The 57318-nt window shown below is 63.3% G+C and carries 49 protein-coding genes and 1 pseudogene (1 of these 50 only partly in view); 31 read left to right on the plus strand and 19 right to left on the minus strand.

Annotation, left to right across the window (positions count from 1 at the left end; genetic code table 11):
• Positions 1 to 36: 36 nt before the first annotated feature.
• Positions 37 to 1266 (minus strand): IS256 family transposase, encoded by a 1230-nt coding sequence (locus tag Q0T48_RS07300; protein WP_295954460.1) that lies wholly within the window; start codon positions 1264 to 1266, stop codon positions 37 to 39.
• Between the two features lie 285 nt (positions 1267 to 1551).
• A pseudogene (locus tag Q0T48_RS07305) lies at positions 1552 to 1803 on the minus strand (nuclease-related domain-containing protein); the annotation flags it as partial.
• Positions 1804 to 1967: 164 nt separating this feature from the next.
• Between Q0T48_RS07305 and Q0T48_RS07310 the strand changes: the two are divergent.
• The 6 genes from Q0T48_RS07310 (at position 1968) to Q0T48_RS07335 (ending at position 10027) form a co-directional block, all read left to right on the plus strand.
• The gene (locus Q0T48_RS07310; protein WP_295954462.1) at positions 1968 to 4223 is read left to right on the plus strand and encodes an FUSC family protein; all 2256 of its coding nucleotides are present in this window, start codon (positions 1968 to 1970) and stop codon (positions 4221 to 4223) included.
• 69 nt (positions 4224 to 4292) lie between these two features.
• Positions 4293 to 5492, plus strand: a complete 1200-nt coding sequence (locus Q0T48_RS07315) for an MFS transporter (RefSeq protein ID WP_295954465.1) — start codon at positions 4293 to 4295, stop codon at positions 5490 to 5492.
• A gap of 9 nt (positions 5493 to 5501) precedes the next feature.
• Positions 5502 to 5996 (plus strand): hypothetical protein, encoded by a 495-nt coding sequence (locus tag Q0T48_RS07320; RefSeq protein ID WP_295954468.1) that lies wholly within the window; start codon positions 5502 to 5504, stop codon positions 5994 to 5996.
• Between the two features lie 328 nt (positions 5997 to 6324).
• Complete coding sequence (locus Q0T48_RS07325; protein ID WP_295954471.1) at positions 6325 to 8424, plus strand: ATP-dependent helicase; 2100 nt, start codon at positions 6325 to 6327, stop codon at positions 8422 to 8424.
• Positions 8421 to 8870 carry a hypothetical protein gene (locus Q0T48_RS07330; RefSeq protein ID WP_295954473.1) on the plus strand — a complete coding sequence of 150 codons (450 nt, stop codon included), beginning with the start codon at positions 8421 to 8423 and terminating at the stop codon, positions 8868 to 8870. The genes Q0T48_RS07325 and Q0T48_RS07330 overlap by 4 nt, the downstream gene beginning before the upstream one ends.
• A complete protein-coding gene (locus Q0T48_RS07335) occupies positions 8804 to 10027 on the plus strand; it encodes a phospholipase A (RefSeq protein WP_295954476.1) in 1224 nt (407 codons plus the stop codon). The genes Q0T48_RS07330 and Q0T48_RS07335 overlap by 67 nt, the downstream gene beginning before the upstream one ends.
• A gap of 136 nt (positions 10028 to 10163) precedes the next feature.
• On the opposite strand, the gene Q0T48_RS07340 is transcribed toward Q0T48_RS07335, so the two are convergent.
• Positions 10164 to 10631, minus strand: a complete 468-nt coding sequence (locus Q0T48_RS07340; protein ID WP_295954478.1) for an Lrp/AsnC family transcriptional regulator — start codon at positions 10629 to 10631, stop codon at positions 10164 to 10166.
• 125 nt (positions 10632 to 10756) lie between these two features.
• Between Q0T48_RS07340 and Q0T48_RS07345 the strand changes: the two genes are divergently transcribed.
• The 5 genes from Q0T48_RS07345 (at position 10757) to Q0T48_RS07365 (ending at position 20119) form a co-directional block, all read left to right on the plus strand.
• Entirely contained in the window at positions 10757 to 14302 is a 3546-nt protein-coding gene (locus tag Q0T48_RS07345; RefSeq protein ID WP_295954480.1) for an indolepyruvate ferredoxin oxidoreductase family protein, read from the plus strand.
• 195 nt (positions 14303 to 14497) lie between these two features.
• Positions 14498 to 14833: a preprotein translocase subunit YajC gene (gene yajC, locus Q0T48_RS07350; protein ID WP_295954482.1), complete on the plus strand. Its 336-nt coding sequence runs from the start codon at positions 14498 to 14500 to the stop codon at positions 14831 to 14833.
• Between the two features lie 31 nt (positions 14834 to 14864).
• Positions 14865 to 16745 carry a protein translocase subunit SecD gene (secD, locus tag Q0T48_RS07355; RefSeq protein ID WP_295954484.1) on the plus strand — a complete coding sequence of 627 codons (1881 nt, stop codon included), beginning with the start codon at positions 14865 to 14867 and terminating at the stop codon, positions 16743 to 16745.
• 12 nt (positions 16746 to 16757) lie between these two features.
• A complete protein-coding gene (secF, locus tag Q0T48_RS07360) occupies positions 16758 to 17714 on the plus strand; it encodes a protein translocase subunit SecF (RefSeq protein WP_295954489.1) in 957 nt (318 codons plus the stop codon).
• A gap of 14 nt (positions 17715 to 17728) precedes the next feature.
• Positions 17729 to 20119 (plus strand): DUF1631 family protein, encoded by a 2391-nt coding sequence (locus tag Q0T48_RS07365; protein ID WP_295954492.1) that lies wholly within the window; start codon positions 17729 to 17731, stop codon positions 20117 to 20119.
• 218 nt (positions 20120 to 20337) lie between these two features.
• Here Q0T48_RS07365 and Q0T48_RS07370 read toward each other — a convergent pair whose 3' ends face one another.
• From Q0T48_RS07370 to Q0T48_RS07380, 3 genes are read right to left on the minus strand one after another with little or no spacing between them, the layout of a single operon-like run.
• Positions 20338 to 20823 (minus strand): DUF494 family protein, encoded by a 486-nt coding sequence (locus tag Q0T48_RS07370; RefSeq protein ID WP_295954497.1) that lies wholly within the window; start codon positions 20821 to 20823, stop codon positions 20338 to 20340.
• A gap of 45 nt (positions 20824 to 20868) precedes the next feature.
• Complete coding sequence (dprA, locus tag Q0T48_RS07375; protein WP_295954499.1) at positions 20869 to 22014, minus strand: DNA-processing protein DprA; 1146 nt, start codon at positions 22012 to 22014, stop codon at positions 20869 to 20871.
• A 4-nt stretch (positions 22015 to 22018) separates the two neighbouring features.
• Entirely contained in the window at positions 22019 to 23200 is a 1182-nt protein-coding gene (locus tag Q0T48_RS07380; RefSeq protein WP_295954502.1) for a LysM peptidoglycan-binding domain-containing protein, read from the minus strand.
• A gap of 280 nt (positions 23201 to 23480) precedes the next feature.
• On the opposite strand from Q0T48_RS07380, the gene def reads away from it, so the two are divergent.
• The 7 genes from def (at position 23481) to Q0T48_RS07415 (ending at position 30481) form a co-directional block, all read left to right on the plus strand.
• A complete protein-coding gene (gene def / locus Q0T48_RS07385; protein WP_295954505.1) occupies positions 23481 to 24002 on the plus strand; it encodes a peptide deformylase in 522 nt (173 codons plus the stop codon).
• Positions 24002 to 24982: a methionyl-tRNA formyltransferase gene (gene fmt / locus Q0T48_RS07390; protein ID WP_295954508.1), complete on the plus strand. Its 981-nt coding sequence runs from the start codon at positions 24002 to 24004 to the stop codon at positions 24980 to 24982. Before def ends, fmt begins: the two co-directional genes overlap by 1 nt.
• On the plus strand, positions 24963 to 25688 hold the full coding sequence (locus Q0T48_RS07395; RefSeq protein WP_295954511.1) for an AzlC family ABC transporter permease: 726 nt from the start codon (positions 24963 to 24965) through the stop codon (positions 25686 to 25688). The genes fmt and Q0T48_RS07395 overlap by 20 nt, the downstream gene beginning before the upstream one ends.
• Complete coding sequence (locus tag Q0T48_RS07400; protein WP_295954513.1) at positions 25685 to 26023, plus strand: AzlD domain-containing protein; 339 nt, start codon at positions 25685 to 25687, stop codon at positions 26021 to 26023. The genes Q0T48_RS07395 and Q0T48_RS07400 overlap by 4 nt, the downstream gene beginning before the upstream one ends.
• Positions 26024 to 26086: 63 nt before the next feature.
• Positions 26087 to 27277 (plus strand): phosphoglycerate kinase, encoded by a 1191-nt coding sequence (locus Q0T48_RS07405; protein ID WP_295954516.1) that lies wholly within the window; start codon positions 26087 to 26089, stop codon positions 27275 to 27277.
• 145 nt (positions 27278 to 27422) lie between these two features.
• The gene (locus Q0T48_RS07410; RefSeq protein ID WP_295954518.1) at positions 27423 to 29156 is read left to right on the plus strand and encodes an ABC transporter permease subunit; all 1734 of its coding nucleotides are present in this window, start codon (positions 27423 to 27425) and stop codon (positions 29154 to 29156) included.
• Between the two features lie 32 nt (positions 29157 to 29188).
• A complete protein-coding gene (locus Q0T48_RS07415) occupies positions 29189 to 30481 on the plus strand; it encodes a nitrate/sulfonate/bicarbonate ABC transporter ATP-binding protein (RefSeq protein WP_295954521.1) in 1293 nt (430 codons plus the stop codon).
• A gap of 70 nt (positions 30482 to 30551) precedes the next feature.
• On the opposite strand, the gene Q0T48_RS07420 is transcribed toward Q0T48_RS07415, so the two are convergent.
• Positions 30552 to 31142: an OmpW family outer membrane protein gene (locus tag Q0T48_RS07420; RefSeq protein ID WP_295954523.1), complete on the minus strand. Its 591-nt coding sequence runs from the start codon at positions 31140 to 31142 to the stop codon at positions 30552 to 30554.
• A gap of 139 nt (positions 31143 to 31281) precedes the next feature.
• Positions 31282 to 32397 carry a fatty acid desaturase gene (locus Q0T48_RS07425; protein WP_295954526.1) on the minus strand — a complete coding sequence of 372 codons (1116 nt, stop codon included), beginning with the start codon at positions 32395 to 32397 and terminating at the stop codon, positions 31282 to 31284.
• A 276-nt stretch (positions 32398 to 32673) separates the two neighbouring features.
• Here Q0T48_RS07425 and pyk point away from each other — a divergent pair, with 276 nt between their 5' ends.
• Positions 32674 to 34107: a pyruvate kinase gene (gene pyk, locus Q0T48_RS07430; protein ID WP_295954527.1), complete on the plus strand. Its 1434-nt coding sequence runs from the start codon at positions 32674 to 32676 to the stop codon at positions 34105 to 34107.
• Between the two features lie 299 nt (positions 34108 to 34406).
• Positions 34407 to 35471, plus strand: a complete 1065-nt coding sequence (fba, locus tag Q0T48_RS07435; protein ID WP_295954529.1) for a class II fructose-bisphosphate aldolase — start codon at positions 34407 to 34409, stop codon at positions 35469 to 35471.
• Here fba and Q0T48_RS07440 read toward each other — a convergent pair.
• A complete protein-coding gene (locus Q0T48_RS07440; RefSeq protein WP_295954531.1) occupies positions 35468 to 36355 on the minus strand; it encodes a DMT family transporter in 888 nt (295 codons plus the stop codon). The genes fba and Q0T48_RS07440 overlap by 4 nt on opposite strands.
• A 142-nt stretch (positions 36356 to 36497) precedes the next feature.
• Between Q0T48_RS07440 and Q0T48_RS07445 the strand changes: the two genes are divergently transcribed.
• Positions 36498 to 36983 (plus strand): YidB family protein, encoded by a 486-nt coding sequence (locus tag Q0T48_RS07445; protein ID WP_295954534.1) that lies wholly within the window; start codon positions 36498 to 36500, stop codon positions 36981 to 36983.
• Positions 36984 to 37052: 69 nt separating this feature from the next.
• Here the strand turns inward: Q0T48_RS07445 and Q0T48_RS07450 are convergent, their stop codons facing one another.
• Positions 37053 to 38531, minus strand: coding sequence for a M20 family metallopeptidase (locus tag Q0T48_RS07450; protein ID WP_295954536.1), 1479 nt, complete (start codon positions 38529 to 38531; stop codon positions 37053 to 37055).
• 220 nt (positions 38532 to 38751) lie between these two features.
• Between Q0T48_RS07450 and Q0T48_RS07455 the strand changes: the two genes are divergently transcribed.
• The 7 genes from Q0T48_RS07455 (at position 38752) to ugpC (ending at position 45070) form a co-directional block, all read left to right on the plus strand.
• Positions 38752 to 39177, plus strand: coding sequence for an RbsD/FucU domain-containing protein (locus tag Q0T48_RS07455; RefSeq protein WP_295954539.1), 426 nt, complete (start codon positions 38752 to 38754; stop codon positions 39175 to 39177).
• Positions 39174 to 39905 carry a GntR family transcriptional regulator gene (locus Q0T48_RS07460; RefSeq protein ID WP_295954541.1) on the plus strand — a complete coding sequence of 244 codons (732 nt, stop codon included), beginning with the start codon at positions 39174 to 39176 and terminating at the stop codon, positions 39903 to 39905. The genes Q0T48_RS07455 and Q0T48_RS07460 overlap by 4 nt, the downstream gene beginning before the upstream one ends.
• Before the next feature lie 47 nt (positions 39906 to 39952).
• Positions 39953 to 40867, plus strand: coding sequence for a dihydrodipicolinate synthase family protein (locus tag Q0T48_RS07465; RefSeq protein WP_295954544.1), 915 nt, complete (start codon positions 39953 to 39955; stop codon positions 40865 to 40867).
• Between the two features lie 24 nt (positions 40868 to 40891).
• Positions 40892 to 42205, plus strand: a complete 1314-nt coding sequence (locus Q0T48_RS07470; RefSeq protein ID WP_295954547.1) for a sugar ABC transporter substrate-binding protein — start codon at positions 40892 to 40894, stop codon at positions 42203 to 42205.
• Positions 42206 to 42287: 82 nt separating this feature from the next.
• Entirely contained in the window at positions 42288 to 43151 is an 864-nt protein-coding gene (locus tag Q0T48_RS07475; RefSeq protein WP_295954548.1) for a sugar ABC transporter permease, read from the plus strand.
• Positions 43144 to 43974 (plus strand): carbohydrate ABC transporter permease, encoded by an 831-nt coding sequence (locus tag Q0T48_RS07480; RefSeq protein ID WP_295954550.1) that lies wholly within the window; start codon positions 43144 to 43146, stop codon positions 43972 to 43974. The genes Q0T48_RS07475 and Q0T48_RS07480 overlap by 8 nt, the downstream gene beginning before the upstream one ends.
• A 25-nt stretch (positions 43975 to 43999) precedes the next feature.
• Positions 44000 to 45070, plus strand: a complete 1071-nt coding sequence (gene ugpC, locus Q0T48_RS07485) for a sn-glycerol-3-phosphate ABC transporter ATP-binding protein UgpC (protein WP_295954555.1) — start codon at positions 44000 to 44002, stop codon at positions 45068 to 45070.
• 210 nt (positions 45071 to 45280) lie between these two features.
• Here the strand turns inward: ugpC and Q0T48_RS07490 are convergent, their stop codons facing one another.
• Positions 45281 to 46714 (minus strand): methyl-accepting chemotaxis protein, encoded by a 1434-nt coding sequence (locus tag Q0T48_RS07490; RefSeq protein ID WP_295954558.1) that lies wholly within the window; start codon positions 46712 to 46714, stop codon positions 45281 to 45283.
• A gap of 246 nt (positions 46715 to 46960) precedes the next feature.
• Here Q0T48_RS07490 and Q0T48_RS22045 point away from each other — a divergent pair, with 246 nt between their 5' ends.
• Entirely contained in the window at positions 46961 to 47065 is a 105-nt protein-coding gene (locus Q0T48_RS22045) for an RbsD/FucU domain-containing protein (RefSeq protein ID WP_366887943.1), read from the plus strand.
• Positions 47066 to 47173: 108 nt separating this feature from the next.
• Here the strand turns inward: Q0T48_RS22045 and fusA are convergent, their stop codons facing one another.
• From fusA to Q0T48_RS07505, 3 genes are all read right to left on the minus strand, one after another.
• Entirely contained in the window at positions 47174 to 49180 is a 2007-nt protein-coding gene (gene fusA / locus Q0T48_RS07495; RefSeq protein WP_295954561.1) for an elongation factor G, read from the minus strand.
• 393 nt (positions 49181 to 49573) lie between these two features.
• A complete protein-coding gene (locus Q0T48_RS07500) occupies positions 49574 to 50248 on the minus strand; it encodes a response regulator transcription factor (protein ID WP_295954565.1) in 675 nt (224 codons plus the stop codon).
• 23 nt (positions 50249 to 50271) lie between these two features.
• Complete coding sequence (locus Q0T48_RS07505; protein ID WP_295954568.1) at positions 50272 to 50745, minus strand: MarR family transcriptional regulator; 474 nt, start codon at positions 50743 to 50745, stop codon at positions 50272 to 50274.
• A 133-nt stretch (positions 50746 to 50878) separates the two neighbouring features.
• Here Q0T48_RS07505 and recA point away from each other — a divergent pair, with 133 nt between their 5' ends.
• Positions 50879 to 51973 carry a recombinase RecA gene (recA, locus tag Q0T48_RS07510; protein WP_295954570.1) on the plus strand — a complete coding sequence of 365 codons (1095 nt, stop codon included), beginning with the start codon at positions 50879 to 50881 and terminating at the stop codon, positions 51971 to 51973.
• A gap of 54 nt (positions 51974 to 52027) precedes the next feature.
• The gene (recX, locus tag Q0T48_RS07515; protein ID WP_295954573.1) at positions 52028 to 52516 is read left to right on the plus strand and encodes a recombination regulator RecX; all 489 of its coding nucleotides are present in this window, start codon (positions 52028 to 52030) and stop codon (positions 52514 to 52516) included.
• Here the strand turns inward: recX and Q0T48_RS07520 are convergent.
• The 5 genes in view from Q0T48_RS07520 to Q0T48_RS07540 are tightly spaced (at most 48 nt apart) and all read right to left on the minus strand, a layout consistent with a single transcriptional unit that may run on beyond the window.
• A complete protein-coding gene (locus Q0T48_RS07520; RefSeq protein ID WP_295954575.1) occupies positions 52513 to 53271 on the minus strand; it encodes a GolD/DthD family dehydrogenase in 759 nt (252 codons plus the stop codon). The genes recX and Q0T48_RS07520 overlap by 4 nt on opposite strands.
• On the minus strand, positions 53268 to 54398 hold the full coding sequence (locus Q0T48_RS07525; RefSeq protein WP_295954578.1) for an alcohol dehydrogenase catalytic domain-containing protein: 1131 nt from the start codon (positions 54396 to 54398) through the stop codon (positions 53268 to 53270). Before Q0T48_RS07525 ends, Q0T48_RS07520 begins: the two co-directional genes overlap by 4 nt.
• 24 nt (positions 54399 to 54422) lie before the next feature.
• A complete protein-coding gene (locus Q0T48_RS07530) occupies positions 54423 to 55403 on the minus strand; it encodes an ABC transporter permease (protein WP_295954581.1) in 981 nt (326 codons plus the stop codon).
• On the minus strand, positions 55400 to 56902 hold the full coding sequence (locus Q0T48_RS07535; RefSeq protein ID WP_295954585.1) for a sugar ABC transporter ATP-binding protein: 1503 nt from the start codon (positions 56900 to 56902) through the stop codon (positions 55400 to 55402). The genes Q0T48_RS07530 and Q0T48_RS07535 overlap by 4 nt, the downstream gene beginning before the upstream one ends.
• 48 nt (positions 56903 to 56950) lie before the next feature.
• Positions 56951 to 57318, minus strand: the end of a protein-coding gene (locus Q0T48_RS07540; protein ID WP_295954588.1) for an ABC transporter substrate-binding protein. 550 nt of this gene lie beyond the right edge of the window; the window shows 368 of its 918 coding nt (coding positions 551-918); its start codon lies off the right edge, out of view — the gene reads right to left on this strand; it ends in the stop codon at positions 56951 to 56953.

Here is a 57318-nt window from a genome sequence, read left to right on the forward strand (position 1 = left end):
GAGGGTGTCCCGAATTTTGTGTAAACGGCGGTTAAGTTAGACGCGCGGCATGCGCTCGTCAAACTGGATAGTAAAACGATTCAGAGCTGCCTTCCAATCCCGTATCGGCATAGTCCATTTCTGGCTGATGTTGTTCAGCGCCAAGTAGAACAATTTGAATACGGACTCATCGGTTGGAAACGAGCCACGGGTCTTGGTAATTTTCCTCAAGCTCATATTCACCGACTCAATGGCATTGGTCGTGTAAATCACTTTGCGGATGTCGGCCGGGTAATCAAAGAAAGGCGTCAGGCGTGTCCAGTTGCGCCGCCAGGACTGCCCAATCGGCGCGAACGATGCATCCCACTTGCCCTCGAATTCCGTGAGCCTTAGCAAGGCCTCGTCCTCGGTGGCGGCGCTGTAAATCAGGCGCAAATCGGCAGCGACTTCCTTGCGCTGTTTCCAGCCCACGAAGTTCAGGCTGTGGCGCACCATGTGTACCAAGCAGAGCTGCACAGCGGTCTTGGGGAACACCGCCTCAATCGCGTCGGGGAAGCCCTTCAGACCGTCCACACAGGCGATGAAGATGTCGGCCACGCCCCGGTTCTTTAGCTCGGTCACCACTTGCAGCCAGAACTTGGCACCCTCAGTCTGGGCCATCCACAGGCCCAGCACCTCCTTGAGGCCCTCCAAGTTGACGCCAATGGCGAGGTACAGGGCCTTCACCCGCACAGCGCCGCTGTCGCGCACCTTGACGTGAATGCAGTCCATGTAAACGATGGGGTACAGGGCGTCCAGTGGGCGCGACTGCCAAGTTTTGACCTCGTCCAAAACAGCGTCAGTCACCGAAGAAATTAGCGTGGGCGAGACCTCGGCACCGTACATTTCCTGCAGGTGACTTTGAATCTCACGCACTGTCATGCCCCGCGCGTACAGCGACAGTATCTTGTCGTCAAAGCCGCTCCAGCGGGTCTGGTGCTTGGTGATGATTTGGGGTTCAAAGGTGCCGGCACGGTCGCGGGGGATTTCAATGGGCAGTTCACCGAAGTCGCCCTTGAGGGTTTTCTTGCTGCGTCCGTTGCGGGTGTTGCCGGCTTCGTTGGCAACCACCTGGTTCTTGCCATGGCCGAGGTGGTCGGTCATCTCGGCCTGCAGGGCCCGTTCAACCAGGGCCTTGGTCAGTTGTTTCAGGATGCCATCCTGGCCAATTAAATCTTCAGGTTTCTTGTAGTTCGCCAGCAGCGCGTCAATGAGTTCTGTGGGTAACGGATTCTTCTCTACGGTCATCTTTGCTCCAAGCAAGACGGCAGTTTCCTGCCAAAAGACCGTTTACACAAAACTTCTTACACCCCCCTGTACAGACCACCAACAATCTGCTGGAAACTGTTATCGACCTCTTTGGGTAACGGAATCAAAACTAGAGCTGCCGACAAAATTTGAAATCGTCCATCTGGAGTGCATTCCGCTATGAAACGCGTATCCATTGAATACCCGTTACACAGCCAAGTTTCTGCTGTCTCCTTGATTCTTAAGGCAGTCGCTGACATCAACGTGCTATTCGCCATAACGTGTCCACGATTGATCAGTTTTTTTGGTTGGTACTCGTACGGAGGATGGCTTCCAGTCTTTCACCTCCAGCACAAGAATGCCGCGGCGCGGGTGCATCACGCAAAAGTCGGGGTGGGTGTCGCGTGGCCCCATGGGCACGTCGTACCACAGCAGGTAGTCGTCCTCGAGTTTTTGCTCCAGCCGCTCGGCCAGGCGGCGCTCCCCAGGGGTTTTCCGCGACACACAGGAACCCAGTGCCGGTATCAAAACAGCCATACCCCCTGCCTCCCAAATGTTTCTAATTGCAGCACTTTCGCATGATGCATGCAAAGCATGCAGAAATTGCTTGCATCGCCTGTATTCATACTCTTTATCTATGAAGCGAGCTCACCGCGTAGGTCGACGGCCAGGTGGAATCCATCTCTGCTAAATTGCCCCGCATGCCCCCCGCTCAAGTGTCCCGCTCCACCCTCTCCGACCGCCTCCTCGCCCACACCGACCGCTTCCTCCGCGTCGCCCTGAGCCAGTACGTCACCAACGGCCTGAGCGTCACGCTGGGCCTGGTGGTGATCATGCTGCTGGTGTTCGAGTCGGCCGGGCTGGCGGGGGCGTCGAGTGCGGCGCTGGGGGTGATGGTGACCAGCATGCCGGACGTGCCTGCGCCGCGTCGGCGCAAGTTCATGCAGATGCTGCCTGCGCCGCTGCTGGGCATACCGCTGTTTATGCTGGTGCAGCTGGTGCGGGCGGACGTGCTGTTGCTGGGCGTGGTGATTGTGGCGGGCACGTTTTTGGCGGTGATGGTGATGGCCTGGGGCAAGCGGGGCGGGCCGATCACGTTTGCGCTGCTGTTTTCCATGCTGTTCTCTATGGCTGCACCGCCACCGGCCTCGCTGGAGATGATTGCGGTGCACGGCGGCTGGTTTGCGCTGGGGGCGGGGCTGTACCTGCTGTGGGGCGTGCTGACCACCCACTGGCTGAACAACCGCTTTCGCACCCAGTTGCTGGCCGAGTGCCTGCACAGTTTTGCGCAGATCTTGCGCACCCAGGCGCAGCGCTTTGCACCGCATGCCGACCCGCAGGCGCTGTTGGCCAAGATGCTGGAGCAGCAGGCCACCTTTGCCGACTACCTGCAGACCACGCGCGACATCGTGCTCGAATCGCCCACCACCCCGGCGCGCACCCGGCTGGCGGCCATGCTGCTGGGCCTGCTGGAGGCACGCGACCACCAACTGGCCTGCGACCTGGACCTGGACACGCTGCTGCAGCACCAGGACAGCACCGCCACCCTCCCCGCGCTGCAGCACGTGCTCAACACCACCGCCCAGCAGCTGGAGGCGCTGAGCCTGTCGCTGCTGCTGGGGCGCAGCATGCAGGCGATTGCACCGATTGCCAACCTGCGCGCCGCACTGGCCGGGGTGCTGCCGCTGCGGCCCGAGGCGCAGCACCGGCCCGAGCCGCTGGCCGTGGGCACGCCGGACGCCAGCGCGCTGCTGCACAACATGGCCGACCGCATTGGCCACATCAACGACGAAGCCGTGCACCTGGCCGCGCTGGCGCGGGGCGATGCCAGCCCGGAGCTGGCGGCGGTGCGCACGCAGTGGCAGCTGTTTGTGAGCCCCACGCGCTGGGCCTGGGCCCCGCTGCTGGGGCAACTGGGTTGGCGCGCCCCCACCCTGCGCTACGCGCTGCGCGCCACGCTGGCGGTGGCGGCGGGCTACGTGGTGTCGCTGCACCTGCCCTGGGCATCGCACAAGTACTGGATCTTGACCACCATCGTGGTGGTGATGCGCGGCAACCTGGCGCAGACGCTGCAGCGGCGCGATGCGCGGGTGGCGGGCACGCTGCTGGGCTGCGTGCTGGTAATGGCGCTGTTGGCCACCCACCCCGGGGCGCGCACGCTGTTTTTGGTGATTGCGCTGAGCATGGGGCTGGCCCACGCGTTTGCGCTGCGCCGCTACCTGTTCACCTGCATCTTTGCCACGTTGGCCGGACTGCTGCAGGCGCACCTGCTGCTGGTGGGCGTAGCCCCCACGTTTGCGATTTTTGAGCGGCTGGGCGATACGCTGCTGGGCGCAGCCCTGGCTTGGCTTTTCAGCTACGTGCTGCCCGCCTGGGAGCGCAGCCAGTTGCCCGGCCTGGTGCGGCGCAGCCTGCAGGCGCAACTGCAGCACGCCAAGCTGGCGCTGGAATTGGGCGAGCCCACGCAAAGCTCAGACCTGCCCTGGCGGCTGGCGCGGCGCGAGGCCTACGACAGCCTGTCAGCCCTGACCCTGGCCACCCAGCGCAGCCTGGCCGAACCCGACGAGGTGCGCCCGCCGCTGGCCCCGCTGGAGGCGGTGCAGGCGCGCAGCTACCAGTTGCTGGCCCAGTTGACGGCCATCAAGTCGCTGCTGTTGCTGCGCCGCAGCCAGCTGGACATGGCGGTGGCCACCCCGGCGCTGCAAGCGGCGGCGCAGCAGATCGCCCTGGAGCTGGCCCCTGCGCCCAAAAAAGAAGCCGCCCCCGCCTGGCAGGAAGTGAAGGTAGATGAGGAAGTGCCATCCGCCGCGGCCCAGCCCTTCCAGCCCCGGCCCGACCCCACGGTGGTGGACGACCTGACCCCCTGGCTGCTGCGGCGGCTGACCCTGGCCACCGCCATGGCGCGCGAGCTGCAGCAGGCCGCCAGCCTGGCCCAGCAGCGCAAAGCGAAGGTTTGACGCTATTTAATAAATAGCTACTCACGCTTGTACCACCTGCACAAATGGCCTATTTCTTATAAATTGACGATGACCCAAGCCACCAGCACCCTGAGGCAAATTCCCCGTGGCATTTGGGTGCTGGGCTTTGTGAGCCTGCTGATGGACATCTCGTCGGAGATGGTGCACAGCCTGCTGCCGCTGTTCATGGTGACCACGCTGGGGGCCAGCGCCTTGCTGGTCGGCGTGGTGGAGGGGCTGGCCGAGGCCACGGCGCTGATCGTCAAGGTGTTTTCCGGCACGCTCAGCGACTACCTGGGCCGCCGCAAAGGCCTGGCGCTGCTGGGCTACGGCCTGGGCGCGCTGACCAAGCCGCTGTTTGCCATCGCGCCCGGCATGGGCATGGTGCTCACCGCCCGGCTGCTGGACCGTGTCGGCAAGGGCATCCGCGGCGCGCCGCGCGATGCGCTGGTGGCCGACATCGCGCCCGCCCACCTGCGCGGCGCCGCCTTTGGCCTGCGCCAGTCGCTGGACACGGTGGGCGCGTTTGCCGGGCCGCTGCTGGCCGTGGGGCTGATGCTGCTGTGGGCCAACGACTTCCGGGCGGTGTTCTGGGTGGCCGTGGTGCCGGGCCTGCTGGCGGTGGTGCTGCTGTTTTTCGGCCTGCACGAGCCGCCCGCGGTGCCCGGTGCCCGGCGCAGCAACCCCATCACCCGGCAGAACCTGCGCAGCCTGGGCCCGGCCTACTGGTGGGTGGTGGGCCTGGGCGCGGTGTTCACGCTGGCGCGCTTCAGCGAGGCGTTTCTGGTGCTGCGGGCGCAGCAGGGCGGCATGCCCCTGGCCCTGGTGCCGCTGGTGATGGTGGCCATGAACATCGTCTACGCCGCCTCGGCCTACCCGTTTGGCAAGCTGTCGGACCGCATGGGCCACACACAACTGCTGGCCCTGGGCCTGGTGGTGCTGATCGCCGCCGACCTGGTGCTGGCCTATAGCAGCCACTGGGGCGTGGTGCTGGCCGGGGTGGCCCTGTGGGGCGTGCACATGGGCATCACCCAGGGCCTGCTGGCCACCATGGTGGCCGCCACCGCCCCGCCCGCGCTGCGCGGCACGGCCTACGGCTTCTTCAACCTGGCCAGCGGCCTGGCCCTGCTGGCAGCCAGCGTGTTGGCCGGCCTGCTGTGGGACCGGCTGGGTGCGTCGGCCACCTTCTACGCCGGGGCGGGCCTGTGTGGGCTGGCGCTGCTGGTGCTGGCCTGGCGGCCTTTAAAATCGCGCCCCCTTTCCCCCTGATTGACCGCTTTGACCGACACCTTCGAAGATACGCCCGAAGACACCCCCAAAATCCAGGAACCCCGCCTGTGGACCGGCGACGGCTGGACGGCCCGGGTCATCAAGAACGAAGACGACGACGGCTGGGCGGTGGCGATGGTGAAAGACGGCGAGCCCGAGCCCGCGCTGGTGGGCCCCTGGACCATGGGCCGCGACAAGAAAAACCCCAAGCCGCTGGACCACAACGCCTTCAGCACCCTGGTCAAAACCGCCAATGAATTTGTGCGCCGCCACGAGCAGCAACTGCACGCCACGCTGCACCAGAGCATCACCGTGACGGCCGAGGCAGGCCGCGTCACCGTCAACCTGGACATCGTGCCCGACGAAGACAACCCCTACGCCATGCTGAGCGCGCAAGACGACGGCGGCGAGACCCTGGCCGAGGTCAAGGTGGCGGCAGGCTTCAAACTGAACCGCAGCACGGCGGTGGCCTGGGCGGATGGCGGGTTTGCCAAGCCACGGTAGTTCTAAGGGGTCAAGCCCATTGGGGTCAGATCACAATTGCGCGCCCACATCGGGCAGAAAAAGAACGGCTGTGACCCGCATTTGTGCTCTGACCCCTCTGGGCGGTTCTCCGTGCCGCACCGCAAACCAGCAGCCCGCTCCCCGTCACTTATCACTCTGTCCGCAGCGCCTTTACCCGCCCTTGTCATTACTACTAAATTTATAGCTCCTTGCGTATATTGAATATGCGCTAGAGGCACTTTTTACCCTTAAGAAATAGCCCTGCGCCCGGCTCCGCCAGCCCCGCTCTGTATGATCCAACGCTTTGTCTAAAGCATCCCCCCACACCATGTCCGCCGGAATGAACCCCGCCCAGCAAGAAGCTGTGAACTACCTGCACGGCCCCTGCCTGGTGCTGGCGGGGGCGGGTTCGGGCAAGACGCGGGTGATCACGCACAAGATTGGCCGCCTGATCGAAACCGGCGTGCCGCCCAAGAGCATTGCGGCTATCACCTTTACCAACAAGGCGGCGATGGAAATGCGTGACCGGGCCAAGGCGCTGATCGGGCGTGAGGCCAAGGACGTGGTGATCTGCACCTTCCACGCTTTGGGCGTGCGCATGGTGCGCGAAGACGGCAAGCTGCTGGGTCTGAAACCCCAGTTCAGCATTCTGGATGCCGACGACGTGACCGGCATTTTGAAAGACGCAGGCGGCAGCGTGGATGTGGCCACGGCCCGCACCTGGCAGTGGACCATCAGCAAGTGGAAGAACATGGGGCTGAACGCCGAGCAGGCCGCCGCCCAGGCCGCCGACGACAGCGAAGCCATCACCGCCCGCGTGATGGCGCTGTACGAAGAGCGCCTGACGGCCTACCAGAGCGTGGACTTTGACGACCTGATCAGCCTGCCGCTGCGCCTGCTGCGCGACTTTGAAGAGGTGCGCACCAAGTGGCAGCGCGTGCTGAACCACGTGCTGGTCGATGAGTACCAGGACACCAACGCCACCCAGTACGAGGTGCTCAAATATCTGGTGGGCGAGCGCGCGCATTTCACCGCCGTGGGCGACGACGACCAGTCCATCTACGGCTGGCGCGGGGCCACGCTGGACAACCTGAAAAAGCTGCCGATCGACTTTCCGCAGCTCAAGGTCATCACGCTGGAGCAAAACTACCGCTCCACCAGCGCCATCCTGCGCGCCGCCAACAACGTGATCGGCCCCAACCCCAAGCTGTACCCCAAGACCCTGTTCAGCGAGCTGGACGAAGGCGAGCCGGTGCGGGTAGTGGATGCCGACAACGAAGAGCACGAGGCCGAGCGCGCCGTGGCCCGCATCCAGAGCCTGCGCGCGGGCACGGCAGCGGTGGTGCAGGGGCCGCAGTACCAGGAATACCGCCACTTCGCCATCTTGTACCGCGCCAACCACCAGGCCAAGCCGTTTGAAAAGGCGCTGCGCAAAGCGGCGATTCCGTACAAGGTATCGGGCGGCACCGGCTTTTTTGACCGGGCCGAGATCAAGGACCTGTGCGCTTGGTTCCGCCTGTGGATCAACAGCGACGACGACCCGGCGTTCTTGCGCTGCATCACCACGCCCAAGCGCGGCATTGGCCACCAGACACTGGGCAAGCTGGGCGAATTTGCCACGCAGTACAAATTGAGCCTGTTCGAGTCGCTGTTCACCGCGTCGCTGGGCGCGCTGCTGCCCGCCAAGGCGCTGGACGGCCTGCACGAGTTTGGCCGCTACGTGACGGACTTGGAATACCAGGCCCGTCGCACCATCGGCGCAGAAGACTCCCTGGCCTTCATGCTGCAGTGGCTCAAAGATATCGACTACGAAAAGCATTTGTACGACGGGGAAGACAGCGAAAAAGTCGCCGCCGCCCGCTGGACCAATGTGCTGGAGTTTTGCGACTGGATGGCGGCCCGTGCCGGTGGCCAGATGGACGAAGATTCGGGCACCACCACCCTACGCGAAACCAAATCGTTGCTCGAAGTAGCCCAGACCATCGCCCTGCTGTCCACCATCAACCAGCGTGAGAAGGATGCCGACGTGGTGACGCTATCGACCCTGCACGCCTCCAAAGGCCTGGAGTGGCCGCACGTGATGCTGGCGGGCGTGACCGAAGGCATGCTGCCCTTCAAGCTGGACGACGACGAAGGCCGCCAACAGGTGGTCAGCGACGACATCACCCAGCGCCTGCAGGAAGAGCGCCGCCTGATGTACGTGGGCATCACCCGCGCCCAGCGCAGCCTGGCCGTGAGCTGGACCAAAAAGAAGAAAAAAGGCCGCGAAACCGTGGCCGCCCAGCCCAGCCGCTTCATCAAGGAAATGGGGCTGGACCAGGCCACCGTGAAAGAAGACCCGCGCGAAAAGCTGCGCGCGCTGCGCGCCGAGTTCGCCCAAAAATCGCAAGCCAATGCCGCCGCCGCCCTGGCAGCGCAGAATCCATGAAACTTCGAATTACTACACTTTTAATAGCTGCTTGTGCAATCAGTACCTGGGCTAGTGGCCAAAATACCTCTAAAAATGCACCGGCCACCTGCCTGGCACCGGAAGCCCTGAGCGCCGTGCATCTGTACGGCCTGTGGCGTGCCGAGATCGACGGCGAACCCAGTGGCGCCAGCGTGCGCTTTCAAAAAGACCCCGAGCAAGACAACAGCGTGGTGGGCAGCATCAACCGCGACGGTGCCAAGGCCAAACCGGCCCTGCTGGCCGGTGACGTGCAGCACGGCGACTTTCAGTTGGAAGAGTCTGACGACGGTGTGCGCATCAGCGCCACCTGGAGCGGCCAGGTCGTAGAGACCTCATGTGGCAAAGAAATCAAGGGACTATGGACCAACGCACTCACCGACCAAACCCACCCCTTCGTGCTGCGCAAGCAAGGGGGCTGGGAATGAACCGCTTTGCTTTGAGCGTGCTCATGGCCGCCCTGTGCGGCGGTGCGCAGGCGCAACTGGTCAGCGCCACCGACACCGCTACGGCCATTGCCAAGGCCACTGCGTCCGCCCCCTGGCTGGCCTGCAGCCGCCTGACCAACGACAACACCGCCCGCTTGGCCTGCTTTGACGAGCTGGCGAAACAGGAAACCACGCCAGCTGCCCCGGCCCCCGCCGCGCTGGCCACCGCCACGGCGGCACTGCCGGTGGTGCCACCGCAGCCGGTGGCCGTGGCCCTGGCGATTGCCGCCGAGCAGGGCTGCAAGGACACCCGCTACTCGGAAACCTCGCGCTTTTGGGAGCTGGAAGAAGGCAGCGACTGCGGCACCTTTGGCATCCGTGGCTTCCACCCGATCAGCCTGTCGGTGGTGGGGCGCGACAGCGTCAACGACCAGCCCAGCAGCCCCGCCGCAGGCCACACCGCCGCCACCTCCATCGACTACAAGCGCACCGAAACCCGCATCCAGGTGTCGGTGCGGACCAAGATCGCCCAGGGCATGCTGACCCAGGACGGCTCGGGCCTGAAGGATTCGCTGTGGTTTGGCTACACCCAGCAGTCGTACTGGCAGCTGTTCAGCCCCGACCTGTCGCGCCCCTTTCGCAGCACCGACCACGAGCCCGAAGTCATCTACGTCTACCCCAGCACCCTGGCCCTGCCCGGCGACTGGAAGCTGCGCTACACCGGCGCGGGCCTGGTACACCAGTCCAACGGCCAAAGCCTGCCCCTGTCGCGCAGCTGGAACCGCGTCTACCTGATGGCCGGGTTCGAGCAGACCGACCGCTGGCGTGTACAGGCCCGCGTGTGGCAGCGCATCCACGAAAGCAACGGCAACGACGACAACCCCGGCATCAGCGACTACATCGGCCGCGGCGAGCTGGCCGTGGGCTGGAACCTGAACAAAGACAACACCCTGGGCATGACGCTACGCAACGCCCTGCGCCAGGACGGCCGCGGCTCGGTCCGGCTGGAATGGCTGCGCACCCTGGCCGGTGACGGCGACCACAAAAACGCCCTGCGCCTGCACACCCAGCTGTTCAGCGGGTACGGCGACAGCCTGATCGACTACAACGTCCGCCGCACCGTGCTGAGCGTGGGGCTCAGCTTGGTGGACTTCTAGGCATACCCCCAGGCTACACACTTCGTGTTTTCGCCCACCCCCTTGCAGGGGGCAACAGCAGCAGCCTGGCGGAGCCAGCTCCGCGCTGTTCTGAAGAGGGCTTTGCTGCGCTTGCCTTGGGGGGTGGGTGGGCCCGTCACCCCAAGTGCCCCAGCGGCAACACGCCGCTTCCCTTCACCTCGCCCAGTGAAAAGCTGGTGTGCAAATCCTTCACGTTCGGCAGGTTCATCAGCACCTGGCGGGCAAACTGGCTGAAGGTGTTGAGGTCGCGCGACACCACCTGCAACTCAAAGGTGCCGGTGCCGCTGATGTAGTGGCAGGACACCACCTCGGGGATCAGGCGGATCGCATCCTCCAGGCCTTGCAGGGCGGGGCCACTGTTTTGCACCGCGTCGATGCGCACAAAGGCCAGCACATCCAGGCCGATCTTGTGCCGGTCGATCTCGGCCCGGTAGCCCCGTATGTAGCCCGCCTCTTCCAGCGCCCGCACGCGCCGCCAGCAGGGCGCGGCGGACAGTCCGACGCGCTGGGCCAACTCGGCATTGGTCAGGCGGGCGTTGGCCTGCAGGGCGTCGAGTATCAAAAGGTCAAATTTATCGAGCATGGTGGTTTTTAAGCAAGGTTCTTTCGCATAGTAGGCGAATGCGGGCAAAGAACGCAAAGACTTTTCAGGGGTACAGGCATACACTTTTCCGACAAGCGCAGCCCACTGCGCAGGAGACAGACACGATGAATGCACCTCTACCTGAAGCGCTGCGCAAGGCCCTGGAAGCCGCTTCGCTGGACGACAAATACAGCCTGGACTATGGCCCGGCCTTCATGAGCGGGGTGCAGGCCCTGGTCAAGCTGCCGATGCTGCAGCGCCAGCGCGATGCACGGCAGGGGCGCAACACGGCAGGCTTTATCAGCGGCTACCGGGGTTCGCCGCTGGGCACCTACGACCAGGCGCTGTGGAAGGCCGGAAAGTACCTGAAGGCGCAGCACATCGTGTTCCAACCGGGCGTGAACGAGGAACTGGCCGCCACGGCGGTATGGGGCACGCAGCAGCTGGGCTTTTCGCCACCGGGCACCAACAAGTTTGATGGCGTGTTTGGCATCTGGTACGGCAAGGGGCCGGGGGTGGACCGCTGCTCCGACGTGTTCAAGCACGCCAACATGGCGGGCACGACCGAGTTTGGCGGCGTGATTGCGGTGGCGGGCGACGACCACATCAGCAAAAGCTCCACCGCCGCGCACCAGAGCGATCACATCTTCAAGGCCTGCGGGCTGCCGGTGTTCTTTCCGGCCAATGTGCAAGAGATTCTGGACCTGGGCCTGCACGCCTTTGCCATGAGCCGCTTCTCGGGCGTGTGGGCAGGCATGAAGACCATCCAGGAAATCGTCGAATCCAGCGCCACGGTGATGGTGGACCCGGAGCGGGTCGTGATCAAAATTCCCACCGACTTTCAGATGCCACCCGGTGGCCTGCACATCCGCTGGCCCGACCACGCGCTGGAGCAAGAGGCGCGGCTGATGCACTACAAGTGGTATGCCGCGCTGGCCTACATCCGCGCGAACCGGCTGAACTACAACGCCATCGAAGGGCCGAATGACCGCTTTGGCGTGATCGCCAGCGGCAAGGCCTACAACGACACCCGCCAGGCGCTGCTGGACCTGGGGCTGGACGACGCTACCTGCCGCCGCATCGGCCTGCGCCTGCACAAGGTGGGTGTGGTCTGGCCGCTGGAGGCGCAGCTCACCCGCGACTTTGCCACCGGCCTGCAAGAGATTCTGGTGGTGGAAGAAAAGCGCCAGGTCATCGAATACCAGCTGAAAGAAGAACTCTACAACTGGCGCGCCGACGTGCGGCCCAATGTACTGGGCAAGTTCAACGAGCCCGAGGGCGACCTGAGCGGCGGAGAATGGTCCATGGCCAACCCCACGGCCAACACCTTACTGCGCGCCAATGCCGACCTGTCGCCCGCGCTGGTGGCACGGGCCATCGCCCAGCGCCTGCACAAGCTGGGCATGCCGGACGACGTGGCCGCCCGCATCGACGCGCACATCGCCCTACTGGATGCCACCGACCGCGCCATGGTGCTGCTGGATGCCAGCCCGGCGCAGGCGCGCCCGCCATGGTTTTGCAGCGGCTGCCCGCACAACACCAGCACCGTGGTGCCCGAGGGTTCGCGCGCCATGGGCGGCATTGGCTGCCACTTCATGGCCACCTGGATGGACCGCAGCACGGTGGGCTTTACCCAGATGGGCGGCGAGGGCGTGCCCTGGGTGGGTCAGCAGCCTTTCACCACCGACCAGCACATCTTTGCCAACCTGGGCGACGGCACCTACTTCCACAGCGGCCTGCTGGCCATCCGCCAGGCGATTGCGGCAGGGGTCAACATCACCTACAAGATTTTGTACAACGACGCGGTGGCCATGACCGGCGGCCAGCAGATCGGCGAACGGCCTGAAGGGCACTCGGTAGTGCAGATAGCCCAATCGGTACGGGCGGAAGGCGCTATCAAAACCGTAGTAGTGACGGACGAACCGGAAAAATACGCGGGTGTGGCGCTGCCGGACGGCGTGGAGGTCAAGCACCGCGACCTGCTGGACGAGATCCAGCGCGAGTTCCGCCAGATCAAAGGCACCACCATCCTCATCTACGACCAGACCTGCGCCACCGAAAAGCGCCGCCGCCGCAAGCGCGGCACGGCGGTGGACCCGGCCACGAGGATGGTGATCAACCCGCTGGTCTGCGAAGGTTGCGGCGACTGCGGCGTGCAAAGCAACTGCCTGAGCGTGGAGCCGCTGGAAACGCCGTTGGGCCGCAAGCGCCAGATCAACCAGTCCAGCTGCAACAAGGACATGTCCTGCGTCAAAGGCTTTTGCCCCAGCTTTGTGACCGTGCAGGGCGGGCAACTGCGCAAGAAAAAGCCTGCGCAAGCACTGTCGCCCTTCACCGGCAGCCCGCTGCCCGAACCCACGCTGCCCAGCACCGCCAGCGTATGGGGCATCGTGGTGGCGGGCGTGGGCGGCACCGGGGTGATCACCCTGGGCCAGCTGCTGGGCGTGGCCGCGCACCTGGAAGGCAAGGGCATCGTCACGCAAGACGCGGCAGGCCTGGCACAAAAGGGCGGGGCCACCTGGAGCCACGTGCTGCTGGCCGACACGCAGGACGCGATCCGCACCACCCGGGTGGGCGCGGGCGCGGCGGATTTGGTGCTGGGCTGCGACCCGGTGGTGGCCGCGGGCAAGGAAACCCTGGTGCGCATGCGCCCGGGCCGCACCCACGTGGCCTTGAACACCCACACCGCGCCCACCGCGGCCTTTGTGCACAACGCCGACTGGCAGAACCCCACGGCGGCCTGCACCGCCGAGATCGTGCGCGCGGCGGGCCTGGACGGCATCGCCAGCTTCGATGCCGATGCGGCCGCCAACCGCCTGATGGGCGACAGCCTGTACGCCAATCCCATGCTGCTGGGCTACGCCTGGCAAAAAGGCTGGGTGCCGCTGCGGCTGGATTCGCTGCTGCGCGCCATCGAACTCAACAATATGGCGGTAGAGGCCAACAAGACCGCCTTCGCCTGGGGCCGCCGCGCGGCGGTGGATCCGGCCAGCGTGGCCACGCCGCCACAGGCCATCCAGTGGCATGCCCGCGAGTCGCTGGATGCCATGCTGCAGCGCCGCGTGGCGTTTTTGACCGGCTACCAGAACGCCGCCTACGCCGCCACCTACAGCGCCTTTGTGGCCCAGGTGCGCCAGGCCGAGCAGCCGCTAGATGCCCACCTGCCGCTGACCGAGGCCGTGGCCCGTTACTTGTTCAAGCTGATGGCTTACAAAGACGAGTACGAGGTGGCACGGCTGCAGACCGACCCGGCGTTTCTGGCCGACATCCAGGCCCAGTTCGAAGGCGACTACCAACTGCACTACCACCTGGCCCCGCCGCTGCTGGCCAAAAAAAACGCCCAGGGCGAGCTGCAAAAGCAAAAATTTGGCCCCGGCGTGCGCTGGGCCTTCCAGCTGCTGGCCCGGCTCAAAGGCCTGCGCGGTACGCCGCTTGACCCGTTTGGCTACCAGGCCGAGCGGCGCACCGAGCGGGCGCTGATGGCGCAGTACCAGGACAGCATCGCGCAACTGCTGCCACGGCTCACGGCGGCCAACCACGCGGCGGCCGTCGATGTGGCCCGTATTCCGGAGCAGATTCGCGGCTACGGCCACGTCAAAGCACGGCACCTGGCGGCAGCGCGCCTGCAGTGGGCCGAAGCCTTGGCGGCTTTTGAAATCAGCACAAAATAGGCCTCTAACGCTTATTTAACCTGCACTGGTAGCTATTTAAATAATAGCAACCCTGCGGTGCTGAGCCTATGGCAAGCACCGATTCCGGGTGGCCAACACGGCGGCATACAATTGGTTCTACCCTAGCCCAGTCGCATGGCACCTGTTGTGCTGTGTCTGCGGGTTTATTTTTGCCATTTGTCGTTGGAGCCTTCTGTGTTCATTTCTTCTGCTTTTGCCCAAACCGCCCCCGCTGCTGCTGCCACCGGTGGCGACATGATGTCGTCCCTGACGGGCATGCTACCCCTGGTTTTGATGTTCGTGGTGCTGTACTTCGTGATGATCCGCCCCCAGATGAAGAAGCAAAAAGAGCACCGCACCATGCTGGAAGCGCTGGCCAAGGGCGATGAAGTCGCCACCGCAGGCGGCCTGATCGGCAAGGTCACCAAGATGGGCGACGGCTTTTTGAGCCTGGAAATCGCCAACGGCGTGGAAGTGCAACTCCAGCGCAGCGCCGTAGTCCAAGTCATGCCCAAAGGCACTGTCAAGTAGTTTCATCTCAAGTTAGGACCTAAGCGCGACCATGAATCGATACCCGGTATGGAAGTACGTGATCCTCCTGGTCGCGCTACTGGTGGGGGCCATTTACACCCTGCCCAATTTCTTTGGTGAATCCCCAGCGGTGCAGGTGTCAAGCGCCCGCGCGTCGGTGAAGATCGACGCCACCACCCTGGCCACAGTGCAAGACGCACTCAAGGCCGCCAACCTCACACCCGACCTGATCGGCATCGAAGGCACTTCGGTCAAGGCCCGCTTTGGCAACACCGACGACCAGCTCAAGGCCAAAGACGTGGTGCAAAAGGCCCTGGTGCCCGATGCCAACGACGCCAGCTACGTGGTGGCGCTGAACCTGCTGTCGCGTTCGCCATCCTGGCTGACCGCCTTGCACGCCTTCCCCATGTACCTGGGGCTGGACTTGCGCGGTGGCGTGCACTTCATGCTGCAAGTGGACATGCAGGCCGCGCTGACCAAAAAGGCCGAATCCCTGGCGGGTGACCTGCGCACCAGTCTGCGCGACAAGAACGTGCGCCACAGCGGCATCGCCCGCAACGGCCAGGCCATCGAAGTGCGCTTTCGCGACAGCGACACCCTGGCAGCAGGCAAAGCCGTGGTGCAAGACCAGTTCCCCGACCTCATCACCACCGACGCGCCCGACGGCACCGAGTACAAGCTGACCGCCACCATCCGCCCCGAGGCAGCACGCCGCGTGCAAGACCAGGCGCTGAAGCAAAACATCACTACCCTGCACAACCGGATCAACGAACTCGGCGTGTCCGAGCCAGTGATCCAGCAGCAGGGTCTGGACCGCATCGTGGTGCAACTGCCCGGCGTGCAAGATACCGCCAAGGCCAAGGACATTCTGGGCCGCACCGCCACTTTGGAAGTGCGCCTGGTGGATGAAAGCACCGAAGCCGGTGCCGCCGCAGCGGGCGCCGGTGCCGTACCGTTTGGCGACGAACGCTACCTGGAACGCAGCGGCCAGCCGGTCATTGTGAAAAAGCAGGTCATCCTGACCGGCGAAAACCTCACCGATGCCCAGCCCGGCTTTGACAGCCAAACCCAGGAGCCCACCGTCAACCTGACGCTGGATGCCAAGGGTTCGCGCATCTTCAAGGACGTGACGCGTGAGAACATCGGCAAGCGCATGGCCATCATCCTGTTTGAAAAAGGCAAGGGCGAAGTGGTGACGGCACCGGTGATCCGCTCTGAAATCGGCGGGGGCCGGGTGCAGATCTCGGGCCGCATGACGACCCAGGAAGCCAACGACACTTCGTTGCTGCTGCGTGCCGGTTCGCTGGCTGCGCCGATGGAAATCATCGAAGAACGCACCATTGGCCCAAGCCTGGGTGCCGAGAACATCTCCAAGGGCTTCCACAGCGTGCTGTGGGGCTTCTTGGCCGTGGCCGCCTTCATGTGCTGTTACTACATGCTGTTTGGCGTGTTCTCCAGCATTGCGCTGGCGTTCAATTTGCTGCTGCTGGTGGCTGTGCTGTCCATGCTGCAAGCCACGTTGACGCTGCCGGGTATGGCCGCCATGGCCCTGGTACTGGGTATGGCGATTGACTCCAACGTGCTGATCAACGAGCGCGTGCGCGAAGAGTTGCGCGCCGGGGCTTCGCCACAGGCGGCCATCCATGCCGGTTTCGACCGCGCCTGGGCCACGATTCTGGACTCCAACATCACCAGTGCCATCGTCGGCATCGCTTTGTTGGCTTTTGGCTCGGGCCCTGTCCGCGGATTTGCCGTGGTGCACGTTCTGGGTATTACAACCAGTATTTTTTCGAGCGTGTTCTTCTCGCGCGGCCTGGTCAATCTTTGGTACGGCCGCACCAAGAAGCTCAAAACCGTGTCCATCGGCACCGTGTGGCGGCCCGATGCGGCAGCCGAAACCCAAGTCAAGTAAGGACGCGCCAGCATGGAGTTTTTCAAGATCCACCGCGACATTCCGTTCATGCGGAATGCCCTGGTGTTCAACATTGTTTCGTTTGTTACCTTTCTGGCCGCCGTGTTCTTTTTGTTCTCGCGCGGGCTGCATCTGTCGGTGGAATTCACTGGCGGCACCCTGATGGAGGTGAGCTATTCGCAGCCCGCCGACCTGACCCGTGTGCGCACGCTGGTGGCGGGCCTGGGCCTGCAGGATGTGCAGGTGCAAAACTTTGGCACGTCGCAAGATGTGCTGATCCGCATGCCAGTGCAAAAAGGCGTGTCCTCGGCCCAGCAGAGCGACCAGGTGCTGGCTGCGCTGAAGACCCAGGACGCGTCAGTGGTGCTCAAGCGCACCGAGTTTGTGGGTCCGCAGGTAGGCGACGAGCTCGCGGTGGACGGCCTGAAGGCGCTGGCCTTTGTGGTGGCGGGCATCATGCTGTACTTGGCTATCCGCTTCGAATGGAAGTTTGCGGTGGCGGCCATCATCGCCAATTTGCACGACGTGGTCATCATCCTGGGCTTTTTTGCCTTCTTCCAGTGGGAGTTTTCGCTGCCAGTGCTGGCGGCGGTGCTGGCGGTGCTGGGCTATTCGGTGAACGAGTCGGTGGTGATCTTTGACCGGATCCGTGAAAACTTCCGCCGCTATCGCAAAATGAACTCGATGCAGGTGATTGACAACGCCATCACCTCGACCATCAGCCGCACTATCATTACCCATGGCTCTACCCAGATCATGGTTCTGTCGATGCTGGTGTTCGGTGGCCCCACCTTGCATTACTTTGCATTGGCGCTCACTATCGGCATCTGCTTCGGCATTTACTCGTCGGTCTTTGTGGCCGCAGCGATTGCCATGTGGCTGGGTATCCAGCGCGAAGATTTGGTCAAAGCCTCCAGCAACAAGAAAGACGAAGACCCCAACGACCCCAACGCAGGCGCGACCGTCTGACCTGCGCCTGAAACATGGCATCTAACGCCCCCTCCAACACCGACCGGCAACTCGCCCGCACCGCGCGCGAGAGCCTTGTCACGGAGGTAGGGCAATCCATGGGTGAGGTCAGCCGGGCGGTAGCCGGGCGCTTGACGATACTGCTCGAAGAAGCCCACACCACCCGCGAAATGCACGAGCGCCAGGATGCCTGGACCGCCTTCCAGCGCCAAAGCCGCGCCTGGGAACAAGCCACCGCCGCAGCCTGGTACAAAACCCTGCATCCGGTGGGTGGTAGCGCCGCAACGCGCGACCCCGGCATGCAGTTCGAGTTGATGGGCGACGATGTTGTCGAAAACAAAATCATGGCTTCGCGCTTGGCCCAGTTCATTTTGGACAAGCTGGGCGAGGCCTATGGCAATCTGTGCGCCCGCATCCAGTTGCTGGAATCCAGCAGCGAACTGGCCAACCACGACCCGATCCGCCCCGAGGTACTGATGCTGGCGCTGGTCGAACAATGGACGGCGGTAGGCCTGGCGCGCAATATCCTGCCGTTGGTTACCGATGCCTTGCAGCGTGAACTGGCCAACCATTTTGTGAATGCGTTTGAGACCTGCAACTCCCTGTTGCTGTCCCGCGGCGTGATCCCCACCGTCGATTTGCGCTCCCGGGTGAAGCGCAGCGACGCGGCCGGAGCCTCGACTGCCGTACCGCGCGCGGCCCAGGAAGCGGTTACCCGGCCTGGCAGTCTCGATTCCAACTGGAACGCAACGCGTTTTGAACCCGCCAACCCACCAGCCGGTCGCCAGGGCGGTAGCGACATGCAAGGTCAAGGGTTTGGCGACGGGGACAGAGCCCCTGGCGCAGGCGGGCAGCGCCATGCCGCCGATGAAACCCGCATGATGACGGCGGTATCGCCTTTGGCACGGGCACGGCGGCGCGCCCAGGGCGTGATGGGCCACCTCAAGCGCATGCTGAACGACCACGTCAGTGATTTCGATACCACCGAGCAGCATCCGGTGTCGCCCGCGTTGGCGCAAGCGATTGCCCGCAAGCGCGACGGCGGCGATACCGATCCCATGTCCGATGGCATGGTGGTGCAAACCGACCGCTACGAATACGGTGTGGCCGATGTCTCCCGCGCCGCATCGGTACTGCGCGACCGCTCCAACGTACTCAAGCAAAAAGCCGCCACCCAGGCAGAAAAAGCCACCATCGAAGTGGTCGCGCTGATGTTCCAGAGCATCCTGGCCGAAGAACGCATTCCGCCGTCGGTACGGGTATGGTTTGCCCGTTTGCAACTGCCCGTGCTACGCGTCGCCCTGGCCGAACCCGAGTTCTTCAGCACCGTAGACCACCCGGCACGCCAGCTGATCGACCGCATGGGTTCCTGCGTCATGGGATTTGATGCCCGGGCCATCAATGGCAGCGCCATGGAGGCCGAGATCCGCCGCGTGGTGCAGGTGATCGAGCAGTACCCGGAAACCGGGCGGCGCGTGTTCCAGCTGGTGTTCGACGAGTTTGTGGTGTTTTTGTCAAAGTTCTTGACCGAAAAAGGCAGCACCCAGCGCCTGGTCAGCCTGGCGCAGCAGGTCGAGCAAAAGGAAACCCTGGCCATCCAGTACACCATTGAGCTGCGCAACATGCTCAAGGACATGCCGGTGCGCGAAGAAATCCGTGCGTTTTTGTTCAAGGTCTGGGCCGAGGTCTTGGCCATGGCGGCGGTGCGCAACGGAGCGCAACACGAAGATACCGTGGCCCTGAAAAAAGCCGCCTCCGAACTCGTCTGGTCGGCCAGTGCCAAGCCCAACCGGGCCGACCGCGCCAAGGTCATCCAAAGCCTGCCCACCTTACTGCAGCGCCTGCGCCAGGGCATGGGCCTGCTGGGGCTAGACACGCCAGGGCAAGAGGCGCACATCAAGACCATCAGCGACACGCTAGCCGATGCCTTTATGTCCAAAACCGAAGCCATTCCCCAGGCACGCATCGACTCAATGGCCGCACACCTGGCCAACCTGGAAGACTTCTTCAGCGACGAAGCCACCGGCGATTTGCCGCTGGACCCGGAAAGTATCGAGATGATGCTGGGCATGGACGCGTCCACCATCGACGTGATTGCCGACGGCGGCTCCAAGCCCACCGATGCCATGCTGGCCTGGGCCCAGGAGCTGCAGCTGGGCCACTGGTTCATGCTGGACCACAACCGCCAAGTCAACCGCGTGCAGTTCGCCTGGCGCAGTGAGCGCAAGCAACTGCATTTGTTTGCAGCCATGGACGGCCGCAGCTACCTGATCCAGGCCCGCCGCCTGGCCGCGTACTTGCAAGCTGGTTTGCTGGTGCCGCAGGAAGAGGAAGCCCTGACCCTGCGCGCCACCCGCGACGCGCTGGCCAAGCTGGATGCGAACCCCGAGCGTTTGCTGGCCTAATTGCTACGGTTTTTATAGCTGCTCACGCAGACAAGATAAGCGCTAATGGCCTAAAAAGCATAAATTAAATGTAGAGGCACCCACTCCAGAAACAGCGCGGAACTGGCTTTGCCAGACCGCTGCTGTTGCCCCCTGCAAGGGGATTGGCGCAAGTTGTGGTCTCCGCCCTGCGGGCCGATCCCAGGCGAAGCGCTGCAGCCTGGGGGTGAGCCATTAAATCAATGGGCGACTCTGTCGGATGCGTCGTCGCAGAGTTCGTCGAGCACCAGGGCATCGGGCTCTTCGCCGAAACTCCAGTACACCATCAGGATGATGATTTTCAGGTCGTCCAGGGTGACGGGGTTACCGCTGGCAGCCATGGCACGGTCCAGCACGATTTCTCGCATCACCGGGGCCAGCACCCCGGCGGTTTCCAGAAAGCTCACAAAGCCCAGGCATTCGGCCCCCAGATGGTCTTGCTCGGCCACCGAATAGACGCGCAGGCTGTCTGTGACGGGAAAGTCCATCGCCTTGATAGGCGGCAGGGTCGGGGCTAAGTTAGGGCTGTGGGAAGCCAGGTGCAGGCCGTCAAGCCAGCGCAGCGCCTCCACAATTTCATCGGCCTCGAAGCCGACGGCCGTTAATTTACGGCCAAGTTGTTGCGGCTCGGGACAGGCATCGCCCCGCCAGTAGTTTTCATAAACGAACACGAGTACTTCAAACATGGGCCCAATATAGCGCAGAACCTGGGCGGGGGTCGGCCACGCTTTTCAAGTGTGGGCAATGCGCTGAAAAAGCCCTCCGGGCAGGCGTGCCACCTGGTTACCCAGCTCCAATTCCAGTAGTTGCACTTGCAATTGCGATGCAGCAATGCCGGTACGGGCGACCAGCGCGTCCAGGCCTACGGGGTCGTAGCCCAAGGCCATAAGCAATAAATTTTCAGTGCCATTTTGGCCACTGATGCAAGTGGAATCTACATGAGTGGCTATTAAATTAGGAGTACTTGATAGCTTTAGCTCGTCCAGCACGTCCTGGATGTTTTCCACCAGTTTGGCCCCTTGTTTGATCAGCGCATGGCAGCCGCGGGCCTGGGCCGAATGGATGGAACCGGGTATCGCAAACACCTCCTTACCCTGCTCCGAGGCCAGCCGCGCGGTGATCAGCGAGCCCGATTGCAGAGCGGCTTCGACCACCAGCGTGCCCTGGGCCAGCCCGGCGATCAAGCGGTTGCGTTTTGGGAAGTTGGCCGACAGCGGTGGCGTGCCCAGCAGGTATTCGCTCAGCAGCAGGCCGTGTAAGGCGATCTGGTGGGCCAAAGCCAGGTTGCGCTTGGGGTAAACGCGGTCTAGCCCTGTGCCCACCACGGCGATGGTTGCCAGCCGGTCATTCGCCCCGGTAGCACCTTCCAGCGCGCCCAGGTGGGCCGCGCTGTCCACACCCAGGGCGAGGCCCGACACCACGGTCAGCCCGGCCTGTGCGCAGGCTTTGCCGAATTGGCGCGCATTCGCCTCGCCCTGGGGCGTGGGGTTGCGGCTGCCGACGATGGCGATGCTCTGGGTGCTGTCAGCCTGCCACAGGTCGGTACGGCCCAGCGCATACAGCAGTAGCGGCGGGTCTTCCATGGCCAATAGGGCCGCGGGGTAATGGGCATCGCCCAGAGTGATGAGGCTGCGCGGGGCGGCACCGGTGGCGGCCAGCCACTGGGCGGTGGCTTCCAGTTGCGCGTCCAGCTCGGGCGGGGTTTGCTGCAGGGCTTGGGCCTGCGCGGGTGTGACGACTTCGCGCAGACTGGCGATAGACTGCATAAACACCGCCTGGGGCAAGCCAAAGGCCGCCAGCAGGCGGCGTGCGCTAGCGTTGCCGACACCGGGTGTCAGAAGCAGGCGCAGCCAACCTGCCAGCTCATCCCGGTCCATTGTTTTAGTGCGGGGTAACCAGCCGGTCGCCGATCTTCACGCCGGTCTTGATTTCCAGAATCAGGCCATAAGACAGGCGCTCGAACGGGCGGAACACCATCAGCAGGCCGTTTTGCTCGTCCGGCAGTTGGATGCGGGTTTTGACGGCGTCGGTGCTGTCTACGATGTTCGCGCCTGCGGACAGCAACGACAGCACGTGGCCCCGTTCAATGCCGTCTTTGGTGCCCTTGTTGATAACCACGATCTGGTACTGGGCGGCATTGGCGATAGAGGTGCTGCCGTAGACCGAGACGATGCGGGCATCGACGTTTTGCGACGGCGCCTGCGGCACGAAATTCAGCAGTTCGCGTTCGGGTTCAGGCAGCAGGCGGTCACCCACGCTGATTTCTTCCTTGATCGACTGGATGTCGACGGTGGCCGGCACGATGTCCATCAGCGGCTGGCCGTTCTTGTCGAGCGTGCCCGAAGGCTGGCGGCTTTCACCCTTGACAAGCACCACCTTGCCGACGTACTGGGTCTCGAAACCCAGCACTTCCTTGGTGAGCGGATCCCGCAGCGGCGTGGCCTTGCGCATCACGCGGAAGTTCCAGGGCTTGCCTTTTTCGTCAAGCAGGGGCGCTTCCAGTGGTCCGCGCACATAGGCACGGTCACCGCGGCTGAGCAAAATCCGGTCTTCCGTGGTGGCCACAATGCGTGGTGCCAGGGCCAGGGTGTTTTCGTCCACGATCAGGGGTTCGGCCAAAAAGGGCTCGATCAGATTGGTCTGCAACGTGGGCAGTGCGTTGTCACCCAGGTTCTCGATGCGGGTCCGGGGCGACAACCGCACGGTACGCAGTCCGTCATTGGGTTGCGTCTGGCCCGCCAGCAGCATGGCGCGGCCGTCTTTTTTGACCAGCAGCAATTGCTGGCCAGGGTAGATGCGGTGCGGGTTGTGGATCTCTTGCTGGTTCATGCCCCACAGTTCGGGCCAGCGCCAGGGGGTGGTCAAAAATAGGCCTGAAATGGCCCAGAGCGTGTCGCCCGATTTGACGGTGTAGCGGTCGGGTGCGTTGGGGGCCAGCGCGCTCAGGGGCACGCCGTTTTGGGCGACCTGGCTGGCGGTGGCCTGCTGCGCGGGGGTGATGGGATAGTCTTGTGCCTGCGCCAAAGGGCCCCACAGGCTGGCCGACAAGGCCATCAACGCCATGGCAGCTGTTACCACAGCCCCATGCGAACCCACTCCCGCTTTTCTATATTTCATATTTGGTAGCACCACAAATGCCCATCGGTGCCGCAATGGCGTTGTCTGCAAATAGACGCAAAACCGATGGAAAACTAACGACAAATTACGCGCGATTCTGCGCCCAAGCCCCTAGCAGGGCAACGAATATTGGCCCACGCTGGTTTCTATGGCCTTAAAAGTAGCGAAAATAGCGAAACACAGCTGGCCGCCCCGCGCCCAGTTCCAGCACTTTCGGCGAGATTCCATGGCCTTACTTTCCATTCTTCAATATCCAGACCCCAAGTTACACACCTTAGCACGACCCGTGCAGGCGGTGGACGCGCGCATCCAGGCGTTGATCGCCGACATGGTGGAGACCATGTACGACGCCAACGGTATTGGCTTGGCCGCCACGCAGGTGGACGTGCACGAGCGCCTGGTGGTGATCGATGTGTCCGACGAACGCAACGAACCGCTGGTGCTGATCAACCCCGAAATCATCTGGGCCAGCGAAGAGCGGGTGCTGAACGAAGAAGGCTGCCTGTCGGTACCCGGCATATACGACGGCGTGGAGCGCGCCACCCAGGTGCGGGTGCAGGCGCTGGACGGTACAGGCCAATCGCGCACGGTCGAGGCCGAGGGCCTGCTGGCGGTGTGCATCCAGCACGAGATGGACCACCTGCTGGGCAAGGTGTTTGTGGAATACCTGTCGCCCCTGAAACGCAACCGTATCAAAAGCAAGATGCTCAAGACCCGCCGCGCGCTGGGCCGTCCGGACGCGGGCTGATGCGCGTCATCTTCGCGGGCACACCTGAATTTGCCCAGGTCGCGCTGGCCCAACTGCAGGCCGCGGGCCACGACATTGTGCTGGTCCTGACCCAGCCCGACCGCCCTGCCGGTCGCGGCATGAAGCTGCAGGCCTCACCCGTCAAACAACACGCACTCACCCACGGTATTCCTGTGGCCCAGCCACGCAGCCTGCGGCTGGACGGCAAATACGTTGACGACGCCGCCGCCGCCCAGGCCCTGCTGCAAGCCGCTCAGGCCGATGTGATGGTGGTGGTGGCCTACGGGCTGATCCTGCCGCAGTGGGTGCTGGACGTGCCGCGCCAGGGCTGCCTGAACATCCACGCCAGCCTGCTGCCGCGCTGGCGCGGTGCCGCCCCCATCCACCGGGCGATTGAAGCAGGCGATGCCGAGACCGGCGTGGCCATCATGCAGATGGATGCCGGGTTAGACACCGGCGACATGCTGCTGGTCGAATCGCTGCCAATCGCCGCCACCGACACCACCGGCAGCCTGCACGACACGCTGGCCGCGCTGGGCGGCAAGATGGTGGTGCAGGCCCTGGCACAACTGGACACCCTGGTGCCCGTGCCCCAGCCTAGCGAAGGCATCACCTACGCCCACAAGATCGAAAAGCGCGAGGCCGCGATGGACTGGACGCAGAGCGCCGAGACTATCGTCCGCCGCATCCGCGCGTTCAATCCCTTCCCCGGTGCGGCCACGCTGCTGGCGGGCGAGAGCCTGAAAGTCTGGGCCGCCAGCGTGTCAGACGCACTGCCGCCCACCGGCGCAGTTTATGGATCAATAGTGGCTGTAGCGCATGATTACATTGCGGTATCCGCTATGAATTCCATAGTAAACATCACCCAGGTGCAGCGCCCGGGTGGCAAACGCCTGGCGGTGGCCGACTTCCTGCGCGGCTGCGATGTACAGCCCGGCATGGTGTTTGAAAGCGCACCGGATGTTCCTCCAGCGCGCTAACCGCAACCACCCAGAATTCCGCGTCGGCGCGTCCGAGATGTGGCCGCAAGCCCCCGGCATGGCCGCCTGGGGCCTGATGACCGGCGTGGCAATGGCCAAGTCGGGCATGAGCCTGTTCGAGTCGCTGCTGATGACACTGACCGTGTTTGCCGGCAGCTCCCAGCTGGCGGCCACGCCGCTGCTGATTGCCGGTGCACCGGCCTGGGTGATCCTGGCCACCGCGTTTTGCGTGAACCTGCGCTTCGTGGTGTTCAGCCTGCACCTGCGGCCCTACCTGATGCACCTGCCCTGGCTGGAGCGCATCAGCCACGGCTACCTGACCACCGATTTGACCTACGTGATGTTCACCCGGCGCTTCGCCCACCCGGCGGACACGCCCGAAGGGCACCGCGCCCACGAGGCCTATCTGGCGGGCAGCAACACCGCCTGCTGGCTAAGCTGGATGCCCATCAGCGTGGCCGGTGTGGTGCTGGCCAACTTCATCCCCACCACCTGGGGCCTGGGCTTTGCGGGCATCCTGTGCCTGATCGGCATTTTGTGTTCGCTGGCCAGCACCCGGCTGCGGGTGATGTCGGCGGCGGTGGCAGCCACGGCGGCCATCGTGGCCTACAACCTGCCGTTCAAGCTCAACATCGTGGTGGCGATTGCCGTGGCCGTACTGGCCTGCATGTCGGCTGAAAAACTGCGCCCCAGGGTGGCGGCATGAACGGCGAGACCCACTGGCAAACCGTAGCCATCATCGTCGGGCTGGCGCTGATCACCGTGCTGACGCGCTGCTTCTTCTTTCTGACCCGCAAATCCGCCAGCCTGCCGCACTGGGCCCAGCGCGGCCTGCAGTACGCCCCCATTGCCGCCCTGTCCGCCGTGGTGCTGCCCGAGGTACTGATGACCCAGGGCCACCTGTTGGCCACCTGGATGGATGCCCGGCTGTTCGGTGCCGCTGCCGGGGTGCTGGTGTACTTTTGGCGGCGCGATGTGCTGCTGACCATCGTGGCGGGCATGGCCGTCTACCTGCCGCTGCATCTTGGCTTAGGCTGGTAACTTTTGGCCCAGCGGGGCTCCTAAAATGGTGGGTTAACTCCACCAACCTACCGAGACACCGCCATGAACGTCATCCGCTTCTCCGATCTGTGCGCCCAGGGTAAAGCCACAGGCCAACGTGTTTTCATCCGCGCGGACCTGAACGTGCCGCAAGACGACAGCGGTGCCATCACCGAAGACACTCGCATCCGTGCCTCGGTGCCGTGCATCCAGATGGCGCTGGACGCTGGCGCGGCGGTGATGGTGACCTCGCACCTGGGCCGCCCCACCGAGGGCGCGTTCAAACCCGAAGACTCGCTGGCCCCGGTGGCCAAGCGCCTGGGCGAGCTGCTGGGCCGTGAAGTACCGCTGGTGGCCAACTGGGTGGATGGCGTCACCGTGGCCCCCGGCCAGATTGTGCTGCTGGAAAACTGCCGCGTGAATGTGGGCGAGAAGAAGAACAGCCCCGAGCTGGCAAAAAAGATGGCCGCGCTGTGCGACATTTTTGTGAACGACGCGTTCGGCACCGCCCACCGCGCCGAAGGCACCACCTACGGCATCGCCGAATACGCCCCGGTCGCCTGCGCAGGCCCTTTGCTGGCGGCCGAGATCGATGCCATCACCAAGGCCCTGGCCCACCCCCAGCGTCCGCTGGTAGCCATCGTGGCGGGCTCCAAGGTCTCCACCAAGCTGACCATCCTGAAAAGCCTGGCCGACAAGGTCGACCAGCTGATCGTCGGTGGCGGCATCGCCAACACCTTCATGCTGGCCGCCGGCCTGAAGATCGGCAAGAGCCTGGCCGAAGCCGACCTGGTGGACCAGGCCAAGGCCGTGATTGAGGCCATGAAGGCCCGCGGCGCGGCCGTGCCCATCCCCACCGATGTGGTGACCGCCAAGTCGTTCTCGGCCGATGCCGTGGCCACCGTCAAGGCCGCCACCGACGTGGCCGACGACGACCTGATCCTGGACATCGGCCCGCAAACCGCCGCCGCCCTGGCGCTGCAACTCAAGTCGGCCGGCACCATCGTCTGGAACGGCCCGGTCGGCGTATTCGAGTTCGACGCGTTCGCCCACGGCACCGAAACCATTGCCCGCGCGATTGCCGAAAGTGCTGCGTTTTCGATAGCGGGTGGCGGAGACACACTGGCCGCTATTGCCAAATACGGCATTGAAAAACAAGTGGGCTACATCTCGACCGGCGGCGGCGCTTTCCTGGAAATCCTGGAAGGCAAAACCCTGCCCGCGTTCGAGATTTTGCAAAAGCGCGCGGCCTGATGGCGCGGGGCGCGCAGGTGCCCCCGTTATTCACACGGTAGACACATAGCGGTGTTCCACTCGCACCCGTAATGTAAAAGTGAGCCGCGCGACAAGCGGTAGTGTTGGCAGGCATGGGGCTCGCCCATGGCAAAAGGGAGTCTTTATGTTTGAGCTGCGCAACCCCCAATCGCGGGGCAGCCGCCTGCTGGGTAAAACACCCAACCGGTGGGACTTTGCCCTGCTGCCGCTGGTGTTGGCGATTCTGTTGGCCATGGCGTTTGCGGCCGCGCAAATGGCCCGCCCGTTTGCCATGGGCGAGACGCTGGATATCTCGCTCTCGCCCGCCTACCTGCCGTACTACCTGTTACGCACCATCCTGCGCATGTTCATTGCGCTGGCCTGTTCGCTGCTGTTCAGCTTTGTGTTTGCGGCCATCGCCGCCAAATACAGGGCGGCCGAGAAGGCCATGATTCCTATCCTGGACGTGCTGCAGTCGGTGCCCATTCTGGGCTTCCAGGCGATTGCGATTGCGCCCTTCATTGCGCTGTTTCCGGGCAGCCTGCTGGGCGTGGAATGCGCGGCCATCTTTGCCATCTTCACCTCGCAGGCCTGGAACATGGCGTTCAGCCTGTACCAGTCGATCCGCAACGTGCCCGACGAGCTGAACGAAGCGGCGCGGGTGTTTCGCCTGTCCGGCTGGCAGCGCTTTTGGCGGCTAGAGCTGCCGTTTGCCATGCCGGGGCTGCTGTGGAACATGATGATGTCGATGTCGGGCGGCTGGTTCTTTCTGGTGGCCGCCGAAGCGATTTCGGTGGCCAACCAGGACATCAAGCTGCCGGGCATCGGCTCCTACATTGCCGTGGCGATTGACGCCAAAGACGGCTGGGCCATTGGCTACGCAATTGCGGCCATGCTGGCGGGCATTTTGTTGTACGACCAGCTGTTCTTTCGACCCCTGCTGGCCTGGGCCGACAAGTTCCGGTTTGAAGAGTCGCAAGGCGACACGGCGCAGCAGTCGTGGCTGCTGGACTGGATGGGCCGCAGCCACTGGATGCGCGGGCTGAGTGCGCATTTTTGGACGCTGATGCGCGGTGCGCTGGGCTGGTTCAGCGTGCGCGGCGATGCGGCCGTGCGCGACACACCGCCCAAGGCAGACAACCCACGGTGGGAACGTGTGTGGGATGCGGTGCTGGTGCTGGCCGCCTTGGCCGCCTTGGCCTGGCTGGTGGTGTTTGTGCACACCGTGGTGGGCTGGGGCGAGGCCGCGCACGTGGCGTTTTTGGGCCTGATCACGCTGACACGGGTGCTGCTGCTGATCGCGCTGGCCTCGCTGGTCTGGGTGCCGGTGGCGGTATGGATCGGCCTGCGGCCTGCGTATTCGCAGCGGGTGCAGGCGGTGGCGCAGTTCTTGGCAGCTTTTCCGGTGAACCTGATGTTTCCGCTGGTGGTCTACCTGCTGGTGACCTGGCGGCTGAACCCCAACATCTGGCTCAGCCCGCTGATGGTGTTCGGCACCCAGTGGTACATCCTGTTCAACGTGGTGGCCGGGGCCGCCACCATCCCGAACGAGCTGCGCCTGGCCGCCGACAACCTGGGCGTAAAGGGCTGGCTGAAGTGGAAGCGGGTGTACCTGCCTGCCGTGTTCCCTAGCTACGTTACCGGGGCCATCACCGCCAGCGGCGGTTCGTGGAACGCCAGCATCGTGGCCGAGTACGTCACCTGGGGCAAAACCACCTTGGTGGCCGACGGCCTGGGCAGCTACATCAAGCAGATGACCGATGCCGGGGACTTCCACCGCATCGGCCTGGGCATTGGCGTGATGTGCATTTTTGTGATGTTGTTGAACCGCTTCTTCTGGCGCAAGCTGTATTTGCTGGCCGAAGACCGTAGCCGCTAGTGTGAAAGTTGATGAGAAGCTTGGGGAACCCTATGAATTTGATCGAACTGCAAGGCGTGGCCAAGTCCTTCCGCGCCGCCGACGGCACCGCCCGCAGCGTGCTGGAGTCGGTGGACTTTCACCTGGCCGATGGCGAAATTGTGGCCCTGCTGGGCAAATCGGGCTCGGGTAAATCCACCCTGCTGCGCATCATGGCCGGGCTGATTCCGGCCGACCACGGCAAGGTGGAGTACCGCCAGCGGCCGATCCACGCCCCAGTGGCGGGCATCGCCATGGTGTTCCAGTCGTTTGCGCTGTTTCCGTGGCTGACGGTGCAGCAAAACGTGGAGCTGGGCCTGGAAGCCCAGGGTGTGCCCGCCGCAGAGCGCGAAAGCCGCGCCGACGCAGTGCTGGAGATGATCGGCCTGGCCGGGTTTGGCGGGGCCTTGCCGCGTGAACTGTCGGGCGGCATGAAGCAGCGGGTGGGCATTGCCCGCGCCCTGGTCACCAACCCCGACATTTTGCTGATGGACGAAGCGTTTTCGGCGCTCGACGTGCTGACCGGCGAAACCCTGCGCAACGACATGCTGGAGCTGTGGGACGGTGACCAGATCCCTACCAAGGGCATCCTGATCGTCTCGCACAACATCGAAGAGGCGGTGATGATGGCCGACCGCATCATCATCCTGGCCAGCGACCCGGGCCGCATCCGCGATGAAATCAGTATCGATCTGCCGCGCCCGCGCGATGCAGACTCGGTGGAAGTGCGGGCACTGATCGACGAGGTCTATGGCCTGATGACCCAGCGCCCCACGCAAGAGGCCACCGCCGGTGCCTCGGCCACCGCGCACCTGGGCTACCGCCTGCCCGAAACCGACATCAGCCGCATCGAGGCGGTGCTGGAGCTGCTGGCCGATCCCCCGTTTGATGGCCACGCCGATCTGCCGCAGCTGGCCGAAGAGTCAGAGCTGGCCGATGAAGAGCTGTTCCCCACCTACGAGGCGCTGGGCCTGATGGGCCTGGCCCAGGTGGACAAGGGCGACATCCACCTGACCGCCCTGGGCCGCCACTATGTGGATGCCGACCAAGCCCGCCGGCAAGAGATTTTTGGCCAGCAGCTGCTCACCCACGTTCCCCTGGCAGCGCACATCCGGCGCAACCTGGAGTCCGAGTCCAGCGGCACCTTGTCGGAGAAGCGCTTTTTGGAGTTGCTGGAAGAGTTCATGGACGCGGTGGAAGCCAAGCGCGTACTGGAAGTGGCCATCGAATGGGGCCGCTACGGCGAGGTCTATGGCTACGATTACCACACCGGCCGGCTCACGCTGCCCGAGGAGTCGGAAACCTGATATTGCTATTAAATAAATAGCTACTAGCGCAGGTATCACCTACGCCAAGTACCAATTTAGTATAAAAATATCAGAACTTCCAGCCCAGGCCCATGCCGAACAGCACCGAGTCCACCTTGAAGGTACCCAGCTTGGCACCGCCAGCCGCCACGTCGGTGCGGATGTAGACCTTCTTCAGGTCGAAGTTCAGCACCAGGTTGTGCGCCAGCGGAATATCCACACCCACCTGCAATGCCGGGCCGAAGCTGTTGCGGTCCACCGTCACACCTGCGGGCAGGTCCACCGCGCTCAGGCGGGTGTAGTTCAGGCCTGCGCCCACGTAGGGCGTAAAACCGGCCTGGGGCGCGTGGTACTGCAGCGTCAGGGTGGGCGGCAGGTGCTTGAAGCTGCCGATGGGGGTGCCGCCCGCACTCAGCGTCTGTTTCTGCGGCACGGTCAGCACCAGCTCGGCGGCGATGTTGGGCGTGAAGAAGTAGCTGATGTCCAGCTCGGGCAGCCACTTGTTGTTGATGGACAGGGCCAGCGATGTGCTGTCGCCATTGGCGCTGCCAAGGTGCACGGCGCGGGTCCGTACCAGCCAGGGGCCAGGGGTGCTGGACTGGGCCAGTGCGGCGGTGGACAACAGGGCGCAGAGGACCGCGGCGATCATTGGTTTTTGCATGCTCTTCTTTCAATCAGCGTTCAATCAGGTTGTGGGAACATCCCACCCCTTGATTACAGAAGAGCGTGCGTCTTCGGACTTTGCGCCGCATCAAACCGGGCGCGCACCCGGTTTGCGGCAGATCAAGAATGCCCCCGGTTCAGGCGTTTTGTGGGCGTGGCATGCTGGTGGCATGGCCCTGGAAGTCGGTCCAGCAGTGACGCGTGAAGTCATACAGCTTGCAGGCGCGCGCGGTGTCAAAGTACCAGCGCCACGAGAAGCGCTGCACCACGATGCGCCCGGGCAGCAACTCCTCCAGCTTGGCCTGCGCGGCCTTGAGCTTGTACAGCGGGATGCTCATGTCCACGTGGTGGGCGGTGTGCTCCATGATGTGGTGCACCAGCGCGCCGATCTGCAGCGGAAAGGTCAGGTGCACCGTGGTGGACACAAAGGGCTGGGCACGCAGCCACACCGCCCGGTCGTCGTGCCACGACACCTTGACGTGCGTGTGGTGGCCGTAGATCACAAAGCCCATCATGTTGAACCAGAAGAACATCGGCACCGCAAAGCCTAGCAACAGCAGCAGCGCTACAGACTGGCCGGTGGCCCAGGCGGCCACGGCCAGCACGGCCATCCACACCAGGGCAAAGGTGCTGACCAAAATGCAATCCCAGGTAAAGATGGCACGGTTGGTATTGCCCATTTGCGACTGGGGCGGGAACATCATCTTTTTGCCCCAGATCTCGACCATGTAGTACAGGCCCGGCCCCCAACCGCTGCGGTAGATGCGCTGCAGCAGCTTGCCCACCGGTGACAGCGCAGCGTATTCGGCTTGCGTCAGCGGGGCCCAGACAAAATCCACCCCCTTGAGGTTGGTAAAGCCGTGGTGCACCACGTTGTGGCCCACGTCCCACAGGCTGTAGGCGGTGAGCGACGGCAAAAACGCGATACGCCCCAGCCATTTGTTCAGGCGACGGTGCGGGGTCAAGCTTTGGTGGCAGCCGTCGTGGCCGATGACAAACAAGCGCCCCACCACAAAGCCGGCCACCAGCCCGCACAGCAACTTGGCCCACACCGATGCCAGCAGCACTGTGCCGCTCAGCAGCGCGCCCAGCACCACGTAATCCAGCGCCAACAGCAGCAGCGCCCGCAACGTGGTGCGCTGCGACAGCGGAATCAGCCAGGAACGGATCACCTTGCGGTGCGGCAGCGGCGCACCGGGGGCCAACGGCGCAGGGATGGGTTCAGAAGCGGGGTTTTCAATCGAAGAAGACATGGCAAAACACGGTAAACGTGAAGTTCGTGTGGGTGAATTGCCTAGCGGGACCGGGGGCCGCGCATGGGTACGCAAATCAGTTGCCGCGATGCTATGCGCGCGGCGCGGCAGCGGTACTGACACAGATCAAAGCATTTGCAGCGCGTGGGACCAATATAACTTTGTACCATGGCCCGATGTCAGCGGTGAAACTAGGGTTTTCATGCTTGTCCTGTAACCTTTTGGTAACTATTTTCGTGTGAAAATGGAAACTAAATTACAACGGAGACTTCTGTCATGCCCCGCCTTGCCACCAAAATTGTTGCCACTCTTGGCCCTGCTTCCAACTCCCCGGAAATTCTGGAACAGCTGATCCGAGCGGGTGTCAACGTGGTGCGGCTGAATTTCAGCCATGGTAAGGCACAAGACCATATCGACCGGGCCATGATGGTGCGCGAAGCCGCCAAACGTGCGGGTGTGGAAGTGGCCATCATGGCCGACCTGCAAGGTCCCAAGATCCGTGTTTCGAAGTTTGCCGAAGGCAAGGTCATGCTGGAGCCGGGCCAGAAATTTGTACTGGATGCCGCCCGCACCGAGCCCGGCGACATCAACGGCGTGGGCCTGGACTACAAAGAACTGCCACGTGAAGTCAAGGCTGGCGATGTGCTGCTGCTGAATGACGGCCTGATCGTCATGACGGTGGACTTTGTGCGCGGCGAACAGGTGCACACCATCGTCAAGCTCGGCGGCGAGCTGTCCAACAACAAGGGCATCAACAAAAAAGGCGGTGGCTTGACCGCCCCGGCGCTGACCTCCAAAGACATGGACGACATCAAGACCGCCATGTCCTTCCAGGCCGACTACGTGGCCGTGAGCTTCCCCAAGAACGCCACCGACATGGAAATGGCCCGCCAGTTGTGCAACGTGGCCGCGGCCGAATACCGCCACAAGCCCGGCATGATCGCTAAGATCGAACGCGCCGAAGCCATCCCCCACCTGCAAGCTATTCTGGATGCCAGCGACGGCATCATGGTGGCGCGCGGTGACCTGGCGGTCGAAGTCGGCAACGCTGCCGTGCCTGCCCTGCAAAAACGCATGATCCGCATGGCCCGCGCCAGCGACAAGGTGGTTATCACCGCCACCCAGATGATGGAGTCCATGATCACCAATCCGGTGCCCACCCGCGCCGAGGTCAGCGACGTGGCCAACGCCGTGTTGGACGGTACCGATGCCGTGATGCTCAGCGCCGAAACCGCCGCTGGCAAATTCCCGCTGGAAACCGTGTTGGAAATGGCCAACATCTGCCGCGAAGCCGAAAAGGCCGACTACGCCGAGTTAGAGGCCGACTTCAAGGGCAAGATCTTCAGCCGCATCGACCAGTCCATCGCCATGGGCGCGCTTTTCACCGCACAGCATCTGGGTGCCAAAGCCATTGTGGCCATGACTGACAGCGGCTCCACTGCCTTGTGGATGAGCCGCCACAGCATCCACGTGCCCATCTACGCCCTCACCCCACGCCTGGCCACCCAGCGCAAGATGGCGTTGTACCGCAACGTGCTGCCGCTGTTGATGGATGCAAGCACCGACCGCGATACCGCGCTGGAACAGGCCGAGCGCCACCTCACCAAGCGCGGCATCGTGCAGCGCGGCGACGTGTACGCCATCACCTGCGGCGAACCCATGGGTGCCCCCGGCGGCACCAATATGCTGAAGATCTGCCAGGTCAGTTGATTTTTCGGGGGCTGCGCACCGCAGCCCCCTGCTTCTGGCGGCCCATGCAATGTGGGCCTGACAGGTGGCCAGCGTCCGGCATCCGCCGGTTTTCTCTGCACTGTGGTGCCCAGAGCACACCCAAACAAATCGTTACAAAGCTGCGCCCGCAGGATGGCCTGCCTTTTGCGTCTACGCCTCCTTGGGCGCAGCGCTAGAATTGGCAGAGTTACCAAGCGGTTACCAAAACGGAGGTCTTGCCTCCGCAATCTGGTTTGGGCCCGCTTTGCCCCGATTTTTTACTCTTTGGAACCACCACCATGGCACTCGTCTCTATGCGCGAACTGCTGGACCATGCCGCCATTAACGGCTATGGCATCCCGTCCTTCAATGTCAACAACCTGGAGCAAGTCCAGGCCGTCATGCAAGCCGCCGACGAGGTGGGCGCTCCGGTCATCCTGCAGGCCAGCGCAGGCGCACGCAAGTACGCGGGCGAGCCCTTCATCAAGCATTTGATCCAGGCCGCGATTGAGACCTGGCCGCACATCCCACTGGTCATGCACCAGGACCACGGCCAAAGCCCCGAAGTCTGCCAGGGCGCGATCAACCTGGGCTTCAGCTCGGTGATGATGGATGGCTCCTTGCAGTCCGATGGCAAAACCATCGCCAGCTTTGACTACAACGTCGAAGTCACGCGCAAAGTGGTCGAGTTGGCGCACCGCGTTGGCGTGACGGTAGAGGGCGAACTCGGCTGCCTGGGCTCGCTAGAAACCATGCAGGGCGACAAGGAAGACGGCCACGGCACCGACGACATCATGACCATGGCGCAGATGCTGACCGACCCCGAGCAGGCTGCCGAATTCGTCCAGCGCACCCAGATCGACGCACTGGCCATCGCCATCGGCACCAGCCACGGCGCGTACAAGTTCACCCGCAAGCCCACCAGCGACATCCTGGCGATCCAGCGCATCAAGGAAATCCACTTGCGCATCCCCAGCACCCACCTGGTGCTGCACGGCAGCTCCAGCGTGCCACAAGAGCTGCTGGCCATCATCCGCGAGCACGGTGGCGACATGAAGGAAACCTACGGCGTACCAATCGAAGAGATCCAGGAAGCCATCAAGCACGGCGTGCGCAAGATCAACATCGACACCGATGTGCGCCTGGCCATGACCGGCGCAATCCGCAAATTCTTCGTCGAAAACCCCGAGAAGTTCGATCCCCGCGACTACCTCAAGCCGGCCCGCGAAGCCGCCAAAAAGCTCTGTAAACAGCGCTTTTTAGAGTTCGGTTGCGAAGGCCAAGCCACTGGTGTCAAGGGCCACACCCTGCAGGTGGTGGCAGGCCACTACGCCGACGGCCTGCTGGCACAGGTGATCCACTAAAGAGGTTTGGGCCTGATCTGCACCAGCACGATGCTGGCCAGGATCAGGCCGCAGCCGGCCAGCCCGGCGGCGTTCAATCGGTCGCCCATCAGCATGGCACCAAACAGGGCGGCAAACAGCGTTTCGCTAAACAAAATAATGGCTGCGTGGCTGGCGTTGGCATGGCGCTGGCCCAGCACCTGCAGCGTATAGCCCAGGCCCACCGACACAAAACCGGTGTAAGCAATGCTGGCGGCAGACTTGACCAGCTTGTCCAACACCCAGGGCTCGGCCACCGCCGCCACCGACAGGCTGGCCACTGCGCACACCGCAAACTGCACCAGCGACAGCACAAACGGCCCGCTGCTATGGCGTGACACCCGGCCCACCAGCAGCACGTGCAAAGCCCAGAACAGGCTGCTGCCCATGATCCACCAATCACCGCGCGCGATCGACAGGCTACCGCCCCCGGCCAGCAGCCAGGTGCCCACCACGCACGCCAATGCTGCAGGCCACACCCGCCATGCCGGCCGGTGCCGCAACAGCGCCCAGGCCAGCAACGGGGTGAGCGGCACGTACAGCGCGGTCAGCACCCCGGCGTTGGTCACGCTGGTCTGGCCAATGCCGATCTGCTGCATCACCACCCCTGCAAAAATCAAAAAACCCAGCCCTGCCACCGGCAGCAAATGGCCCGGCCCGGCGGCTTTTTGGGCCACGCTACGCTGCCGCCATTCCCACCAGGCCAACGGTGCTACGACCAGCGTGCCCAGCGCAAAACGCAGGCCGGTGAACAGAAACGGAGCCACATCCACCGCGCCCCAGGCCTGCGGGACAAAGGCCGAACCCCAAATCAGAGCGGCGAGAAATAGCAAGCCGTTGGCTTGCCAAGGGGAAAGAGTGTGCATGGTGGTGTTCGTCAGAATGTGCGAATTGTCACGCATCTAGTTTGACTTTTAGATAGTAGACAATGTGCCGTCAACCAGCAGGTTGTAGCCAGCGTTGCGGGTGGCTGCAACGTATTTTTTCTCTACTTACCAAGGAAACACCATGGGCTTACTCGACTCGGTTCTCGGCGCGGTTTTGAACAACGGCCAACAACAGGCGCAACCCCAAGGCGGCCTCGGCGGCTTGGGCGGTGGTTTGGGCGGCATCATCGGCATGCTGGCCAGCAACCCACAACTGATCCAGGTGGTGACGGGCATGCTGAGCAACAACGGCGGCCAGGGCGGCCTGGGCGGTTTGGCTGAGAAATTTGGCCAGGCGGGTCTGGGCGATGTGCTGGGTTCCTGGGTCGGCGGCGGCCAAAACCAGCCGATCTCGGGCGACCAACTGGGCAATGTGCTGGGTTCGGACGCACTGGCCGGCATTGCCGCCAAGCTGGGCCTGAACCCCGGTGAAGCCGCAGGCCAGCTGGCCCAGGTGCTGCCAGGCCTGGTAGACCACCTCACCCCCGCAGGCCAAGCTCCCCAAGCCGGTTTGGGCGACAGCAGCGACCTGTTTGGCATGCTGGGTGGGTTACTACAAAAAGCATAGCGTCTAGCGTAGGTAATACTTACACAAAAGCCACTTTTTATCTAAAAAAGTGGCTTTTTTTTGGGCGGCTTAGTTCGCGTCTGCGTGCATCGGGAAGCTGGCAATCACCTGGGCCACCGCGGCGGTGAGCTTCTTGGCGTAGGGCACGTGCAAAAACTCGTTCGGGCCGTGGGCGTTGCTCTTGGGGCCCAACACGCCACACACCATCATCTGCGCCTTGGGGAAGCCCTGGGACAGCATGTTCATCAGCGGAATCGTGCCGCCCTGGCCGATGTAGCCGCAGGGCGCGCCGAACTGGGCCTGCGAGGCGGCGTGCAGCGCGGTTTCAAACCACGGCGCGGTGCTGGGGGCGTTCCAGCCGGTGGCGGCACCGTCGGGCTGGAAGGTCACGCGGGCCTGGTAGGGGGCGTTGTCTTCCAGCAGGGTTTTGAGTTCTTGCACAGCTTGGACTGCGTCCACCAGTGGTGGCAGGCGCAATGACAGCTTGAAAGCGGTATAGGGGCGCAGCACGGCACCGGCGTTTTTCAGCTCCGGCAGGCCCTCGGCCCCGGTGACGCTGAGCGTAGGGGCCCAGGTGCGGTTCAGCAGGGCCTGTACCGGCTCGGTGGTGGTGGGCAGGCACAGGGTGCTGGCGCCGCCGCAGTCGTAATGCGCCCAGGGAAAGCGCTTGTAGATTTCATCGCCCAAAATCGCCGCCGTGGCACGGGCCTGCAACAGACGGTCGGCCGGCACTTCGCAGTGGAAGCTGGCGGGCAGCAGGCGGCCGGTGGCGCTGTCTTCCAGACGGTCCAGCACCTGGCGCATGATGCGAAAGCTCGACGGCACCAGCCCGCTGGCATCGCCAGAGTGCACGCCCTCGGTCAGCACCTCCACCTTCAACACGCCATTGGCCAGGCCGCGCAGGCTGTTGGTCAGCCACAGTTGGTCGTAGTTGCCCGCGCCGGAATCCATGCAGACCACCAGCGCCACCTCACCCAGCTTGTCGCGCATGGCATCCACGTAGGGCAGCAGGTCATAGGACCCGCTTTCTTCGCAGGTTTCGATCAGGCCGACGATGCGTGGGTGCGGCACTTTTTGCGCTTTCAGCGCCTGCACGGCGGTGATGCTGGCGTAGACGGCATAGCCGTCGTCGGCACCGCCCCGGCCATACAGCTTGCCGTCCTCGTATTTGGGGGTCCAGGGGCCGAGGTCGTTGCGCCAGCCGGTAAATTCGGGTTGCTTGTCCAGGTGGCCGTACATCAGCACGGTCTGGCGGCAGTCGGTCTGGCTGGCGGGCACTTCAAAGTACAGCACCGGGGTGCGGCCTTCCAGCCGGATCACTTCCAGCGTCAGACCCTCGACTTTTTGCGCCTCGACCCAGGCCGCCGCGTTGCACATTACCGTGTCAATATAGCCGTGCTCGGACCAGGCCGCGTCATAGGCGGGCGACTTGGCAGGAATGGCGATGTAGTCGCTGAGTTGGCGGACGATGTCGCCGTCCCAGGCCTGGGTGGCATGGGCCAGCACTTGTTGCGGATCGAGTGCGGATGCAGGGACGCGGGCGTTCATGGCGGTTTCCTGAAAAAGGGGGCGGGATGGATGCCCCGCCAAAGTTCCAACAGCTTACGCCGTTCGAATACCTGTATGGCGTGGGCGATCTTTGCCCACCGGCTACCGAGTACCCATTTTAAATAAGCCTAAGCGAGGGACAGCCCTCTTGACGCGGCTTTCATGGCTGTTTAATCTCACTAACATGTCAGTGATTAAAAATTAATAGCCGCTTTTCAAGATGCTCAAAAATATTTCGCCCCTGCTGTCGCCCGACCTGCTCCACGTGCTGGCGTCTATGGGGCATGGCGATGAAATCGTCTTGGCCGATGCCAACTTCCCCGCCGCAACCCATGCCAAACGGCTGGTCCACCTGCCCGGCTTGGATGTGACCCGCGTGCTGGATGCCGTGCTCTCGCTGCTACCACTGGATGAGTTTGTGCCCGATGCGGCCTTCACCATGCAGGTGGTGGGCGATGCCAGTGCGGTACCCGAGGCGGTGCAAGATTTCACCCAGATCTTGCAAAGTCACGGAGAACGCGCCCCGTCTTCGCTGGAGCGGCACGCGTTCTATGCGCGCGCGGCCCAGGCCTTTGCCATCGTGGCCACGGGCGAAACCCGGCTGTACGGCAATATCGTGCTGAAAAAAGGTGTGGTGCGGTCGTGAACACCACGGCCAAGCGCGCTGCCAGGACCACCGCCGCGCCAGCGGCGGCCCCGGCGCGCCGCGAGCCCGCCAGCCAGCGCGCCCGCGCCTACCAGGGCTTTACCCAGCAAATCCTCAGCGGCAACATCCGGCCCGGCCAGTTTGTCTCGCAGCGCGAGCTGATGACGCTGCTGGATATGCCGCTGGGTGCCGTGCGCGAGATGATTCCGCGCCTGGAAGCCGGCGGGCTGGTGAAAACCGTGCCCCAACGCGGCCTGCAAATTGCCCATGTGGACTTGAAGCTGGTGCGCAATGCCTTCCAGGTGCGCAGCCTGATCGAGCGCGAAGCCGTGCGGCATTTCGCCACCAGCGTCAGCGCCGCCGAGCTGGAGACGATCACCGCCAGCCACCAGGACATCCTGCAGCGCGCCAGTGCAGAGCAGCCCGATACCACGCTGCTGGACGATGCGCAGGCAGTGGACTGGGGCCTGCACGACCGCATCGTCGATGCGCTGGGCAATGAAATCATTTCCGAGATCTACCGCGTCAACAGCCTGCGCGTGCGGCTGATCAAGCTGGAGCAAAGCGTCATCACGCCCGCCCGGCTGATCCCCGCCATGCAAGAGCATCTGCGCTTTATCGCCGCGCTGCAGCAGCGCGACGCCACAGCGGCGGTGCAGTTGCTGGAAGCTCACCTGGACAGCGCCCGGAATCGGGTGCTGACCGCCGATCCGATTCCGTCCCCATAACCCCCTTATCCCCTTTAACCCCGATAACCAACGTTCAGGAGCACCTTTTGACACACGCTATTGAGGGCCTTTGGCCCGCCCTGTTGATGCCGTTTGATGCCAGCGGACAGCTCGACCTGCCGCGCACCCTGGCGCATGTGCGGCGCTTGTTGGATGCAGGTTGCGACGGTGTGACCCTGTTCGGCACCACCGGCGAAGGCCTGTCGTTCAGCGTGGCCGAGCGCAAGAGCGTGCTGGAGGCCGTGCTGGCCAGCGGCGTGCGGCCCGACCAGATCGTGGTCACCATCTCGGCTTGCGCGTTGGCCGAGGCGATCGAACTGGGCCGCCATGCGATTGCGCTGGGCTGCACCCGGCAGCTGCTGATGCCCCCGTTCTTCTTTAACCACCCGCGCGATGCGGGCGTAGTGGCCGCCGTCAGCCAGGTGATCCAGGGTATCGGTTCCGACGATTTGCGCGTGCTGCTGTACCACTTCCCTTCGCTGAGCAATGTGACATTCACGCACGCGACGGTGGCCGAACTGGTGCGGCTGCATCCGCAGCAGGTCGCCGGTTTCAAGGACAGTGCGGGCGATCTGGCGCATTCGCTGGCGATCATCAAGGCCTTTCCCAAGCTGGCGATTCTGGTCGGCTCGGAAGCGCATGTCGCGACGGCCATGCGCGCTGGCAGCCCCGGCTCGATCAATGGCTTGTCGAATCTAGCGCCGCATTTGCTCATCCGCGTGATGCGCAACCCGGAGGCCGTGACGGCGGCCGACGAAGCGCTGGTACTCGATCTGCTGAAGCTGCTGAGCCTGCTGCCGAATATGCCCTTCGTCAGCGCCTACAAGACCGCGCTGGCCGAGCAGACCGGTGACGACACCTGGCTGAATGTGCGCGCGCCGCTGACGCCGCTGGATAACACCGAGGCGCAGGCCGTGCGCTTGGCGTACCGTGCGCTAGGCCAGAACGCGGCAACCTTGTAAAACAAAAAATCAGGAGACAACACCATGACCCGTTCCATTCCCCGCCGTACGGTCTTGCAGGCCGCCGCCGGTGCGACGGCATTCGCCAGTTTGCCAGCCGCCCAGGCCCAGGCCGCTTTTGACTGGAAGCGCTACAGCGGCCAGAGCATCGAAGTCCATCTGATCAAAAGCCCGCGCGGCGAGCTGCTGCAAAAGAACCAGAAAGAGTTTGAGGACATGACCGGCATCAAGGTCGGTGCCGAGCAGGTGCCCGAGCAGCAGTCGCGCCAGAAGACGGTGATTGAATTCAACTCTGGCAAAACCAGTTTCGACGTGGTGCACCTGAGCTACCACGTGCAAAAGCGCCAGTTCGCCAAGGGCAAGTGGATGGAAGACCTGCGCACCCTGATGGCCAGCGGCGCACCGCCCGACTTCGATGCCAAGGACTATTCCGCAGGCGGCATGTTCTACGCCACCCAGTCCGATGGCCGCATCGACAGCCTGCCGCTCAACCTGGATCCCTGGATCCTGTACTGGAACAAGGAACTGTTCGCCGCCAAGGGCATTGCCTATCCCAAGAGCTATGCCGACATCGTCAACGCCGCCAAAAAGCTGCACGACCCGGCCAACGGGATCGTCGGGTTTGTGGGCCGCGGCCTGAAGAACGCCAACGTGCCGCTGTGGAGCGGCTTCCTGCTCGGTTTTGGCGGCCAGTTTTTCGATGCCTCGGGCAAGCTGGCCACCGAATCGCCAGAAGCCCTGGCCGCCGCCACCATGTACCGCGACCTGTTGAAAAACACCGGCCCGGCCGGTGTGGCGGGCTATAACTGGAACGAGGCGCAAAGCCTGTTTCTGCAAGGCAAGGCAGCGATGTGGCTGGACGGCTGTGGCTTTGCGCCGCCGCTGGAAGACCCGGCCAAGTCCAAGGTGGTGGGCAAGGTCGGCTACGGCGTGCAGCCGCCCGGCCCCAAGCTGCAGGTCTCGCAGACCTTTGGCGATGGCATTGGTGTCTCGGCCTATTCCACCAAGAAGGGTCCGGCCTGGTACTACATCATGTGGGCCACCAGCAAGGCCATGCAGGCCCGCATGCTGGCCACCGGCTCGGGTGCGCCGGTGCGCTTGTCGGCCTACTCCAATGCCGAGGCCATCGCCAGCCTCAAGGTGCCGCCCGAATGGCTGACCACCGTTGCGGGCTCGCTCAAGATCGCCCGCCCCGGCCTGCCCATCATCGAGCCGGTCAACGAGTTCCGCGACGTGTTCGGCATCGCGCTGAACAACATGCTCAGCGGCGGCGATGTGGCAGCCGAGCTGAAAAAGGCTACGGCCGAATTTGCCCCGGTGCTGGCCAAAGCCGACTGATGGGCCGGGCGGCTTGCGCGTCTGTGCAGGCCGGTTTTTTTCTTCATGCGCGCCCCACCCCGGGTGCTGGGAGCTTGTTGGCATGCGAAAGCCGTCGCCTTTTTTGTGGTTTATTTTGCCCGCCGTGGTGGTCATCACCTGCGTGATCGTCTTCCCCTGGATGTTTACGCTGTGGATGAGCCTGTTCGACTGGAAGATTGGCTCCAAAGCTACGTTTGCCGGTCTGGGCAACTACGCCGATCTGCTGACCAATACACGCTTCCTGGAGTCGATCGCCCACACGCTGATCTTCACCACGCTGGCGGTGGTCGCCCCTCTGGTGCTGGGTACTGCGGCCGCGCTGGTGTTCAACCAGCAGTTCGCCTGGCGCGGTTTCTGGCGCGGCGCTTTTGTGCTGCCGATGATGGCCACGCCGGTGGCGATTGCGCTGGTCTGGGTGATGATGTTCCATCCGCAGCAAGGGGTTTTGAACTACCTGCTGTCGCTGGTGGGCATTGGTCCCAGCGAGTGGGTGTATTCACCCAAGCTGGCCATTTTGTGCCTGGTGATGGTGGACGTGTGGCAGTGGACACCGCTGGTGATGTTGATCGTGCTGGGGGGCCTGGCCTCTTTGCCCACCGACCCGTTCGAAGCCGCGTACATGGAGGGAGCCAGCCGCTGGCAGACCTTCCGCTACGTGACACGGCCGCTGCTGATGCCCTTCATTCTGGTGGCAGCCGTGGTGCGGCTGATCGATGCGCTGAAGACTTTTGACACCATCTACGTCATCACCCAGGGCGGCCCCGGCACCTCCACCGAGACCATCAACATCTACCTGTACCTGCAAGCGTTTTCGTTCTACCAGATCGGCAAGTCGTCGGCCGTGGTGGTGGTGTTTTTTGTACTGGTGGTGGCTCTATCTATGTTGCTCTTTTGGCTGCGCGAGCGCTCAAAATACTATGAATAAGTTTCGTGACAGCTTGCGCGACAAGCTATTGCTGGGTGTCTGCGTATTCCTGCTGGTGTCACCCGCCATCAGCTTCTTTGTCTGGATGCTGTCGCTGGCCTTCAAGAACGAAGTCGACAACCTGGCCTATCCGCCGATCTTCATTCCCAGCCCGCCCACGCTGGCGAATTTCGTCAAAGTGTTCGACAGCGGGCCGTTCTTCCAGTACCTGCTCAACAGCATCATGGTCTCGGGCACGGCCACCGTGGTGGCCTTGCTGATCGGCGTGCCTGCGGGTTACGGCGTGGCCCGGCTGAAGGCACGCAAGCTGCTGATGGTGATTTTGATCGCCCGCATGACCCCGGCCATCAGCTTCCTGATTCCGCTGTTCACGCTATTCCAGGCGCTGGGGCTGACGGGTACGTTGGCACCGGTGATCATCACCCACCTGGTGATCACCGTGCCCATCATGGTCTACATCGTTTCGGGTTATTTCGAGACCCTGCCGATGGAGTTGGAAGAGGCGGCGGTGGTCGACGGTTGCTCGCCTTGGCAGCGGTTTCGCCACATTGCGCTGCCGTTGGCCCGGCCCGGCATCACGGTGGCTGGCATCCTGGCTTTCATCTTCTCGTGGAACAACTTCATCTTCGGCGCGGTGCTGGCCGGGCGCGAAACCCGCACCCTGCCGGTCGCCATCTACAACGTGCTGACCTTCGAGCAGATTGCCTGGGGTCCGCTGGCGGCGGCGGCCTTGCTGGTGACTTTGCCGGTACTGATCCTCACGCTACTCATCCAGAAAGAAATCGTTGGCGGCCTCACAGCAGGTGGCGTCAAAGGTGGCTAACCCCTTATTCAGAGCATAAAAATCCATGGCATCCGTCACCCTTACCGGCATCGAAAAATCCTTTGCCAACACGCAAGTCATCCGCGGTGTGGACATCGCCATCGGCGACGGCGAATTTGCCGTCTTCGTCGGCCCCAGCGGCTGCGGCAAATCCACCCTGCTGCGCATGCTGGCCGGGCTGGATGCGCCCGACGCGGGCCAGATCCGCATAGGCGACAAGCTGGTCAACGATTTGCCGCCCAAAGAGCGCGGCGTGTCCATGGTGTTCCAGACCTACGCGCTGTACCCGCACATGACGGTGCAAGACAACATGGGCTTCGGCCTGATGATTGCGGGCACGCCGCCCGGCACCATCGCCAGCAAGGTGGCCGGTGCGGCCAAGATGCTGGGCCTGGACAAGATGCTGGACCGGCTGCCGCGCCAGCTCTCCGGCGGCCAGCGCCAGCGCGTGGCCATGGGCCGGGCCATGGTGCGCGATCCGCAGGTGTTTTTGTTCGACGAGCCGCTGAGCAACCTGGATGCAAAGTTGCGCGTGCAGATGCGCACCGAGATCCGTGCGCTGCACCAGCGCCTGAAGACCACTTCGATCTACGTCACCCACGACCAGATCGAGGCCATGACCATGGCCGATCGCATCATCGTACTGCGCGACGGCAAGGTCGAGCAAATTGGCACGCCCGCCGCGCTGTACGACAGCCCGTGCAACAGCTTCGTCGCCACCTTCATTGGCTCACCTGCTATGAATATAGTAGCTGCTAGCGCAGATAATATATGGGCCACAGCCGATTTTGGTGGTCAAATTCAGCTGCAGCATACGTTTGCCAGTCAGGGCAGCCGGCGCGTGCTGCTGGGCCTGCGCCCAGAGCACCTACAGGTGCGCCCGGCCGGCGAAGCCACCGGCATCCCCTGCGAGGTCAAGGTGGTCGAATTCAGCGGTGCCGACACCTTGCTGACCTGCGAAGCCCAGGGCCAACCGGTGCAGGCGCTGGTGCACGACCGCCTGCTGGTCAAACCCGGCGACAACATCACCCTGGCCATCGATCCGGCACGGGTGCATGTGTTTGACGAGGCAACCCAGCGCCGTCTGGAGGGCTAAAACAAGCGGACCCGCCGGGTCCGCTTATTCCATCAGCTGCGCACTACCGCTTGCCGGTATAGCCGGACAGCATCCGCAGCGGCACCATTGCCTGCACTACCGCCGTCCCGGGCTTCAATAGAGTGGGCTAGCTAGCACTTGTTGGGGTCTAGTACGGGGGCAGAGACTAGAGCGTTCCTGGCGGTTTGCTGAAAAATCAACCTGCACAGCTTAGGCCGTTCGGAATACCTCTACCGCGCCTACCAGTCTCTGGGCTTGGTCGCGCAGGCTCTCGGCAGCGGCTGCAGACTGTTCGACCAGCGCGGCGTTTTGCTGGGTCATCTGGTCCAGCTGAGCGATGGCCTGGTTGACCTCGGCGATGCCGTCTGATTGCTCGAACGAAGCTGTAGTGATGTCACCGATGATGTCACTGACCCGCTTCACCGAGTGGACGATTTCGGTCATGGTGCTGCCAGCGTTGTGCACCAGCCGCGAGCCAGAATCCACTTTTTCGACCGATGTACTGATCAGCGCCTTGATCTCTTTGGCGGCTTCGGCGCTGCGCCCAGCCAGGGACCGCACCTCGCTGGCCACCACCGCAAAGCCCCGTCCTTGCTCACCCGCGCGCGCGGCTTCCACGGCGGCGTTGAGCGCCAAAATGTTGGTCTGAAAGGCAATGCCGTCGATCACACCAATGATGTCGGCGATCTTTTTCGAGCTGTGGTTGATCTCGTCCATGGTGGCCACCACCTCCCCCACCACCGCGCCGCCGCGGGCCGCCACGGCGGCGGCCGAGGCGGCGAGCTGGTTGGCCTGGTGCGCCGCATCGGCCGACTGTTTGACGGTGCTGGTCAGTGCCTCCATGCGGCTGGCGGTGCGCTGCAGGTTACTGGCGGTCTGCTCGGTACGTACGCTCAGGTCCTGGTTGCCGGTAGCGATTTCACCGCAGGCGGTTTCGATGTTGGTGGTAGAGCCGCGCACCGCAGATACCGCTCCGTCCATCCGTGCCAGCGCCGCTTGCAGGGCCAGCGCCACCGGGGTTATGACCTTGACATGGGCCACGCCCAATGCAATGCCATCGGCCCGGTCTACGCCGCCCACCAGTTCGACCAGTTCTTCGCCCTGCAGCGCGGCGCGGCCCATGCCCAAGGCCAGCACCACTTCGAGCGCGGTCTGGATCACCACGTAGGTGGCGTGCAGCAGGATGCGCAGAAAGTCGGGTGCGGTGGTGCAGTAAAAGCCCAGACCTGCCGCCTGCAGCCGGTCAAACAACACATGGTGCACCGCAAACAGGGCCGCCCCAAAGACAATCGGAATCCAGTCCAGGTAAACCAGCAGCAGCGCCAGCGTGACGAACACGCCAAAGTGCAGCTCGATCATGCCGCGCGCCAGCTGGATGTGCAGGGCCACCAGCGATACCTGGACAAACGCCAGCGCCAACCGCGAGGCCATGGTCCCCTTGCAGGTGGCGTAGGCCAGCCCGCCCACCAGCAGCAACAGCAGCGACGCGCCCACCGCCAGCCCAGCATCGACAAACTGGAAGCCCAAAACCACTGCGGCGATTGCACTTAGTGCAATCGCCGCCAACATTACTTTATCGCCCAGCAGAGCTTGGGATGGGATCTGCGATACACGCTGGTGACCACTGGAATAAGCATCAGACATGGAACATTGCTTCAACAAAGATTTCAACTATACATTTCAAATAGTTACCGAAGTTATTTTTTGTTACCAATTGGTAATAATTTACATGGCTTCTAGACTGGACGGGAATCGGTATGGAAAAGTCAGCAGCGGGTGAATGGCCCTGGTATTCCGACCAACACCAACGCCAAACGACTGGGAAACTGCCGGGCGTGGATGCCACGCACGTGCTGGATACCGTGTTGTCGGTACTGCCGCTAGAGCGCTGTGCCCTTGTACGCCCGCACCGCCCAGGCATCCGCTGTGGTGGCGACCGGCGAAACCCGGCTGTACGGCAATATTCTGCGGAAAAAGGGTGGGGTGCGGTCTTGAAAAAGATGCTTCTGTTTTTATAGCTGCTTGTGCTGTTCCCATATGCACAAGGCACAGATTTCTTATAAAAAAGGGCGAACCCGAGGTTCACCCTTTTCAGGCGGCCATTCAGCCTTGCCGCGGTGCCACCGCGTAGTGGTCTAGCTGCATGGTGTAGCTGGCGCGGCCCGCCGTCAGGGCGCGCAGGCTGCCGATGTAGCCAAACAGCGTCTGCAGCGGCACCATGGCCTGCACCACGGCCGCGTTGCCGCGCTGGTCCTGGTGGCGCACCTGGCCACGGCGGCGGTTCAGGTCGCCGATCACATCGCCCACATGGTCCATGGGCGTGGTTACTTCCACCGCCATCACCGGCTCCAGCAGCATCAGCCCGGCTTCGCGCTGGGCTTGCATGAAGGCCTGCAGGCCCGCCACCTCAAACGCCAGCGTGGACGAGTCTTTTTCGTGGAAGCTGCCGTCTTCGAGCACCACCCGCACATCCGTCACCGGGTGGCCCGCCAGCACACCCGCCAGGGCGGCACGGCGCACGCCTTGCTCCACGCTGGGGATGAATTCCTTGGGTACCGTCCCGCCGGTGATGGCGCTTTCAAACTGCAGGCCCGCGCCACGCTCCAGGGGCTCCACGCGCATCACCACTTCGGCGTACTGGCCGGGGCCACCGCTCTGCTTTTTGTGCAGATAGCGCACTTGGACTGCATGGGCGATGGTTTCGCGCAGGGCCACTTGCGGCGGCCCGGTGCGCACGGTGACGCCGAAGCGGCTGCGCAGCTTTTCCAGCGTCACTTCCAGTTGCAGCTCGCCCACGCCCGACAACAGGGTCTGGCCGGTGTCGCTGTCCTGGCCCAGGCGCAGGCTGGGGTCTTCGTCCACCAGCGTGTGCAGGCCGCGCGAGAAGCTGTCCTGGTCGTCGCGCGAATGCGGCTCCACGGCCATGGCCAGCACCGGTTCGGGCGCGTGGATTTCCTCCAGCACCACGGGCTGGGCCGGGTCGCTCAGCGTGTGGCCGGTCTTGCTGTGCTTCAGCCCGGCCACGGCCACGATGTCGCCCGCCTGGGCCAAGGCCAGTTCTTCGCGACGGTCGGCGTGCATTTGCACCACCCGCGACAGGCGCTCGCGCTGGCCGGTGTGGGTGTTCAGCACCGGGGTGCCCGCATGGGCTTCGCCGCGGTAGACGCGCAGGTAGCTCAGCGTGCCGTGCTCGTCGTGCACCACCTTGAAGACCAGCGCGGCAAAGCCATCACCCGGTGGCAGTGCCAGCGGACGGTCTTCGGGGGCGGGCAGGTAGTCCACCACCGCGTCGAGCAGGGGCTCGATGCCCTTGTTCTTCAGCGCGGCACCGGCCAGCACGGGCACAAAGGCCCCTGCCAGCGTGCCCTTGCGGATGCAGGCGCGCAGCACGTCGTCAGGCACGGTTTGGCCGTCCAGGTAGGCGGTCAGGGCCGCGTCGTCTTGCTCCACGGCCAGCTCCACCAGGCTGCGGCGGGCGGCTTCGGCGGCGGCCTGCAGCTCGGCGGGCACGGCGGCGCGCGTCAGCGTGGGCTGGCCCCGGTCGTTGGGCGGCCAGTACAGGGCCTGCATGCTGAGCAGATCGACCACGCCTGCAAACCCGGCCTCTTGGCCGATGGGCAGGTGCAGCACCAGCGGGGTCACCGCCAGGCGCTCGGTAATCATCGCCACCACGCGGGCAAAGTCAGCCCCGGTGCGGTCCAGCTTGTTGACCAGTGCAATGCGCGGCACGCCGTAGCCGTCGGCCAGGCGCCAGTTGGTCTCGGTCTGCGGCTCCACCCCGGCCACGCCATCGAACACCACCACTGCGCCGTCCAGCACGCGCAGCGAGCGGCTCACCTCGATGTTGAAGTCGATGTGGCCGGGCGTGTCGATCAGGTTGATCTGGTGGCCGCGCCAGGCCACGGTGGTGGCGGCACTGTTGATGGTGATGCCGCGCGCCCGCTCCTGCGGGTCGTAGTCCATGGTCGTGTTGCCGTCGTGCACTTCACCGGTACGGTGGATCTCGCCGGTGGTGAACAAAATGCGTTCACTGACCGTGGTTTTGCCCGCGTCGACGTGGGCGATGATGCCGATGTTGCGCAGTTGCCGCGCATGTGTGTTCGTGTTCATACGATGTTCCTTAAAGACAAAAACCCTGGTCTGCACGTTGGCCGACCAGGGTTCTTAAAGGCCTCCACAAAAAAGTGAGGCCGATGAAAAATCCCGGTACTAGGGAGTTCTGTCTTGCGCAATGGATGCCGCACCAATGGACGAGCGCAAGCCCACCATCCACTGGTGCGGATGAATCGTGGCGATCAGCTTGTCATAGGTACGCATAAGAACTTTCAGGCTTCAAAAAACAAAAAACCCCGCACAAAAATCTTTGCCGGGGTGGGGAGTTCGTTGCGGCAAGGCACAGCGCCTTCCGAATGGTCGGAAGGTGTCTAGAGGATCAATGCTTTGTTTATCGATGTCATGGTGCCGATTATAAAAACTAAACGCCGCGCTGTCCAGCGCCCGGCATTACGGCGCAATCTTTTCCAGACAATAGCCCAGCCCGCGCACCGTGGCAATGCGGATCGGGCCTTTTTCAATCTTCTTGCGCAGGCGGTAGATGTAGACCTCGATGGCGTTGACGCTGACCTCTTCGCCCCATTCGCACAGGCGCTCGATCAATTGCTCTTTGCTCACCAGCCGCCCCACACGCTGCAGCAGCACTTCCAGCAGGCCCAGTTCGCGGGCCGACAGCTCCAGCGTCTTGCCGTCGATGCTGGCCATGCGTCCGGCGTGGTCGTACAGCAGGGGGCCGTGCTGGATGCTGCTGCTGGCCCCGCCCGCGCCGCGCCGGGCCAGGGCACGCACCCGGGCCTCCAGTTCTTGCAGCGAAAACGGTTTGGCCATGTAGTCGTCAGCCCCGTAGTCCAGGCCCTTGACGCGCTCTTCCACGCTGTCGGCCGCCGTCAAAATCAGCACCGGCAGCGACGATCCGCGGGCGCGCAGACGCTTGAGCACCTCCAGGCCGTGCATCTTGGGCAGGCCCAGGTCGAGAATCAGCAGGTCAAATTCGCGGTTGGTCAGCAGCGCGGCATCGGCCTCGGTGCCACTGGCCACGTGGTCTACCGCCGCACCCGAGGCGCGCAGGCCGCGCAACAGGCCGTCGGCTAAAACCTGGTCGTCTTCCGCAATCAAGATACGCATCGTGTCTCCTACTTTTTTCGCGATTATGTCGCGTAGGCCTCCAGCCCGAGTGCCACCACGGTGGCCACCTCGGGGCCGACGGCCTGGTGGAACTCGTCTTCGGCTTGGGCTACCGCATCCTGAAAGGCCTTGAGCCAAGCCAGCCCGGTCGCGGTAAACACCACCCGGCGCGCCCGCGCGTCCAACGGGTCGGGTTCGCGCGCCACCATGCCCCAGGCCGCGCACTGGTCCACCAGGTCGCCCATGGCCTGTTTGCTCATGCCCGCCTGCGTGGCCAGTTCGGTGAGGCGCGCGCCCTGCAGCGGCAAATGCCGGGTGATGTGGATGTGCGCCGCACCCACCTGCGCCCGCGCCGCCAAGTTGCCCAGGGCCAAGGGCACGTCCACGTTGCGGGCCATCAGCTCCAGCACGCGGGCATCGAAGCGGCGCAGCGCAGCGGCCATCAAGCGGCCCAGATGGGTTTCGCGCCAACCTTGTTCAGCAGTGATTTCCAGCATCTTTAGATAGTAAGTCAAACTGACTAAAAAATCTATTGCAGAACTTATGGGTCGCCGTAAACTACTGTTCAAGCATCCAGTCTGTAGTTAACCGCAGGCAACCCAGCCACCCTTTTTTTGAAAGACCCGCAGCATGAACGCCGTTCTTAAAGCCCCTCCCGTCGCCCCCACCCCCGCCGCGCTGGCCGAAAAAGCCAAGGCCTTGCAGGCCGCGCTGGCACAGATCGAAAAACAGTTCGGCAAGGGCACCATCATGCGGCTGGGCGAAGGCGAAGTCATTGAAGACATCCAGGTCGTATCCACCGGCTCGCTGGGTCTGGACATTGCCCTGGGCGTCGGCGGTCTGCCCCGTGGTCGCGTCATCGAAATCTACGGCCCCGAGTCCAGCGGCAAGACCACGCTGACCCTGCAAGTCATCGCCGAAATGCAAAAGCTCGGCGGCACCTGCGCCTTTGTGGATGCCGAGCACGCGCTCGACACCCAGTACGCCCAAAACCTGGGTGTGAATCTGCAGGAAATGCTGATCAGCCAGCCCGACACCGGTGAGCAGGCCCTGGAAATTGTGGATTCGCTGGTGCGCTCCGGCGCGGTCGATCTGATCGTGATCGACTCGGTGGCCGCCCTCACGCCCAAGGCCGAGCTGGAAGGCGAAATGGGCGACAGCCTGCCCGGCCTGCAAGCCCGTTTGATGAGCCAGGCGCTGCGCAAGCTCACCGCCCACATCAAGAAGGCCAACTGCATGGTCATCTTCATCAACCAGATCCGCATGAAGATCGGCGTGATGTTCGGCTCGCCCGAAACCACCACCGGCGGCAACGCGCTGAAGTTCTACGCCTCAGTGCGCCTGGACATCCGCCGCACCGGCACCATCAAAAAGGGCGACGACGCGATCGGCAACGAGACCAAGGTCAAAGTGGTGAAGAACAAGGTGGCACCCCCGTTCAAGACGGCCGAGTTCGATATTTTGTTCGGCGAGGGCATCAGCCGCCACGGCGAAATCATCGACATGGGCGTGGAGGCCAAGGTCATCGAAAAGTCGGGAGCCTGGTACGCCTACCAGGGTGAAAAAATCGGCCAGGGCCGCGACAACGCGCGTGAGTTTCTGCGCGAGAACCCCGGCCTGTCCACCGAGATCGAAAACAAAGTGCGCGAGTCGCTGGGCATCCCGCTGATCATCGTCGCCGCCGAGCCTGCCAAGGAAAGCAAAAAAGCCAAAGTTGAGGCTTAAATAGGGCTCTAGCGCAGGTAGTACCTACGCTAGAAGCTACAAATAAAATAGCAAATGGCTTTTTCACCGTCCAAAGGTCTGGCACCTATCAGCCTCAAGGGCCGGGCCCTGCGCCTGCTCAGTGGCCGCGAACATTCGCGCGCCGAGCTGGAGCGCAAGCTCATCGCTTTCGAGGAGGTGCCCGGCGCGCTGGCCCAGGCGCTGGACGAACTCCAGGCCAAGGGCTTCATCAACGAGCAGCGGGTGGTGGATTCAGTGCTGTACCGCCGGTCTGCCAAGCTGGGCACGGCCCGCATCCGGCAAGAGCTGCAAAGTAAAGGGCTGGACCCCGGCATGGTGCTGGATGCCGTGGCCAGCCTGCAAGACACCGAACTGGCCCGCGCCCGCGAAGTCTGGCGCAAGAAGTTCGGCAGCCCGCCGCTGGACGCCGCCGCCCGGGGCAAGCAGCAGCGGTTTTTGCTGGCGCGTGGCTTCTCGGGCGATGCCGTGCGCAAGGTGGTGGCGGGTGGGGACGACGATAGTTGGGATACCGCCGACAGTTAAATAGCCGTGTAGCCGCCGTCCAGTGCCAGATTCATCCCGTTCAGCATGCCTGACGCGCCACTGGCAAGGTATAGCGTGGCATGGGCCACTTCCTCGGGTTGCGCAAACCGCCCGGTGGGAATCTTCTTTTTGAACGCAACCCCGGCTTCACCGGCCCAGGCCTTGCGACCCAGTTCGGTTTCCACCACGGTGGGCGAAATCGCGTTGGTGGTGATGCCGTGGGCCGACCACTCCAGCGCCAGCACCCGCGTCATGCCCAGCAGCCCGGCCTTGCTGGTGCAGTAGGCCAGATGCTGCTCCAGCCCCACGGTGGCGGCCTGTGAGGCCATGTTGATGATGCGGCCGTAACCGCGCACCAGCATGTGCCGCCCCACCTCGCGGGCGTACAAAAAGCAGCCCCGCAGGTTGATGTCCATCACCTGGTCCCACTGCGCCGTGGTGGTGTCCTCGGCCTTGGCTAGCACAGCAATGCCCGCGTTGTTGACCAGAATGTCAATGCGTCCGGCCTGCGCGATGGCCTGCGCCACCGCCGCACACACCGAGACCTCGTCGCTGGCATCGGCCGTGAGGTGGATGTGCTGCGGCCCCAGGCGCGCGGCCAGGGCCGCACCCGCGGGGTTGCGGTCTACCAGCACCAGGCGGCAGCCGCGTTCGGCAAACAGCTCGGCCACCGCGGTGCCGATGCCACCGGACGCACCGGTCAGCAGCGCCACCTGGCCAGTCAGGTCGTAGGCGGCAGTAAACGATGTGTTCATAGGGTGGCGGGTACCGGCTGCAACAGCACTTTGATCGAGTCCAGCGAGTTCGCTAGCGCGATGGCCTGGTCCCAGTCGGTCAGCGGGAAGCTGTGGGTAACGATGCCTTCGCTGGTGACCAGACCGCGTGCCAGCAAATCGATAGCGATGGGGTAGCAGTACGGACCCAGATGGGCACCGCGCACATCCAGCTCTTTGCGGTCGCCGATGATGGACCAGTCGGCACTGGTTTCCGAGCCGAACACGCTGAACTCGACAAAGCGGCCCAGCTTGCGGATCATTTCCAGGCCTTGCGTCACGCCGATGGGGGCACCGGTGGTCTCGATGTACACGTCGCAACCGTAGCCACCGGTCAGCGCCTTGACGATGGCATTGGCGTCCTCGGTCTTGGGGTTGATGACCACGTCGGCACCGAACTTTTTGGCCAGCGCCAGGCGCTCGGGCACCAGGTCAATCACCACCAGCTTCTTGGGCGTTTTCAGGTGGGCGATCTGGGCCATCATCAAACCCAGCGGCCCAGCACCGGCGATCACCACCACGTCATCGAGCTGGATGTCGCCCCGGTTCACGGTGTGGATGGCGCACGACAGCGGTTCGATGATGGCTGCGTCGTTGAGCGAAATACCGTCAGGGATCTTGTGCACCCGCGAGGTGGAAGGCAGGCGCATGTAGTCGGCCATGCCGCCATCGGCCACGACGCGCTGGAAGCCAAAAATGTTGTGCACCTCGCACATCCAGTACTTGCCGGTGGTGCAAAAGCGGCACTTGTCGCAGGGCACGATTTGCTCGGCGATCACGCGGTCGCCTTTTTCTACGCCAAAGTGTTCGGCTGCGCCCTCGCCCAGCGCTTCTACATAGCCAAAGAATTCATGGCCGGGGATGACGGGCGGCTTGACGTAAGCGCCCACGCCGTCTTTGCCCCAGAACATCGCGGCACCGCCGTAGCACTTGCAGTCAGAGGCACAGATACCGCAGGCCGCAATGCTGATCACCAGCTCGCGCAGGCCAGGTGTGGGGCGTTCTACGGTTTCCAGACGGTAGTCCAGCGGGCCGTGGCAGACCACGGCCTGCATGGCGAGTTGTTGGATGGCCCCGCTGGGGTTGGTTTGAAGTCGTTGGTAGGTCATGGTGGTTCTCCTGTGGCTGGTAAATTAACGTTTCGATTCGCGGCTGATAAAGATGGCGAGCAGCACGATGCCACCTTTGATGATGAGTTGCATGTAGGGCGATACGCCAATCATGTTGAGCCCGTTGTTCAACACACCCAGCAGTAGCGCGCCGACCAGGGTGCCGATGATGGCTCCGCGCCCCCCGGCAATCGAGGTGCCGCCCATCACCACGGCGGCGATGGCATCCAGCTCAAAACCCACGCCTACGCCGGGCTGGCCGCTGGTGACGCGGGCGGCTTGCACGATGCCGGCAACGGCGGCGGTCAAGCCACTCAGCGCATTGACCAGCAGCTTGTAGCGGGCCACGCTGACGCCCGAGAGGCGGGTGGCTTCTTCGTTGCCGCCAATGGCATACACATAGCGGCCAAACGGGGCCAGGTTCAGCAGCACATAGGCTCCCAGGTAGGTGATGAGCATGATGACAATCGGGGTCTTGATGCCCGCCACCACGCCGCCGCCCAAAAACGCAAACGCGTCCGGCAGACCGTCCACGGGGTAACCTCCGGTGTAGATCAGCGCAATACCGCGGGCAATACCCATGGTGGCCAGGGTCACGATGATGGGCGGCATGCGCAGGTAGGCCACGCAGTAGCCGTTGAACAGGCCAAACACGATGCCGACCACGATGCCCAAAAAGACGGCGGCAGGAATGCCCAGACCGTAGTGCACCATCAGCCCGGCGCACAAGGTGCCCGACAGGGCCACCACCGCACCTACCGACAGGTCGATGCCGCCGGTCAGGATGGCGGCGGTCATGCCCACCGCAATGATGGCGTTGATGGACGACTGCAAGACGATGTTTTGCAGGTTGGCCACGGACAAAAAGTTGTCGGTTGCGAGCGCCATGAAAACCGAAATGCCGATCAGCCCGACCAGCGGCAAGAAAGCGCTGGACTTGCGCACGGCGGCGAACAGGCTGCTACGCGGCGGGGTGGTGACGGCGGGAAGTGTGCTGGTAGTCATGCTGTGACCCCTTTGGTTGCCTGGCGCATGATGTCGCCGGAATTGATGGAAGCGCCGTCCAGCGTGGCCACAATGGACCCACCAGAAAACACCGCAACACGGTCGCACATGCCCACGATTTCGGGCAGCTCGCTCGAAACCATGATGATGGACTTGCCGCGCTGGGTCAGCTCGCGCATGAGTTGGTAGATTTCGGCCTTGGCCCCCACGTCGATGCCGCGCGTGGGTTCGTCAAAGATCAGCACTTTGCATTCGTGGTTCAACCAGCGGGCAATTACCACTTTTTGCTGGTTGCCCCCCGACAAGGTACCCACTATGGCCTCGACGCTGGGGGCTTTCACACCCACCAGTTTGGCCAATTCGGTAGCGGACTTGCGTTCGGCCGCTTGCTGGACCAGCCCGCCCTTGAGGTATTTGCCCAGGTTGTTCATCGAGATGTTGAAGCGGATCGAAAAGCTGGTGATCAACCCCTGGACTTTGCGGCTTTCTGGCAGCAAGCCTATGCCCTCGGCCAATGCCTGGGTGGGGGTTTTCAAGGTGGTGGGTTTGCCGTCCAGCAGCACGGTTTTTTGGTGCACGGGGTCGGCACCCATCATGCCCAGCGCCAGCTCGGTGCGGCCCGAGCCGACCAAACCGGCAAAGCCCAGGATCTCGCCTTCGTAGAGATCAAATTTATTCACCGGCCCATCTTTGACCAGTTGGATGCTTTGCACGTCCAGCACCTTGCGGCCACGCGGAGCAGGGTGGGGTTTGGGCGGAAAGTTGTTTTCAATCTTGCGCCCCACCATCATCTCCACCAGCGCATGCACATCGGTGTCGGCCACATCCACATGGCCGGCATTGGCACCGTCGCGCAGCACGCTGACGCGGTCACAAATCTCGAAAATCTCGTCCAGGTGGTGCGAGATAAAAATCATGGCCACGCCTTTGGCACGCAGCTCTCGCATGATCTTGAACAGGTGCTCGGCCACGCCGGGAGTGAGCGTGGCGGTCGGTTCATCGAGCACCAGAATGCGGGCTTTGAGCGACAGCGCTTTGCCGATTTCGACAAACTGCTGCTGCGCCACCGACAATTTATGCACCGGCACGTCCACGTCAATATGCACCCCCAGCTCGGCAAACTGGGCCTGCGCGGCCTGGCGCATCTCGGCTTTGCGCATTAGCCCGAGGCCGTTGGTTTTAAAGCGGCCCAAAAAGATGTTTTCTGCCGCCGTGAGATAGGGAATCAGGCTGAATTCCTGAAAAATGATGCCGACCCCCGCAGCGATGGCATCAAAGTAGCCGGCGAACTTGCGCTCCTGGCCGTCGATAAAGATGCGCCCCTCGTCCGCCTGGTAGATGCCGCACAGGATCTTCATCAGCGTAGATTTGCCTGCGCCGTTTTCGCCCAGCAAAGCGTGCACTTCACCTTGGCGTATCGACAGATTGATTCCTTGCAGCGCTTTGACGCCGGGGAAGCCCTTGGACACGCCTTCGAGGCGCAATATTTCGGTGTTCATGGTGGTGGTTCCTGAGACGTTCCCCGCCAGGCGGGGAACGGTTGGGGGTTACCAGCTAAAGGTCTTTGCGCCTTCGGCATCGATCAGCTTGACATCGACGGGGATGGTCGATGGCACATTCGCACCCCATTTCTTGGCCAGGGCAATGCCCAGCGCGATGCGGATCTGGTCACGCGGGAACTGGGCTGCGGTGGCCACCAGTTTGGAGCCGGGCTTTTGCATCGCCTTGATGACTTCGGGGGCACCGTCTACGCTGGTCAGCTTGACATCTTTGCCGCTGGTTTCAATGGCGGACAACGCACCCATCGCACCACCGTCGTTGACGCTGAAGATGCCCTTGAGGTTCTTGTTGGCTTGCAAGATGTTTTCGGTCACGGTCAGGGCAAAAGCGCGCTCTTGCTTGCCGTTTTGTACGC

Origin of the sequence: Rhodoferax sp., from assembly GCF_025354435.1 — a bacterium.
GTDB lineage: Bacteria > Pseudomonadota > Gammaproteobacteria > Burkholderiales > Burkholderiaceae_C > Rhodoferax_B.

What these genes read in the sequence shown, in the direction of transcription:
- Q0T48_RS07300 (WP_295954460.1), bottom strand. Translation starts at nt 1,266, where the DNA reads ATGACCGTAGAGAAGAATCCGTTACCCACAGAACTCATTGACGCGCTG.
- Q0T48_RS07310 (WP_295954462.1), top strand. Translation starts at nt 1,968, where the DNA reads ATGCCCCCCGCTCAAGTGTCCCGCTCCACCCTCTCCGACCGCCTCCTC.
- Q0T48_RS07315 (WP_295954465.1), top strand. Translation starts at nt 4,293, where the DNA reads ATGACCCAAGCCACCAGCACCCTGAGGCAAATTCCCCGTGGCATTTGG.
- Q0T48_RS07325 (WP_295954471.1), top strand. Translation starts at nt 6,325, where the DNA reads ATGTCCGCCGGAATGAACCCCGCCCAGCAAGAAGCTGTGAACTACCTG.
- Q0T48_RS07330 (WP_295954473.1), top strand. Translation starts at nt 8,421, where the DNA reads ATGAAACTTCGAATTACTACACTTTTAATAGCTGCTTGTGCAATCAGT.
- Q0T48_RS07335 (WP_295954476.1), top strand. Translation starts at nt 8,804, where the DNA reads ATGGACCAACGCACTCACCGACCAAACCCACCCCTTCGTGCTGCGCAA.
- Q0T48_RS07340 (WP_295954478.1), bottom strand. Translation starts at nt 10,631, where the DNA reads ATGCTCGATAAATTTGACCTTTTGATACTCGACGCCCTGCAGGCCAAC.
- Q0T48_RS07345 (WP_295954480.1), top strand. Translation starts at nt 10,757, where the DNA reads ATGAATGCACCTCTACCTGAAGCGCTGCGCAAGGCCCTGGAAGCCGCT.
- secD (WP_295954484.1), top strand. Translation starts at nt 14,865, where the DNA reads ATGAATCGATACCCGGTATGGAAGTACGTGATCCTCCTGGTCGCGCTA.
- secF (WP_295954489.1), top strand. Translation starts at nt 16,758, where the DNA reads ATGGAGTTTTTCAAGATCCACCGCGACATTCCGTTCATGCGGAATGCC.
- Q0T48_RS07365 (WP_295954492.1), top strand. Translation starts at nt 17,729, where the DNA reads ATGGCATCTAACGCCCCCTCCAACACCGACCGGCAACTCGCCCGCACC.
- Q0T48_RS07370 (WP_295954497.1), bottom strand. Translation starts at nt 20,823, where the DNA reads ATGTTTGAAGTACTCGTGTTCGTTTATGAAAACTACTGGCGGGGCGAT.
- dprA (WP_295954499.1), bottom strand. Translation starts at nt 22,014, where the DNA reads ATGGACCGGGATGAGCTGGCAGGTTGGCTGCGCCTGCTTCTGACACCC.
- Q0T48_RS07380 (WP_295954502.1), bottom strand. Translation starts at nt 23,200, where the DNA reads ATGGCGTTGATGGCCTTGTCGGCCAGCCTGTGGGGCCCTTTGGCGCAG.
- def (WP_295954505.1), top strand. Translation starts at nt 23,481, where the DNA reads ATGGCCTTACTTTCCATTCTTCAATATCCAGACCCCAAGTTACACACC.
- fmt (WP_295954508.1), top strand. Translation starts at nt 24,002, where the DNA reads ATGCGCGTCATCTTCGCGGGCACACCTGAATTTGCCCAGGTCGCGCTG.
- Q0T48_RS07395 (WP_295954511.1), top strand. Translation starts at nt 24,963, where the DNA reads ATGTTCCTCCAGCGCGCTAACCGCAACCACCCAGAATTCCGCGTCGGC.
- Q0T48_RS07400 (WP_295954513.1), top strand. Translation starts at nt 25,685, where the DNA reads ATGAACGGCGAGACCCACTGGCAAACCGTAGCCATCATCGTCGGGCTG.
- Q0T48_RS07405 (WP_295954516.1), top strand. Translation starts at nt 26,087, where the DNA reads ATGAACGTCATCCGCTTCTCCGATCTGTGCGCCCAGGGTAAAGCCACA.
- Q0T48_RS07410 (WP_295954518.1), top strand. Translation starts at nt 27,423, where the DNA reads ATGTTTGAGCTGCGCAACCCCCAATCGCGGGGCAGCCGCCTGCTGGGT.
- Q0T48_RS07415 (WP_295954521.1), top strand. Translation starts at nt 29,189, where the DNA reads ATGAATTTGATCGAACTGCAAGGCGTGGCCAAGTCCTTCCGCGCCGCC.
- Q0T48_RS07420 (WP_295954523.1), bottom strand. Translation starts at nt 31,142, where the DNA reads ATGCAAAAACCAATGATCGCCGCGGTCCTCTGCGCCCTGTTGTCCACC.
- Q0T48_RS07425 (WP_295954526.1), bottom strand. Translation starts at nt 32,397, where the DNA reads ATGTCTTCTTCGATTGAAAACCCCGCTTCTGAACCCATCCCTGCGCCG.
- pyk (WP_295954527.1), top strand. Translation starts at nt 32,674, where the DNA reads ATGCCCCGCCTTGCCACCAAAATTGTTGCCACTCTTGGCCCTGCTTCC.
- fba (WP_295954529.1), top strand. Translation starts at nt 34,407, where the DNA reads ATGGCACTCGTCTCTATGCGCGAACTGCTGGACCATGCCGCCATTAAC.
- Q0T48_RS07440 (WP_295954531.1), bottom strand. Translation starts at nt 36,355, where the DNA reads ATGCACACTCTTTCCCCTTGGCAAGCCAACGGCTTGCTATTTCTCGCC.
- Q0T48_RS07445 (WP_295954534.1), top strand. Translation starts at nt 36,498, where the DNA reads ATGGGCTTACTCGACTCGGTTCTCGGCGCGGTTTTGAACAACGGCCAA.
- Q0T48_RS07450 (WP_295954536.1), bottom strand. Translation starts at nt 38,531, where the DNA reads ATGAACGCCCGCGTCCCTGCATCCGCACTCGATCCGCAACAAGTGCTG.
- Q0T48_RS07455 (WP_295954539.1), top strand. Translation starts at nt 38,752, where the DNA reads ATGCTCAAAAATATTTCGCCCCTGCTGTCGCCCGACCTGCTCCACGTG.
- Q0T48_RS07470 (WP_295954547.1), top strand. Translation starts at nt 40,892, where the DNA reads ATGACCCGTTCCATTCCCCGCCGTACGGTCTTGCAGGCCGCCGCCGGT.
- Q0T48_RS07475 (WP_295954548.1), top strand. Translation starts at nt 42,288, where the DNA reads ATGCGAAAGCCGTCGCCTTTTTTGTGGTTTATTTTGCCCGCCGTGGTG.
- Q0T48_RS07480 (WP_295954550.1), top strand. Translation starts at nt 43,144, where the DNA reads ATGAATAAGTTTCGTGACAGCTTGCGCGACAAGCTATTGCTGGGTGTC.
- ugpC (WP_295954555.1), top strand. Translation starts at nt 44,000, where the DNA reads ATGGCATCCGTCACCCTTACCGGCATCGAAAAATCCTTTGCCAACACG.
- Q0T48_RS07490 (WP_295954558.1), bottom strand. Translation starts at nt 46,714, where the DNA reads ATGTCTGATGCTTATTCCAGTGGTCACCAGCGTGTATCGCAGATCCCA.
- fusA (WP_295954561.1), bottom strand. Translation starts at nt 49,180, where the DNA reads ATGAACACGAACACACATGCGCGGCAACTGCGCAACATCGGCATCATC.
- Q0T48_RS07500 (WP_295954565.1), bottom strand. Translation starts at nt 50,248, where the DNA reads ATGCGTATCTTGATTGCGGAAGACGACCAGGTTTTAGCCGACGGCCTG.
- Q0T48_RS07505 (WP_295954568.1), bottom strand. Translation starts at nt 50,745, where the DNA reads ATGCTGGAAATCACTGCTGAACAAGGTTGGCGCGAAACCCATCTGGGC.
- recA (WP_295954570.1), top strand. Translation starts at nt 50,879, where the DNA reads ATGAACGCCGTTCTTAAAGCCCCTCCCGTCGCCCCCACCCCCGCCGCG.
- recX (WP_295954573.1), top strand. Translation starts at nt 52,028, where the DNA reads ATGGCTTTTTCACCGTCCAAAGGTCTGGCACCTATCAGCCTCAAGGGC.
- Q0T48_RS07520 (WP_295954575.1), bottom strand. Translation starts at nt 53,271, where the DNA reads ATGAACACATCGTTTACTGCCGCCTACGACCTGACTGGCCAGGTGGCG.
- Q0T48_RS07525 (WP_295954578.1), bottom strand. Translation starts at nt 54,398, where the DNA reads ATGACCTACCAACGACTTCAAACCAACCCCAGCGGGGCCATCCAACAA.
- Q0T48_RS07530 (WP_295954581.1), bottom strand. Translation starts at nt 55,403, where the DNA reads ATGACTACCAGCACACTTCCCGCCGTCACCACCCCGCCGCGTAGCAGC.
- Q0T48_RS07535 (WP_295954585.1), bottom strand. Translation starts at nt 56,902, where the DNA reads ATGAACACCGAAATATTGCGCCTCGAAGGCGTGTCCAAGGGCTTCCCC.